This is a genomic window from Alteromonas gilva (genome assembly GCF_028595265.1).
GTDB lineage: Bacteria > Pseudomonadota > Gammaproteobacteria > Enterobacterales > Alteromonadaceae > Alteromonas > Alteromonas gilva.
Genome location: NZ_JAQQXP010000001.1, coordinates 1,614,257 through 1,671,927 on the forward strand (window position 1 = coordinate 1,614,257; position 57,671 = coordinate 1,671,927).

Genomic DNA, 57,671 nt, shown 5'->3' on the forward strand with positions numbered 1-57,671 from the left:
GCATGAACATTCTTAATGACGCGTTACGTGAGTTAGAAGGCGACACCATTCCCGGTGAGTTGGTATTTAAGCTCTATGATACCTATGGTTTCCCGGTAGATTTAACTAATGACGTTGCCCGTGAACACGATTACAACATTGACGAAGCGGGCTTTGAAGCCGCGATGCAAGCTCAGCGTAAGCGCGCACAGGAAGCCAGTAACTTTGGTGCTGATTACAACAGTACACTCAGGGTAGAGCAGCAAACGGCATTTACCGGTTATAGTGAAGCGACCGGTGAGTCGAATGTGGTTGAACTCATCAGCGGTAATAGTTTCTGTGAGCAACTCACCGACGGTCAGGAAGGGGTTGTTGTCTTAGATGAAACACCCTTTTATGCCGAAGCCGGTGGTCAGGTTGGCGATACCGGTACACTAAAAGTGGCTAACGGTGAGTTTGTTGTCTCTGATACGCAAAAAATGGGCAATGCCTTTGCCCATCGCGGTGTGGTAAAAGGTACCATTAAAAAGGGTGATAAAGCCTCGGCTAAAATAGACGACACCAAACGCACGGCTATTCGTAAAAACCACAGTGCAACACATTTGCTCCACTCGGCATTACGCGAAGTACTGGGCGATCACGTTACGCAGAAAGGTTCACTGGTTAATGCTGAACGTCTGCGCTTTGACTTTTCTCACTTTGAGGGCGTAAGTGCGGCGCAGTTAGCGACTATTGAAGCCCGTGTTAACGAAGAAATCCAGGCTAACCATGCGTTGAAAACACAGTTGATGGATTTGGATGAAGCCAAAGCCTCGGGGGCGATGGCGCTCTTCGGCGAAAAGTACGACGAAAAAGTGCGGGTAGTTACCATGGGCCCATTCTCCACCGAATTGTGCGGCGGTACACACGTTAATCAGACCGGTGATATTGGCTTGTTTAAGATAGTCAGCGAGGCGGGTATTGCCTCGGGTGTGCGCCGGATTGATGCAATTACCGGCATGGGCGCACTGGCGTTTGTACAGCAACAGCAAGCGGTACTGCAGGAAAGCTGCGCGTTGCTAAAAACCGACAGCAGTAACCTGGTAGAGAAAATAAGCCAGCTGCAGGGTCAACAAAAAGATCTAGAAAAATCAGTTACTTCGCTTAAACAGAAGATGGCAAGCCAACATGGTGCTGATCTGCTTAGCCAAACGAAAGATATAAAAGGTCATAAAGTGTTAATCGCTGAGCTTGATGGCGTTGAGGCCAAGTCGTTACGAGGCATGGTTGATGACCTTAAAAACCGCATGGGTGAAGGCATTGTTGTGCTGGGTGTACCTGCTGACGGTAAGGTAAGTCTGATTGTTGGGGTTACCAAAGGTTTGACTGGCCAGGTTAAAGCCGGCGAGCTGGTGAATCATATCGCTGCCCAGGTGGGTGGTAAAGGCGGTGGTCGCCCTGATATGGCGCAAGCCGGCGGCAGCCAGCCAGAAAATTTAGCCGCTGCGTTACAATCTGTTAACGTTTGGTTAGAAGATAAGCTATAATTACATCAATAGGAGCGGCTGACACTGTCGTGACACCAGTGTCAGTCTCTCTTTGATAGTGCTTTTAGGGAACGAAGCGCAGGAGCCTGCATGGAGGCAACGTAATCAAGGAACCAGGAGCAAAAGAATGCTTATTTTAACTCGTCGTGTGGGTGAAACATTAATGGTTGGTGACGATGTCACCGTTACTGTGTTAGGTGTTAAAGGTAATCAGGTGCGAATTGGTGTTAACGCGCCAAAAGAAGTATCGGTGCATCGTGAAGAGATTTACATGCGGATCCAGGCCGAAAAGGGCGATCAGCCCGACGGTAATCAGTAACAACCAAATTTATTTTATTTTTTTGAATTATTTTTGATGTGAAGGCCGGTTTTATCCGGCCTTTTTTGTGTTTGCTTGTTATCGCACCCAAAAGAATCTACCGCAGAGGTTGATGGCTGGCTTGCAAAGTAGTGTATTTACGGTGGTTTTTTAGTCGTTAAAAGCGTGCTTTTTAAGCGATTCGAAGCGATTGTTTAAAATCCCGGCACACGAATTGTTTTTTAAATAAAAAGCATTGACTTCCCCCAGCGAGTCATTAAAATGCAACGCCACATGACGGAGAGGTGGGTGAGTGGCTGAAACCAGTTCCCTGCTAAGGAACCATACCTATTACTGGTATCGAGGGTTCGAATCCCTCCCTCTCCGCCATCTTTATTTTAGTGTATCAGCGCGTGCGTAGCTCAGCTGGATAGAGTACCTGGCTACGAACCAGGCGGTCGGAGGTTCGAATCCTTCCGCACGCGCCACTCACTAAAATACTACACGCGTGTGTAGCTCAGCTGGATAGAGTACCTGGCTACGAACCAGGCGGTCGGAGGTTCGAATCCTTCCACACGCGCCACATTATAAAAAAGCCTGCTTTTAGCAGGCTTTTTGCTTTCTGAGTATCATGCAATCTTTGCGGGCCTGCTGCGCCATACGCTCTGTGTGACATTAGCCCTTCTCATAAATCCTATTGTGTAGTGGTGTAAGTAAGCCTTCTCAATGGGCAGTCGATAGCGGTTATGATATCTGCGCTGCCACGAATAACGGCGATGTCGTGCATGAGCTGCTCAGATGTCTAGGATTACCCCGTTACCCGTTGTGTTGCCAATCAGCTAAACGGTAAGTGCTGTTAAATAATTCAAAGCAGATACATTAACTGATAGGGCCACTCACTGATCAGCGAAGGAAGGGTCGCGTCCGCCAGCACTGGCGCTTATAGGCTTTACCCTGCCGCAAAATACGCAGTTTTCAGTTGTGGGAAGCAGCGTGGAGTACAGGCAGCTTTGCGCCACCTGTTGTGAGCACCGCCGCCAACAAGGCTACAGATATAACATTTGTGCCCGGGTGTGGGTCATGCGATTAATCAGTTGGTTTTGTAACCGATGGGGCACGTTGGCTTTATTCATGGCGTTAATGAATAAATCTACCGTGAGGTTAAAGTGTGCTTCCGTAATGTTCATACCACCATGAACCTGCTCCATAGTATCTCCCGAGTATTCACAGGGTCCGCCTGAAAATACACAAAGCTGCTCCGAAAACTTAGCGACAAAGCGCTCGATGTCGGAATCGGCAAAATAGGGCAATATGGTGTCGTTGTACTCAATCTCATACACAAAGTTTTCGACTATCTCGTTAATTTTAGCTTGGCCGCCAAGCTGTTCATAGAGTGTCGTTGAGCGGCTAGCACAGCCGCTTATCAGCAAAAGTAATGCAATGAGCGCTGGGATACGTTTTACCATAGCTGACCTCCTACAGACAGGTACACGCCTTTTTGACCTGTGGCACCGGCGATGCTGCCCAGATCAGCCCAGGCCAGCGTAAAATTAACACGCTTAGTGGGGATATAAGTAATAAAAACATCCATCCAGTCATCCTCACCTAAACCAAGGTTATCGGGTTTTTGGCGGTACTCTATTCCGGCGGCAAAATGACGGGAAAACAACACGCCAACGCTGCCTTCCAGCATAAGCTCATAATCCTCGTTTTGTGGTCCGCCAAAGCCAAGCAGGCCGAGCTGGTTAGCCTTGGTTAAACGTCCCGTGAGGTTCCATACCAGATTGTAGCCGGCAGCAGCACCAAGATGGACCTTAGTGGCTGCAAGGTAATAGTCGGTACCAGAGGTATCTTTACTGCCTACCAGTTGCGCAACTGCAGTGTCTTCAAGCTCTTTATGCTGTAGTCCTGCGCTGATTTGTGGCCAGTCAGAATAGACAACATCACCATACAAACGCACCTTGGCGCCATAAACTTTCTGGGCTATTTCACCGCCTATGGTAGTGAGGTCAAATACATGACGAGCCACACTGAACTCGGCGCGGTCATAAACAGATACGTTAGCGCCGATCACATTTAAGCGGTAATCCTCGAGATTTACCTGGGTGATAAAGGCACTTACTGACACTTCATCCTGCGTGTCATAACCTGACAATGTCGCCCAGGGGACTATTCCACCACCGCCGGCGCCTTCCAGTTGATTTAAGCCTGCCGTACCAATCAACTTGCCGTTGCCGGCAAGCGACAAACTGCTATAGGTGATCAGTACGAAGCTAAGTAGTTTAAGTAATCGCACTTAATACTCCTTATGCATGATAATATTCAGTAATTTCAAGCCAGTCGATCAACGCTTCAAGGGTGAGTGGCCGGCTAATATAATACCCCTGAGCAACGTCGCAGCCCCAGCGGGCAAGCATGCTCATGGCTTGTTTATCTTCGATGCCCTCGGCAACCACTTCGAGATTGAAAGCGGTGGCTAAACCCAAAATGGTATGGACAATTTCCTGGTCATTTTTATCAGTGGTTAAATTTAATACAAAACTTTTATCAATTTTGATCGCATTGACCGGCAGGTTTTTCAGATAGGCGAGTGACGAATAGCCGGTACCGAAATCATCAATGGCGATACTAAAGCCTTCATCCTGCAGATATCTGAGGTTTTCCACCGCAAGGTTTGCGTCAGCAACCAAATCGCTTTCTGTGATCTCAAGGGTAATATTACTGGCAGATAACTGATGTTCCGACAGCATAGAAATAAGCTTTTCCAGCAAAGGACGGTTTTGCACATCCTGCGTTGATAAATTAACGGCTGGTTTAATGTTAATGCCTTGCGCTCGCAGGTGCACGAGATCCGACACCACTCTGGTTAACACCCAGTCAGTAATTTGTTCGATAAAACCAGCCTGTTCGGCTATCGAGATAAATTCATCGGGTGGCACAAACCCTAAGGCGTCACTGTTCCAGCGAAGCAGTGCTTCGAGCCCGGTAACCTGGAGCGTTTTTAAACTGACTTTAGGCTGGTACACCAACGACAATTCACTTTGTTCGCTATGTAAGGCGTGTTTTAAGCCGGTTATAATACTTAAACGACGCAGGTAACGTTGTTCTATCTCGCCGTTAAAGCGTAACAGCCACTTTGTACCCAACTCCGCTTCATCCAGTAATATATTCATTTTACGAAATAAATCCTGGGCGTTCCTGGCATCGTCGGGGCAGGTTACTACGGTAAACACCAGCTTTATCGGCATTATCAACTCTTGTGTAGCAACCGGCTGCTCTAATATCGAATGAAAGGTCTCAAGCTGTTCATGAGTTAACGGCGTGTCGGTAAACCAAATTAACTCCCCCCCTGAAAGCCTGGCAGCGGTGCCGTTCCATCGTTTGACACGTTCGGCAATACAGACGATACAATTGTCTCCGTTGGAGTAACCATAGAGATCGTTGATGGTTCTGAAATCCCTTATATTGATGCCAATAATTTGCAGAGGGACATTGTTAGTAATCTTGTTTTGTACAATCTCTTCCATGTAAGCGCGGTTGTACAACCCGGTTAGCATATCCATTCGGGACTGCATCAGTATGCGTGCTTCACGACTTTGAATACTCTCTTTCATGCGACTGAACGCCTCAGAAAGTTCGTTTATTTCTACCAGCCGTCCGGTGGTTTTTACCGATCTTTCGTAGTCTCCAGCCGCGAGCAGGTTGGCTGCATTAACCAGGCGAGAAACGGGTTGGCTTACTCTTCTGGCCATGATCATAGAAGTGATTAGTGCCCCGGCAATCGCAAGCAACGAAATGCTGATAATATTAATCTGCAGTGCCGTAAAGTTGTCAAAATGAGGAGACACATCCACGGTGAGCGTGATATCCACCTGGTTAGCCAGTGTTTCAGGCAGTTCTACGCTGCGGGTCAAATAGGTGTTTTTCCGCATAAAAGTTACGTCAAACCAACTAAAGGATTGCTGATCTGCCTGTAATACCTGCAAGGCTTTATCGTGTGCCAGGCTGCTATGAAGAACCTCCGGGCGGCCGTCAACCAATTGTCGGGCCGATACGATAATATCGGCCTGAATGATGGCTTTTATCTGTTTTAAAAATTCGTCGCCGTCTAAAAAACCAATTCCCGCAATCGCAATGGGGGTAGGAGCGTAAACAGGGAGCATTATCATTTGATAAAGGCTGCCATCGACTATCAGGGCTTCTTCGGCCCCCCCAGCCTCTAATACTTCTTCAATAATCAGTGAATGGGGAAAAGCGTCTCCCTGGTCAAAATATTGTGGCTGGCTTTCAATCACATCGCCATTAAGGTCAGTCAGCACCATAAAATCAGACTCAATGCGTTGGCCGTGATTTTGCAATACACTGCGTATAGTGGGCACATCGCCGGTTGCAACGGCTTGCTTAAACCCGAAATCATCCGTTAATACTCTGGCAGAATTCAACAACTGCTCGCGGCGGTCGGCAAGCACTTGCTCGAGCACCGTATTGGCGAGTTTAATATTACTGTTAACTTGTTGTAGCGCTGTTTTTGAGGTGACTGTCCATACATTTGCCACAATCAGGGTGGCGGTAATGGATACACCAATAAAGAGGATCTGAAAGAGCGATTGACGTAGGGTTATGGTCATTGAGAATTAAATTTTCGTTTGCCAAACACTTTTTTATCTGTGACTGGCGGTGCAATCCGCTCGACAGTGAGTGTTGTATTACTATTGTTAATAGTGTCGACAGTAAACGCCAGCCGTTCAGTATGATTTAACGATAAATCGGGATGCCAGATAAACACGTCGCCCTGAATATCGCCTATCTCTGCTTGTCCCTGGGAATTTGTTTGCCAGGACGGTGATTCTTCACTTACATAAATATAGCCCACCATGGAATCATGGATATTACAGCCAAGTACCACTATTCCCGATTTATCAAACAGCAGGGGGGCAACAGCGTTGCCGCTGTAGAGCTTAATTTCAAACGGCTTTGGACTGGAAAAACTGTAAACGTGATGACGAATATTATCACTATTAGGAAAACTTACCGTTTGTCCCCGTTCGATCACCAGAATTTCGGGCACAAATTGCTTATCAACCTGATCCATAATGGCGGGAGGCAGTGAACGTGATGGGGTATCAGGCGTAGTTGCCACAGGCGCAGAAGCCATCGTTACCACGGCATTAACAACGGGCTGCCCTTTTGAATCCACCAGTATTACGGTACCAGCCTTAACCGCATTTGGCACCATTAAAAAAAGTACCCAGATGACGAGGTGAGCAACACATGAGACTGGATTTACTACAGGTTTTACCATAATTGCCCTGGCTGTAATTTATACAATGTTTACATATATCAATAAAGCATAGCATTTATTTGCGTAGCCCAAATTACCATAGCAATTATTCAGTGACGTTAGCAATTTATATTTATGGTTTTCAATGGCTTCTGTTTAATATTTTTGTTCGGTATTTTTACTGCATTTGGGATTTGAAAGAGAGCAATATTAATATCTCCGTCAGAGGGGGTTGTTAACTTGTGCCTTTCGGAGGTTTGACAGGGGTAATGTCTGATAATACCAGCGAGTTATACAAAGCTGACATATCAATCAGGTGCAGTACATGGGTATAGTTTTTTTGTAAGTCGAGCAGCTTTTCATACACATCTAAATCAATCTTAGACAGCAGCGCTAAGCGTTGCTTGCTCATTGGCGTGGTACCCGTTTGCAATGGCTGGCTTTCAATGCTCTTCACATAAAAGGCGACTTGTTTGTCTTCGAGCGATTTTTTCAAACTACTGCGTAATTTCGGGCCAAAGCACTGCTGCTCGGTGAGGCTAATGAGGCTGGCATCGTGCTTTCTTTCACAGTGAAGCGATAAATGCATTGGCTCCGATTTTTGTAACAGCCGTTTTAATGTAGATGAATCAGGAGGAGATTTATCCATGTCGGCAAAAAAACCGTGCGTGGGTGTTTTATGTTCGGTCACCGCAAATGGATATAAATCGGTACTTTCTACAGGCGCGTAAACCGTTTTAAGGCGCTGCACCATCAGTCGGGCAGACACGATTTGTACGGCGGCATTTGGGTAGCAGCGGGAAAAAATTTCCCACAGGCTGCGAAAGTACAGTGTTTGTTGGATTTCTATATTCTGAATATTGGTAAAGTAAGCAGACTGACTCGACATGATACCAGCGAGCTTGCCATTTTTATCGCTGGCGATAAGTTGCAATCTCATGCAGGTAGAATCAGGGGCAAAATGGAGCACTTTATAACGTTGAGCTTTAAGTTTGAGATCGCCTATGGTGACCTTTACTTCGGCCGGTAACTCGCCACCATCGTAATTGAGTAATTGTAACTGCATACCGGTTTTTGAAAAATCCCGCACCAAAGCCGGGTAGCTGGTGATCAATCCTACTTTAACATCGGCGTGCTTTTCTATTCTGAAACGAGGTTCAGTACGCCTGTCCATGTCATTGTCCATTACGAAGTGTAACGGCCAGTGTTGTTGTTCATCAACAAATTGGCGGGGCAGTTTTTGCGCTGGTGGAAGCTGATGAACGGTTAAGCCGCCTAATACATCGGTGACACAACGGATGGCTAAAATCTTGGTCAGAGACGATAAATGTTCACGCATTGAGGCTGGAATATCCTGCAGTACTGCCGCAGTGTAACGCGCTTTATTATCAATATTGTTGAGCCGGTATTGCCATATCTGTAAAGAGTCGTTTTGCAGACCCAGTTGCAAAAACTGGCCGACCATGGTGAGTCGTTCCAGTTGGCGTATAGTCGTACATAACGGCAGCATTTTACCGTTGCGCTGGGTAACATTTATGCGCACTACAAAGACTTCTTTAAATACGCCCAGCTCTTTTAATATTCGCGCCATAGCTTGCTTACCCGGTAGCAGAGTGCCACTGCGATGAGCGGGATTCTTAACGCTGTTTGCAGCGGTTAACATCACCATATCCGGGCGCAGCTCGCCATTCTTCTGCTGATGCATAAATACCGGTATCCATGGCGAACTGTGTACCACTCTGTCGCGGTCGAGGGCCTGCATAGCTCGCTCGATCTCAAGGTTGCGATCGAGAGGAAAGCGCAGCATTACTTTGTCCAGGTATTGCTTAATTTTTGCTTGCCAACTGGTATCTTGCTCAGCCAGTTTCAGGGTAACATTATGGCGCTGGGTACGCTGATCAAACTCAACATGACTGTAGTCATAGTGAATAACCTGATTGAGTGAACACAGGCCGGGAATATTTGGAAATATCAACGGCAATGCCGTTTTGGTGGTGAAGGTAGGGGAACGTGTACACGCTATGACTATCGCTTTAGCATTTAGCGATACAACCGCCACGCTTCGGCCGTTTTGGTAGGCTTGTGTTGATACCACAAAATTCGGTGTTATTGATAGATCATTATTAAACTGGATATCTTTAAATGATTGGGTCTGTACCAAAAACGCTTTAATGATCTTTTCACGTAATTTACGCTGGATCTGCGACTGGTAATGCTCTGAATTAGTAATAGACTCGAACACACCCACTGTGTAGCGTTCCATATAGCGGGCAGATTCTTTATGCAGAATCTCACTGCCCACTTTATCCAGCGCCATTTCAATGCCAAAGTGAGAGAATCGTTTTACCGGGAATTGGGCAAATGCTGAGTTATCGGCCGGGGCATCAGTTAACGACGTTAAACGCTCTACCTCGCTTTTTATCACTTTGCGGGCTTGCGAATTAAGACGCGACGAAAAGCGATTTAAGCCTTCAAGCAGTCTTCCCTGTTGCTGATAAGGAATTAACGCCTTAATGACAGGTTGAAACTTCTTTATAATCGTCTGATCTGTACTCATTGTTTTTTTTTAAGTACTAATACAACATGAATTTAGCACAGTAACTGGCCACAATGCAGCTGGTTTTTTCAGTTTTTCAAAGGTCGAAATAACCATACGGCAATTTAGAAGCCGTGGCATAAAATACTGCGGTTGTATAACTGCACCAGGCGCCAAAGCCTGCCACTAAAAATACCCTGCCACTACCAATAAGTGCGCAGGTATCGAAACTCAGCCCCGGACTATGTGAGTTGATTCATTACTGCCTTAAGTAATGGCTAATCAGCCCGGGAATGTGCCTGGTTATTTATTATTGGTTGCCGGGGTCAAGGATGAAATGTATTGCTCTATCACTAAACGCACAAATTGCTGGCAATCTTTTGCTGTAGAGGGATCGTAGTGACCACCGTTGGTTAAATTGTTCGACAGTACCCGAATACCCAAAAAGGGCACGCTGTAACTGTGGGCAATTTGTGCTGCCGCGGCGGTTTCCATTTCTTCGGTGCTGGTACCAAACTGAGCATGTAACCAGGCAATCCGGTCGAGTTCATTGTTCCAAAAATTACCGCTGGCAATGGTGCCTTCAACCACTTTACCGCGCGTGTATTGTTCTTTAACCGCATGGGCCGCGTGTAAGAGTGCCTCGTTACCCATGTAGTACCGGATCCGCTCTGCATCTTTGGCAGAATCACCTTCACCGGCGCTGCCCTCAGAGGCAAGTAAATCCATGGGGAGCCATTCTAGCGGTGCCGAGCCTGTACCGGCTTTTCTGAAAGGGGTTTTAAAATTACTGGCATTCACCGAACGCTTACCCAACACAATGTCGCCCACCTCAAGCGCAGGATCGTGGCCACCCGAGGTGCCCTGATTAATAATCGCTTGAGGGCGGTAGCGCTCTATGCCAACAGCGGTTGCTGCCGAGGTATTTTCCAATCCTTTGCCGGTCTGGGCGACCACCACCGGAAACCCCTTTAGCTTGCCAATATAAAAGGTGACATTCCCGGCTTGTTCGGTGCGAACGCCGCTTAGCAGTGACGCAAAGTACTCGGCCTCAATGGGCATAGGGCCCTGGATCATCACCGGTGCCTGCGCCGCCGATGTGGTGCTGATCTGTACCTGATTAAACCCGGCAGCATACAGTAGTGAACTTAAACAACTAAGCAAAAGGGTGAGTAGTACTAAAGGGATTTTTTTATGCATCGTTGTTGCCTTTGTTGGGATAGCGGAACTGCTATAAAAACCATTTCCAGATAATAAATACAATCAGGAAGCCAAATAAGTACGCTAACCCGGCGCGACTTAACCACAGCAGCAGCGCACCGCCGCGGACTTGTTCATCAATGGCCTGGCGATTAACCAGCCGATAGTTAAGCCAGGCAAAAACAGGGGTGGTGATAAAAGCCAGTGTCATGGCAAATCCTAACATGGCGAGCAGCGCGGCCTTAAAAAACAGCACCATGGCAAAACTGGCGATCGCTACCATGATAAGCCAGGTGGTAAAGACCGTATCAGAAATATCCTGTTTACCTTTTAACAGCGTATAACACTCTGCCAGCGCCCGGGAATACCCGTCGTAGACAGTCAGGGCTGAACCAAAGATACATAAAAAGGCAATGACAGCAATTAAGTAACGCGACCAGTCGCCAATGGTAGAGGCGTAGAGTGCAACCAGTTGATGGGAAAACCCTATGCCGGCCGATGCCAGTTCGTGTTCACCACCATGCAGTACCAAACTACCCAGCGATAAAAACAGCAGCGCCAGAAGCAAGGTCACAAAATACCCCAGGTTAAAGTCAAACAAAGCAGATTTAGGCGTAACCGCCTGTTCATTGCATTGTTGCTTAAGCCACAGTGAGGTGATGCCGGAAATTTCGATGGGCGCTGGCATCCAGCCCATGGTTACCACCAAAAAACCAATCGAAGCGAGTGTCCAGGGGGAGGGCGAAGTAAAGTTGTCAGGCGCGACGGGCCCTTGTTGCCAGGCAATAAATGCTGCGGCGATGGTGGCAACAACCAACGCAACCATAATGATCTTTGCGACGTGATTAAGCGAATGGTAATGCCCGCCAATTAGTATGGCCAAAATCGATACCAGTAAAATGCCGGCTAACCAGGGCAGGGCTAAGTCGAAGGGCACAAAATAGCCCAGTAAGCTGGCAGCAAACAACAACAGTGCAGCGGCGTTAACAAACGACGAAATACCATTGAGTGCAAAACTCATTATCAGGTAGGGTTTACCCATCTCCAGATATCCTTGCTGGAGGGTCTTGCGACTGCTGATGGTATAACTGACACCCGCCCTGAAGAACGGGTACTTAAACAGGTTCACAGCCAGAATTAGCCATACCAGCTGCCAGCCAAACTGAGCTCCGGCCTGGGTTGAGGCGACCAGGTGGCTGCCGCCTATCGCAGCGGTCGCCATGAGCACGCCGGGCCCCAGTAGTTTAAATAGATTACGAAGTTTTAAAAAAGGGCTGTCAGCGCCAGACTGCCTGGTGGGCACTTTGAATTCCTTTTGCATGGGGATAATTGGTAACGTTATGCCAGTGTAAACTAAAACTACACGTACTTTGAGGGGAATTTAACGCATTTAATGTACTTTATGGCGGATTAGTTGCGGTGAGGGTAAGTGGTAATGATGTCACTAAAGGGGATGCCGGAGCTGTAAATAACAGTCGGTATGAACGCATCTTGGTTAATAAAACAGCCACTCATCTCTGCAAGGGCGTAGCAACACAACATCCAATCCAGGTGCCGTCATGCAGGCGCGAAAGACGCAATCAGGTTGCCTTGTTTACACCTTTCGTATTAATATTGCAGACTTCGTTGGGGAGTAGCCTGTTTCCATTAGTTATGGAAAAGTTTGTATCAACATAATTGGTCACATTACCATGGTGCAAACACCTCTCGGTTGGCGAGACCATCGATATTTCCATGCCCTAAGGTCAGGCGTGTGGTTTTATCGTGGACTCAATATTGCCTGACCGGAGTTATACACTATGAGTATCTTCGCTCTCATCTTACTTGCCTTTGCTATGTCTACCGATGCTTTTGCTGCGGCAATAGGTAAAGGCGTCAAAATCAAGAATCCACGTTTAGGTTTTGCTATTAAAATTGGCCTTACATTCGGGCTAATCGAAGCAATCACCCCCATCATTGGTTGGTTAATAGGGCGCGCCGCGGCAACCTATGTACAGGCGTGGGATCACTGGCTGGCGTTAGTCATTCTGTGCGGGTTAGGCGTTTATATGATAATTGAGAGCCTTCAACCTGTCAGTGACGAAGAAAGTCAATCGCCCAAACAGTCGTTTGTTTTGCTTTGTGTTACTGCGTGCGGAACCAGTATTGACGCAATGGCAGTTGGCGTTGGCCTCGCTTTGGTCGACGTCAACATTGCAGTTGCCGCTGCCTTGATTGGTTTGGCGACCTTTTCGATGGTGACAATAGGTATTATGCTGGGCAGTGCAATGGGTTCCTTGATAGGCAAACGCGCCGAAACATTTGGTGGCGTGGTTCTCATTGCAGTGGGTATGTGGATTTTTGCCAGTCACACGCTTTAGGCTTCAATAATGAAAAATGCATCACGTTTGGGATAAAGGGTAAGGCCAGTGAATGCATTAACACTGCGCTATTTCATCGAACTCTGTATGGGTTTTAATCCGATAATAATTCGTGCTATGTTTGATAAGGCTGGCGCTGCGGTGGCTTTCTGCAAAGCCACTAAAGTGAGTAGGCTGGCATTTTACAGGGAGTCAGAGATGCTCGCCGGTACTAACCGGTTAATGTATGCCGGGTTAATTTTATTTATACCACTTGGCATTGGGGCCTGGTTGTATGATTTCGTTGTAAATAAAAAGAACTTCTCGCCCCTTTTCGTGATCCCGTTTTGCATAGTCCTGGCTATGTTTGTGTATGCAACGTACTACCTCTTGCCAGTGTCAACAAAATTTAGTTTTTGACTACATGAGTGGGTAGCTACAACCTGGTTATTAAATATTATTGTGGCTAAAAAGCCTTCACTGGACGCGCAAAAAAGTGCGCGCCAAATGTTTAACGCATTAGGTGTTTGCAACACCTGTTCATGAAAGGAGTTCAGATGATGGTTCATTGCGGTTCTTGCCTGTGCGGCACGGTTAGTTTTGAGATAAACGGTGATTTTGACAGCTTTTATCTGTGCCACTGTCAGCACTGCCAAAAAGACACGGGCTCGGCGCATGCGGCAAATCTATTCTCGCATTCAGCCACATTGATGTGGCAGTCGGGCGAGGATGCTGTGGCTTCCTTTACGCTTCCGGGCACGCGTCATAGCAAAAGCTTTTGTAAGTTGTGTGGCTCAGCATTGCCCAATACTCAAAACGCAGACTTGCTTGTTGTTCCCGCCGGGTGTTTAGACACCAAGATAACGATGTTACCTACTGCACATATCTTTTCGTCCAGCAAAGCGGTTTGGGAAGAGGCGGTAGGCGGAGCGCCAGAGTTCGGGGAATTGCCAGGTTGAGCGCTAATACAATATAAAAAAAAAGCGGCGCCGTGGCGCCGCTCTTAGTTAATGCTGTGATGGCTGTTAATCTGCCAGGCTAGTGTTTATTTTCCAGTAGTCGGCCGCCAATCTCTATTTGACGAGGCTTTTTCTCTTCCGGAATTTCGCGCTCCAGACTGATGTTGAGCAAGCCGTGCTCCAGGGCCGCGCCAGTTACATTAACATGGTCGCTGAGCTGGAACTTACGCTCGAAACTGCGTTCAGAGATGCCTTTGTGTAAAAACTTACGCTGCTGAGTTTGTTTGTCATCTGCTTCGGCCGCATCACTGCCGGTTTTCATTTTACCCGCTACCACCAGCGTGTTTTCCACCACTTCAATGGTCACATCATCTTTGCTAAAACCGGCAATCGCCATGCTGATCAAGTACTTGTCTTCACCGAGCAATTCGATGTTATAGGGCGGGTAAGTGGTTTGTTCGCTGTTTTGAGACGCAGAGTCAAGGGTTGACGCCAAGCGGTCAAAACCAATAAATGAGCGATATAATGGAGATAGATCGATAGTACGCATAGTCATATCCTCGCAATTAAGCAATATGTTATTTAAGTTAAAAACCATCCCGCATAGCGGCGATGATTATGTCGGTCTTACTATTAAGCCCCGACACTTAAATAAATAGGTACGCGCAAGACATTTTCAAGCTACCAAAATAAAAAAATCTCACTGCTATGAGTGAGATTTTTATTATATCTTTATTTTTCAGAAGGTTACATTGCAACAGATTTTACAATATGACCGTCTTTTACCACCAGCCCGACATTTTCCAGCAGTGAGATATCGTCCAGAGGATTGCCCTGTACGCCCACAATATCGGCCATTTTTCCGGCTTTGATACTGCCCAGGTTGTCTTGCTGTTTGAGCAGAGTGGCAGGTTGAATGGTCGCAGCCTGAATGGCTTGCATGGGGGTCATACCAAATTCCACCATGCGGGCAAATTGTTTGCCGTTATCACCGTGCGGATACACACCGGCGTCGGTGCCAAAGACAATTTTTACCCCGGCTTCCACGGCCTTTTTAAAGCTCTCACGCTGACGCTTACCGACGATGCGCTCTTTATTCAGGCTTTCTTCTAAAATCCCGGCTGCCTCGCCTTCACCCAAAATATATTCAGTAACGTAAATATCCATCGAAAAGTACGTACCGTGTTGCAGCGCCAGTTCGATACCTTCGTCATCCAGCAAACTGACATGCTCTACCGAGTCAACGCCTGCTTTTATGGCAGTTTTAATGCCCTGGGTACCGTGAGCATGAGTGGCAACGGTCAGGCCGCGCATATGCGCTTCGTCGACCAGGGCCTGCATTTCCTCAAGGGTGTATTGCTGAACACCCACCTTGGTACCTTTCGATAATACCCCGCCGGTACCGCAAAATTTAATCACTGTGGCGCCATATTTGATATTGCGACGCACGGCTTCGCGCACCGCCCAGGGACCATCGGCCACCCCTTCGCTAACGGCATGAAACTCAAAAGGCAGCAAGTTGTTATCGCAATGGCCACCGGTTACACCCAGTGACGGACCAGAGACAAACATACGAGGGCCGGCGATGTCGCCATCGTTAATGGCATCACGCAGCGCCACATCGGCAAAGCCGGGCGCGCCCACATTGCGCACAGTGGTAAATCCGGCCATTAATGTTGCTTTGGCATGTTTGACGCCGGTTAAGGTCATTCGCGGCAGTGAATCTGCCAGCTGTTTGTAGCCATGCTTGGTGGCATCAGAAGTAAGGTGCACATGCATGTCCATAAAACCAGGCATTAAGGTGTAGTTACCCAGTTTGATCACCTCAGCGTCGGCAGGGTAGTTTACGGCGTCCTTAGGGCCAGCCTGGGAAATCACATTGTCTGTAATAACGACAACGGCGTTATTTACCAGTGTACCGTTGTCGACATCAATCATCCGATCGGCGGTCAAAACCGTTGTTTTAGCCAAAACCACTGTCGAACTGAGTAATAATGTTGCGGCAATTAATGCTTTTTTCATGAAACACCTGATGCAGTAAATATGTGCTGAGTAATTTATCAGTTGCCGACCGGCAACGATAGTCGTTACACGACTAACCGGAGGTTTTAGTCGTGGAGCGCCTGATCTTTACGTCTGCGCTGACTCAACAACAGGCCGGCCAGGGTAATTATGCTGGCCAAGTATAACGGCCAATCGCCGGCATAGCGGTAGGGCGTTACCCCGATTGTGGTTGTCAGGGTGGCTGACATCGCCGCGCGCTCAAACTGCGGGAGTTGGGCAACAATGTTGCCCCGGTAATCCACAAACGCAGAAATACCGTTGTTGGTAGAACGAATAACCGGTAAACCAAATTCTTTTGCGCGCATACGGGCAATTTGTAAGTGCTGCGCCGGGCCATGGGAGTGGCCAAACCAGGCGTCATTGCTCACGGTAATAATAAAGTCGGTATCAGCATACAAATTGGCCGAGACTTGTCTGGGAAAGGCAATTTCAAAACAAATCGCCGGGGCCAGTTTAAGCCCGTTAGCGGTCAGGTTTTGTTGTTGAAAGTCGCCCCGGTTAAAGGATGACATGGGTAAGTCAAATAGCGGCGCTAATGGCCGTAACCAGTCTTCAAATGGCACAAATTCGCCCACCGGCAACAGATGATGTTTGGCATAGCGATTTGCATGAAAATAGTGATAGTGGCCGCTATCGTCGGCAGGTTGTTGTTTACCCAGCACAATTAAGTTGTTCCAGGCCTCATCGTTTTCGAAGTTATAATTAACTACCCCTGTCACAATGGCGGTGTTATGCGCAGTTGCCTGGGTGTCCATGGTTTTAATGTAATCCTGGGCCAGTACTTCTAATTTGGGAACCGCAGCTTCCGGCCAGATAATCAGGTCGTTGTCCCACAGCACCTGGGTTAAATCCTGGTAGGTCTGCATAGTTGGCAAATCTTGCTCGGGTACCCAGCGCAGAGACTGGGCGATATTGCCCTGGGCCATGCCAATGGCTATGCTGCGCTCTTCATCAACCCAGCTGACCCTGTTTAATACGATGCCGCTTAGTGCAATCACCGCTGTTACGGTCACTGCATGACGAATTTTTTTAGTGAGGGTAGCCTGTGCTACCGACACAGCAATGGCCATCAGCAACAGGCTTACGCCGGTTTCGCCAATTACCGGTAACCAGCCTGCCAGGGGGCTGTCTAACTGGCTGTAACCTAATGATAACCAGGGAAAGCCGGTCAATAGCCAGCTGCGTAGCCATTCGGTGAACAGCCAGATTATGGGGAGTGCCAGCGGCCAGTAAGGACGCAGTATGAAGCGGCGGGTAAGGTAAAAGCTCAGCGCCGGAAAAAGCGCCAGATAGCCGCACAACAGAGCCATCAGCAGTAGCGAGGCAACCAGCGGTAAACCGCCGAAATCAGCTATGCTGACATGTACCCAGCTTATACCGGCACCAAACCAGCCAAGACCAAAGCACCAGCCCAGCCAGAAGGCCGACTGCTGGTGGGTCATCACATACAACTGCCGAACAGCGAGAGCCACCGCGACAGGCGTTATGAGCCAGAGATTGAAAGGGGCGTAGGCCATTGTTAACGACATGCCGGCAATCAGCACCAGCAAAAAAGGTAGCCACTTTCTCAAGCCAATTTACTCCAGATCTGGCAGGGTCACTTTGAGTTGCACTAACCGGCGTTTATCGGAGTTAGTAATCTTAAAATGGATATTCTCTATGGTAATTTCATCATTGGTTGATGGCATATGCCCAAAGGCTTTTAGTACGATGCCACCAATGGTATCGGCTTCTTCTTCGCTGAACTTGGTTTCAAAGAATCGGTTAAATTCATCCACAGGAACCAGGGCTTTTACCGAATAGGTGTATTTGTTGAGTGGCCGAATATCGTCGGTGCCATCTTCATCCAAATCGTATTCATCTTCAATTTCGCCAACGATGAGTTCAAGAATGTCTTCGATAGTAACCAGCCCCGACACGCCGCCGTATTCATCCACCACAATGGCCATGTGATAACGTTGCTGGCGGAACTCTTTAAGCAATACATCTACCCGTTTACTTTCGGGCACAATCACCGCAGGGCGCAGTACATCACGTAAATGGAAGGCTTGATCCTCGTCGGCGTTAAACACATAGCGCAGCAAATCTTTGGCCAGTAAAATGCCTTCGATGTGGTCCTTATCTTCATTGATAACCGGAAAGCGTGAGTGAGCGCTGTCGAGCATGACCGGTAAAAACTCTTCAACCGGTTGGTCGATATCAATGGTGACCATTTGAGCGCGAGGGATCATTATATCCCGGACCCGCATTTCATTGACGCCTATAACGCCTTCAATCATTTCTCTGGTTTGAGGATCAATCAGCTCACGTTGTTCAGCTTCGGTGATTACTTCAACCAGCTCTTCTTTACTTTGCGGCTCCCCGGAGAATGACAGCTTGAGTTTATCAAACCAGTTTTTTCCCGAAGAACCGTTGGTAGAGTGGGGGTTATCGTCGCTCATAATGTCCGTTTCGTTGTAACGTTACTAGGCAAAGTTAATCGTCTTGATAAGGGTCGTCAATGGATAATTTTGCCAATAACGTAATTTCAAGCTGTTCCATCTCCGTGGCATCAGCCTCTTCAATGTGATCAAATCCCAACAAATGCAGGGTGCCATGGATAATCATATGCGCATAATGGTGCGCTATGGGTTTTTGTTGCTGTGTTGCTTCTGCGGCGATTACCGGTACACATACCACCAGATCGCCGAGCAAATTAAGCGGCACCTCAGGGGGGCATTCAAACGGAAAAGACAACACATTGGTTGGTTTATCCTTGCCCCGGTAATCTCTGTTCAGTGCCTGTGATTCGCTTTCGTCGACAAATCGAACGGTCAGTTCTTTGTCGTCAATATTAAGCTCTGATAACACCAACGAGGCCCAGTCTGTTAACTCGCTGACCGCCGGAATGGTAGCGGCGAGTTCGGCATTGCCAGAATATGCCTGCTGATAATCAACCAGGGCGGTACTGTTAGTTGTCACTGTCGTCGGTCTTATTAACTTGGTTGGCCGCGTCCTGGGCGTCTTTTTCGGCTTTTTTGGCCAACCGGATACGCTCTTGCTCGGTATCGTAGTCTTCATAGGCCTGCACAATTCGCGCAACCACCGGGTGGCGCACAACGTCACCAGCGGTAAAGAAGTTAAACGAGATATCGTTGACGCCCTGCAGTACGTCGATAGCATGACGCAGGCCTGAACGGGCGCCACGTGGTAAATCGACCTGGGTAATATCGCCGGTGATCACCGCTTGTGAGTTAAAGCCAATACGGGTCAGGAACATCTTCATTTGTTCAACGGTGGTATTCTGGCTTTCATCCAGAATAATAAACGCATCATTGAGGGTACGGCCGCGCATGTAGGCCAGCGGCGCAACTTCTATAACGTTACGTTCGATCAGCTTTTCGACCTTTTCAAAGCCCATCATTTCAAACAGGGCGTCGTAGAGCGGGCGCAGATACGGATCCACCTTTTGCGATAAATCACCGGGTAAAAAGCCCAGTTTTTCGCCGGCTTCAACCGCCGGGCGGGTCAGCAAAATACGGCGAACCTCCTGACGTTCCAGGGCATCCACCGCGCAGGCTACCGCAAGGTAAGTTTTGCCTGTTCCGGCCGGACCTATCCCAAAGGTAATGTCGTGGTTAACCACATTTGCAACATACTGAGCCTGGTGCGGGTTGCGTGGTTTTATGACGCCGCGCTTGGTCTTAATGTTAATTTCTTTGCCGTACTGGCTTGTCTCTTCGCGCTCCAGGCAATTGGCTTCCTGAATGGCTAAGTGCACCTGCTCGGGCGGCAGGTCAGGTATTAACCCTCTGACCGGTTGCGTTTCAATGTAAAGTAACTTGAGTAGCTCGACAGCCCCGTTGGTTTGCTGTGGGGCCCCGACAATTTTGAAGAAATTACTGCGATAGGTGATTTCGACGCCCAAACGACGTTCAATCTGCTTGATATTGTCGTCAAACGGACCACACAAACTGGATAACCGTTTATTATCTTCCGGCTCCAGTACCACTTCATTACTTACCAGTTTACTCAAATTAATCTACTGCCTCTTATACTGTCGGTTGAAATTGACTTACACCCAGTGCATCAGGTAACTCTGCCTGATGCCGGGCCAAAATACTTTGCGGTGATACCGCTACACGCAGGCCCATATCAGCCTCTCTGCGTATCACTTCACCACGTAACGAATTACTGAATACATCGGTGACTTTTACGTCAACAAACTCACCAATCATGTCTGGCGTTCCCGGGAAATTTACCACACGGTTATTCTCGGTTCGGCCCTGTAATTCCATAATGTCTTTTTTCGACGGACCTTCTACTAAAATGCGCTGCTCGGTATCAATCATATTGCGGGCAATGCGCAACGCCTGTTGATTAATGCGTTGCTGAAGCAGATACAAACGCTGCTTCTTGGTCTCTTCGCTGACATCGTCCACGGCATCTGCCGCCGGCGTTCCCGGACGCGCCGAATAAATAAAACTGAAGCTCAGATCGTAATCAATCGCCTGAATGAGATCCATGGTTGCTTCAAAGTCGGCATCGGTTTCACCCGGGAAACCAATAATAAAATCCGACGACATACTAATGTTAGGTCTTATTTTACGTAATTTGCGGATTTTAGATTTATATTCAAGGGCGGTGTGACCACGTTTCATTAAATTCAAAATGCGATCGGAGCCACTTTGTACCGGTAAATGCAAATGATCAACCAGCTCAGGCACAGTTTCGTACACGGCAATGATGTCGTCCGTAAACTCTACCGGATGCGAGGTGGTATAACGAATGCGGTCAATACCGTCAATGGCTGCAACCAGCTCCAGCAACTCTGCAAAGCGGCAAATACTGCCGTCGTGATGCTCGCCACGAAACGCGTTAACGTTCTGGCCAAGCAGATTGACTTCGCGTACGCCTTGCTCGGCCAGTTGCGCGATTTCCAGCAGCACATCGTCCACCGGACGGCTGACTTCTTCGCCGCGGGTATAAGGGACTACGCAGAAACTGCAATATTTAGAGCAACCTTCCATGATCGAGACAAACGCCGTCGGCCCTTCAGCGCGAGGTTCAGGCATGCGGTCAAACTTTTCGATCTCCGGAAAGCTGACATCCACTACCGAGGTCTCGCCGTTGTGAATCTGGTTGATCATTTCTGGCAGGCGATGCAGTGTTTGCGGGCCAAATATCAAATCAACAAAGGGGGCTCGTTGGCGAATATGGTCGCCTTCCTGGGAGGCCACGCACCCGCCCACGCCGATAATTAAATCGGGCTTGGTTTTCTTCAGGTTTTTCCAGCGGCCGAGTTGGTGAAATACTTTTTCCTGTGCTTTTTCGCGAATAGAACAGGTGTTGAGCAAAATAACATCGGCTTGCTCAGCTTCTTCAGCCAGAGAGTACCCATGGGTCGAATCGAGTAGATCGGCCATTTTTTCCGAATCATACTCGTTCATCTGGCAACCCCAGGTTTTGATGTACAGCTTTTTACTCATAACAAATCAATCATCACGTGTTGGGCGGGCGCGGCGCGGATAATTACAACAGGTAATTACAATAAACCCGCAAGAATATGGCATATGGCCATTCAGGGCGCCCAGCGGTTCTGGTCAAAATAGCCGCGTATTTTAACTGTTATACGCCGTGATCGCCAGCCTTGTAGGGCGGTAGTCGTGGCTTTTTACTGATTTTTCGGTGTGGGGGTGGCGCGGGGTGAATATTGACCTGCGGGCAGCCGCTTAACGCGGGTATCTTGTGCCAGCGCCAGGGCGTGTTGTATTCGCGCGCCCTGGCAACTAATCGTAACAGCGTATAGCACTGTGCTGATTGGTTTACACACACGTTGCTATACGTGTGAGTTCGGGCATAATTGGTGGCAAGTTAAAAGGGAAAACAGATGTTTGATTTTTGTATCAACGGTGCCGGTATGGTTGGCGCTACTGTGGCACTGGGGCTGGCGCAGCAAGGCTACCGGGTAGCTTTAATTGAGCACCAGCCTCCGCAGCCCTTTGCGCCATCGCAGCCGCCGGATTTACGCCTGTCAGCCATTAGTTTGGCGTCGGTAGATTTACTCAGGGCCCTGGGGGCGTGGTCGCATATCGAGGCCATGCGCGTGCGCTCTTACAACGAGCTGTCCGTATGGGAGCGGCCTGACTGTCGCACCGATTTTACCGCAGCTGCAGCCGGATACGAACGCCTCGGCTATTTTGTTGAGAATCGCCTTATCCAGTTAGGTTGCCACGAAACCCTTAAAGCCTGTGATAATGTTAGCTGGTTTACACCGGCGAAAATCAAACATATCACCCGTCCGCAGCCGCAACATACAGCGGTCACCATTACCCTGGCAGACGACACAACACTGGATGCCAGTTGGGTAATTGGTGCTGATGGCGCTGACTCACAGGTTCGTGAGTTGGCCCAAATCGGTATTTCAGGCTGGCAGTACAGCCAGCAGGCAATGGGCATTGTGGTTGAATTTGACCACCCCGTCAGCGACGCTACCTGGCAGCAGTTTACACCTGCTGGCCCGCAAGCGTTGTTGCCGATGTATGGCAACTATGCCGCGTTAATATGGTATGAAACGCCGCAAACACTGGCGCACTTGAGTAAATTAACACCGGATCAGTTAAAGCAGGCAATCAAGCAGGATTTTGTGCCGCTTGAAAATGATTTTAATGTGCTTAGTCAGGCGACTTTTCCGTTGGCACGCCGCCACGCTAATGCGTATGTTGTGCCCGGCGTAATACTGATTGGCGACGCTGCACACACCATTAACCCGCTGGCCGGGCAGGGGGTGAATTTAGGGTTTAAAGATGTTGCCTGTTTACTGGCGCAAACCGCAGCAACAACCTCGGTGAGCGATGCTGATTTTATGCAGCAGCTTAAAACGCACTACGAAAGACCGCGTCGGCGCGATAACGCGCTAATGATGACTGCTATGGACGGTTTTTATACGGCCTTTAGCAATCACAACACGGCGCTGAAATGGATGCGTAATGGCGTACTCAAGCTGGCCCAGCACACAGGGCCGGTTAAGCATCAGGTACTTAAATATGCAATGGGGTTAGCGTAATGACAATTCTGATTATTATTGGTGTGTTATTTTTAGCACTGGTTATTGTGGTGCCACTGCTGGAAAAGTCCAACTGGAGAATGAGCGGTAAAGACATGAGTAAGCTGTCACGCTGGTTTTGGCCTTTACTGATGATACTGCTGGTGGCACAACTGATAAAAATGATGATGAGCTAGGCGCTTTATCGCGGCAGCCGACGTTGATTAACGGGGCTGCCAAATCTTATTCACGGGGACGTACTAACGCTGACAGGTCACCCCCAAAAACGCTCTCAAAAATCACTCACGAAAAAGCGCAAGGCCCTTTCCTGCTATTGCCTCTGCAGATCGTTAAATACCTTATCGAGTATCCATGCAAGAGTGCTTGCGTCATCGGTGGCGGTGGCTAAAGTCCGCAGCGCTATAAACTGGCCCTGCAGCCACAGGGCGGCCTGCTCAGGTGTCATTTCAGCGGAAAGTTCACCCCGCTGTTGTGCGGCCAACACGACTGCTTCAAAACCGCTGCGCAAGCTATTAAGCGCATCTCTGAGCGAAGTTTGAATACCTGCTGGCAACTCCAGCCAGTCAGCCTGTGTTTTAACGATCAGGCATTGGCGCATATAGGTTTCGGCCTCTGATTTCAGCAGCGGTGAGCGCATAAAGGTTTTCAGTGCACGCAGCGGGTTATCGGCCTGGCTGCATGCCTGTAAGGTATCGACAATACTCTGGGTGTAGGCAGTCAGTGCGGCCAGGTATAAGCCTTCTTTATTGCCGAAGGTGGCATAAATGCTGCCCGGGCGTTTATCTAACGCGGCCTGAATATCACGCATACCGGTGCCCACATAACCTTTTTGCCAAAACACCGTCATGGCGCGTTCGACACTTTCCTGGCGTGAATAACTCATTGCATTACCTTTTATCTTTGGTGTGTGTATCTTACTGCTTATAACTTATACCGCAATAATTGAACGAGTGTTCAATCATTGCTTGAACGATCGTTCAGTCAAGCGCTATTGTACGCACTCCATAAAACAACTTAAAGCGTAAATGTAACCTATGACTGATTTAACTATTCATACCATCGACTCCGCCCCACAGGAAGCTAAATCCATGCTTCAAGACTCCGTCGCCAGCTTTGGGATGTTGCCAAACTTACACGGCGTTATGGCAGAAGCGCCGGGCGTACTCGATAGCTACAAGTATCTGCACGACAAAGCATTAAAAACGTCTTTTAGTAAAGAAGAGCTCACCGTAGTGTGGCAAACCGCCAATGTTGAACATGGTTGTCATTACTGCGTGCCGGCGCATACCGGTATTGCCAAAAGCATGAAGATTGACGACAGTATTATTGATGCTCTGCGTAACGAAACGCCCTTGCCAGAAAAGCTGGAAGTGCTGCGTGAAACCACCAAAGCAATCATTATTGAACGGGGTCATCCCAGCGATGCGCAACTGACACAATTTTTTGACGCCGGGTTCACCCAAGCACATCTCCTGGAAATTATCCTTATTCTGGCTCAGAAGGTGATGAGTAACTACATTAATCACCTTGCTGATACACCGGTAGATGACGCCTTTAGCGCATTTGCGTGGCAGCCCAATAAATAGTATCAAGGCATCTACTGGTAAGGTTAAAGTGACACACAAGAAAAACGGGCTGATGGTTAACCATCAGCCCGTTGATTATTTCTGCTATTGCCGGTTGCTACTTACCAAATGCCGTCTTCGGTTTTACCCTGAATTTCACAATCACCGGTTTTGTATTCCGGCGCCTCGCCACGCTCACGCTTACTAAAGTAATCTTTACTGATGCTGACAATGGTAGGGGTCATCCACATAATGGCGATAATGTTAATGACAGTCATTAAGCCCAGCGCCATATCGGCGGCTGCCCATACTTCTGGCATGGCGGCTCTTGAGCCCCAGTAAATCATTGCCAGATAGCCGCAGGTATAGGCAATACGTCCGGCCTTGTTGTCGAGCTTGAACATATGCAGATTACTTTCGCCATAAGCATAATTGGCAACCACAGAGGTAAATGAGAAAAAGCAAATTGCAGCGGCTACAAAGTCGGCGCCGCCAGCACCAATGTGTGATTCCATCGCTGACTGCGTCAGGCGGATGCCTTCCATTTGTTCGCCACTGGCGCCACCGGCGAGTAAAATAATAAAGGCGGTAGCCGTACACAACACCATGGTATCTAAAAATACCCCGAGCATTTGCAAATAGCCCTGAGACACCGGGTGATTCGGATTCGGGGCCGCGCTGGCGGCCGCATGAGGAACACTGCCCGAGCCCGCCTCGTTAGAATACAAGCCACGTTGAATACCGTTTTTAACAGCCGCGCCCATGGCGCCGGCACCGGCTTCCTGTAAACCAAACGCAGACTGAATAATATTGAGTAACATGGCGGGTAATTCGGTAATGTTCAGGGCACAAATAAGCAGGGCGGCCAGTACATAACTAATACCCATAAAAGGAACAACCCACTCGGCAAAACGGGCAATGCCGCGCAGGCCACCAACCACGATCAGTGCCGCGAGTAAGATAATCGCAATCCCTGAGTATGTAGTTGAAATACCATAGGCGGCATTTAACGCATCGGTAATGGTATTGGCCTGAACTGCCGAGAAGATAAAGCCATAGCCTAAAAATAAACACAACGAAAAGGCTACTGCCAACCAGGTTTTGTTAAGACCTTGTTTGATGTAGTAGGCGGGGCCACCGCGGAATTCGCCGTTCTCATCTTTTATTTTATACAGTTGGCCAAGTACGCTTTCAGCAAAACCGGTGGCCATGCCCAGTAAGGCGATCACCCACATCCAGAAAATGCTGCCGGCACCGCCGAGTGAAATGGCTACGGCGACACCTGCAAGGTTACCGGTACCGACCCGTGCAGATAAACTGGTACATAAAGCCTGAAAGGAGCTTATGCCTTCTTTTGTGCTGTTGGTACTATTTTTAAGCAGACTAAACATATGACCAAAGTGGCGCAGTTGAACGCCGCCCAGTCGAATCGAAAACCATATGCCGCAGATAAGCAGCATGTAAATCAGCACCTGGCCGTCACCCCAGAGAATATTGTTGATAAATGCAACGATGTCGGTAAGCACTAAAATAGCCCCGTAATATTATATTTTTATAGTGTAACTTTAGTGTGCCGAGAATGAGCGAAACTGTAAAGTAAAACAGCCACGCTTAGTCAGGGAAGGATTGATAAAATTATGAATAACAGCGTGTTAGCAATAAAAATTAAAAAGCAGCCGAGGTGGCTGCCTAAGGTAAACTAATAAAATAAGCCTTACCGGGCTTTTTTTAACTTTTTCCTGAGTTTCTTTAGCTTTTCCTGGTGTTTTGAGATTTTCGCTTTTCGGGCTTTAATCTTTTTCTTTATTGACTTTACGCTGGCCACAATAGTATCCCCTTGTTTTTGCCTGGCGATAACTCAGGGCAAGGATTGCACTCAGTGTACCGACAGGATAAAGCCGTCATTTAGCGGCGGTACTGGTTAAGAAACTGCCATATTATTTCGGTCATAGGCAGGGGGTCGGTTTTACCGAGGCCGAAACCTGCCATCTGTGCTGCGCGTGGGCTGCCTGGCCAGGTATGCCCGGCGTCTTGCGAGCGGTAAAAGATGACTTGTGTATGATTGTCACACTGGCTGTAGGTCATTCGCGCTATGCCGGGGCTGACTTCTTCCTCATTCTGTTGATGGCATTGATTGTGAGACACCCACCCATTTAATGCTTGTTGTACCCCCATGTGCCAGTAACGCGGCGAGTGCGGTTGGTGCTGGTAATGATTAACCGGATCCTTGATGCCATGGTAAGTCAGCACGGGCAAGGTAGCCGTAGGCAGACAATCGTCAGCAAAACGTATTCCGCCAATGGGCGCGATAGCGGCAAAGGTGCTGGTTAGGTCGCAACCCAGGCGGCTGGTCATTCGTGCACCGCCGGAAAAGCCCGTCGCGTAAATACGGCTGGCGTCTATGGGCAAAGTGGCGCTAAGGTGCGTAATGAGCGCCCGAATAAAGGCCACATCGTTATAGGGGCTTTTTTTCTTTTCTACGTTCCAGGTTCGGGGGCCGTCTGATTCGTAAGAAAACTCAGCACGCGGAGCTACAACGATGAAACCCTCTTTGGCGGCCAGTTGCTCAAACTCATTGAGCGCCGATATATCAGCGGGATCAGAACCAGTGCCATGAAAATTAAACAACAAAGGCAGTGGTGTTGATTTATCGGTACCGGCTGGCACAAACAAACGCCAGCTGCGTTGCTGACCCGCAAATTGCCCTGTTTGGTCAATGGCGGCGGCGTGGACGGTTGCCGGAACTAAACACAGTAACAACAGGGTAAATAACGCGGTAAGTCGGTTGTTCATAATCATGCTGCAGTAAGGCAATAGAATTAAGGCACACTAACCCATTAAACATGAAAATGTCTGGCTTTGCAGTGAAAACCCGTATTTTGACGCACAAAACAAAAACGCCAGTCAAAGACTGGCGTTTTGTATATGGCTGGGGTAGCAGGACTCGAACCTACGGATGGCGGGATCAAAACCCGCTGCCTTACCAACTTGGCTATACCCCAATTTGGGACACTAACTGACGGCAATCAGCTAATGGTAGAAAAATGGCTGGGGTAGCAGGACTCGAACCTACGGATGGCGGGATCAAAACCCGCTGCCTTACCAACTTGGCTATACCCCAACGATGGTGCGGAAGGAGAGACTTGAACTCTCACGCCGTGAAGCACTGGAACCTAAATCCAGCGTGTCTACCAATTCCACCACTTCCGCGCAGTGTCTCGCACATTAAAAAACCCATTTAATGGGTTTGCGAGAGATTGGTGGCTACGGCGAGATTCGAACTTGCGACCCCATCATTATGAGTGATGTGCTCTAACCAACTGAGCTACGTAGCCTCCGATTTTTCTCTTCCCAGTTGGGAAGTGGCGCGTATTATGCGTATATGTAATGGGGTCGTCAACCCCTTTTTTGACACATTTGTTTAACTGCTTATTATCTGTGCGCCAATGGCGTATTTTCAGCCAAATCTTGCTGCAAATAAGCAAATATTGCCTGAACTTACCTGTACAGTGGGCTTTATACTGACGCTTTGTGGTGGATTTTTAAGCATAAAAAAGCCCTCAGTCAGAGGGCTTTCAGGCTGTTTTGCGATACAAAAAATTTAAACATTAAAGCGGAAGTGAATCACGTCGCCGTCTTTTACAATGTATTCTTTGCCTTCCAGACGCCATTTACCGGCATCCTTGGCACCTTGCTCACCGTTAAATTCAACAAAATGCTCATAACCGACCACTTCAGCACGAATAAAGCCTTTTTCAAAGTCGGTATGGATTTTTCCGGCCGCCTGAGGCGCGGTAGAGCCTTCAGGGAAGGTCCAGGCGCGCACTTCTTTTACGCCAGCCGTGAAGTAGGTTTGCAGCGTTAACAGGTTATAGCCGGCACGGATAACCCGGTTTAACCCCGGCTCTTCAAGGCCCATGTCGGCCATAAACTCGGCGCGGTCCTCATCATCCAGCTCGGCAATATCCGACTCGATAGCGGCACATACAGCCACTACTACCGCATTTTCGCCCTCAGCAATGGCTTTTACCTGATCCAAATAGGGATTGTTTTCAAAACCGTCTTCGTTAACGTTAGCGATGTACATGGTTGGCTTCAGCGTGAGCATGTTCATGTAACTAATAGCGGCGAGTTCTTCTTTGCTCAAATCAACAGAGCGCAGCAGCTTGCCTTCATCAAGGTGTGGTTTGATTTTTTCCAGCACTTTCATTTCGAACTTGGCATCGGCATCACCGCCTTTAGCGCGTTTCGCAACCCGGTGCAGGGCTTTTTCGGTGGTTTCCAGATCTGACAGGGCTAACTCGGTGTTGATGATGTCGATATCGTCCTGTGGGTTTACTTTACCCGCAACGTGGACAATGTTGTCATTATCAAAACAGCGTACGACATGGCCAATGGCGTCGGTTTCACGGATATTCGCCAAAAATTTATTGCCCAGCCCTTCACCTTTAGAGGCGCCCTCAACGAGCCCGGCGATGTCAACAAACTCCATGGTAGTGGGGATGACGCGCTGCGGATTAACAATCTTGGCCAGCTTATCGAGGCGCAAATCCGGCACCGGTACCACGCCGGTATTAGGTTCAATGGTACAAAACGGAAAGTTTGCAGCTTCGATACCAGCTTTGGTTAATGCATTGAAAAGTGTTGACTTACCGACATTTGGCAGGCCAACAATGCCACATTTAAATCCCATAATGGAGCCCTTGATATAGAGGTTAGAGTTCTGCTTTAAAACTGTGAAGGCGATTTTGCGCCATTTTCAGATCATTTTTAAGTAAAATTTCGGTGCAACGCACGGCTTCATCAATGGCTTGCTCAATAGCGACGCGCTCATCAGCGGCTGGTTTTCCCAACACATGCCCGGTAACCTTGCTTTTGTGGCCCGGGTGGCCAATGCCGATACGTAAGCGTAAAAAATCACGATTATTACCCATACGGGCGACAATATCGCGAATGCCGTTCTGACTCGAGCTTCCGCCTACCTTGTATTTTGCCACACCGGGCGGCAAATCGAGTTCGTCAAAGGCAACCAGCATTTGCTCGGGTTCGATGCGATAAAAGTTTGCCAGTGCAGCAACTGACTGACCGCTTTTATTCATGAAGGTAGTGGGGTAGAGCAGACGAATGTCCTGACCAGCAATGGTAACTCTGGCGGTTTTACCAAAGAATTTACTGTCGGGAGATAAAGACGTGTTAAACGTTGAAGCGAGTTGTTCTAAATACCACGCCCCTGCGTTGTGGCGTGTTTGTTCGTATTCGGGGCCTGGATTACCCAGGCCCACAATAAGACGAATGTCTGCCAAAGGAATTATTCCTCAGCAGCGTCTTCTTCACCTTCTGCTTCATCAGCTGCAGGCGCTTTTGGCGCAGGCTTGATGGTTACAACAGCAAGGTCGTGTGCTTCGTCATCTTTGCCCAGTTCTACAGACTTAACGCCAGCAGGCAGAGTCAGATCTGACAAGTGCAGGGTTTGGTCCATCTCAACGTTGGTCATATCGACTTCGATGAACTCAGGCAGATCTTTAGGTAAACAAGTAATTTCTACTTCGTTTACGTGGTGCTCTGCAATGCCGCCATCTTTAACTGCCTGACATTTCGCTTCGTTGATGAAGTGAATTGGCACAGATGTGTGAACGTCCTGACCCGCGATAACGCGCTGGAAGTCCAGGTGAGTGATTTTAGGCTTGAAAGGGTGACGTTGTACGTCTTTCAGCAGCGCTTCTACCTTTTTACCATCGATGTTCAGTGTCAGAACATGTGAGTAAAACGCTTCAAAATCAGCAGCATTGATAACTTTGTTGTGGTCAAGAGTTAACGCAACTGGCGCTTCTTCACCACCGTAAAGGATAGCAGGTACTTTGTCAGTAAGACGAAGGCGGCGGCTCGCACCTTTCCCCAGGTCAGTACGGACTTCTGCATCCAACTTAAAAATCGCATCAGACATCAGATGTCTCCAAATAGTATAAAGATTAATTATTCACAGGTTTTCGCGACCAAAACCTGCCGTTGATAAGGTAAACCGGCTACCGTAAACAGGCACTGACTTACCAGCCCTAAATTAAAAGGCGGCGAATTCTACCACTCAGCGTGAAAAGTTACAAACGTCAAAGGGATTTTAATTGATGCTTTGTGGTTGGCGGAGTTTTAACGTGGCTTTTATCGATTACCGTCACCGATTCCACCTCTAATAACTCGCCAAACTGGGTAACGGTAAGCATGTCATGGTTGATGCTGCCGACCACTTCAACCACAGCGCCGTCAAGGCGATATTCAGCGGGTAATTTGCGCAGTGTATAGCGTTGGTTATCGTCAGTTATGAGAGCAAAAAAGCCACCCTCTATCGATTTATACACAATGGTGCCACGAAAATGTTGGGGAGCAGTGGCCTGTTCCTGCTTATCAGGCTCATATTCAGTAGGATTTGACATAGTCGTGTGCTCCGCTTGCTCTGGTGAGTCATTGCAGGCCCACAACCCGCAGGTTATCAGCACCAGCACCGGCGCTATAACGTATTTATTGCCCATTGTTGTTATCCTCACGTGACCTAATTTGAACAGCCTGAGCCGACATGGCTGAATATTCACTGAATTCTGGCACAGTTGATCATGATACTGTCGGTCGTTGTTGAGTTGATCTCTGTACGCGCAGTCATGGTAACAGTATCGACAGCTTTTTTTACTCAGTCTTTTTTAAACTGTCTGTTTTTAACAGCAATACGGTGCTTGCCGCACTGTCAGGAGATTTGGATGACTCGCTATACTTTGCTTTTTCTTTGCCTTGCTTTTTTTCCGGCCTTTAATGCTGCAGCGGATGCCGACATTCCCGCTTACAATGCCACGCTCGATGGTTTTGCTTACCCTTTTGACGTCGATGACTTTGCGCTTGAGTCCCAGGGCCTGGACTTGCAAATGGCGTATATGGATTTACACCCGGCAAACCAGGCAAAAGGTGTGGTCGTGCTTTTACACGGTAAAAACTTTTCCGGCTTTTATTGGGAGCGAATTGCCCGTGCTCTGGTTAAGAAATCCTACCGGGTGATTATTCCAGATCAAATTGGTTTTGGTAAATCGAGTCGTCCGCAGCATTATTTATATTCATTTGCAGGGCTCGCCAACAATACTCAAAAGCTGCTCAGCAGTTTAGGTGTCGAGCGTGCGACAATTGTCGGTCACTCCATGGGCGGAATGCTTGCCACCAAGTTCAGCAAATATTTCGCTGATACCGTTGAGCGCCTAATTTTAATTAATCCCATTGGTCTGGAAGATTATCTTCAGTACGTAGACTATCAGGATCCGGCGGTTTTTTTAGTCAATGAACTCAACAAAACGCCGTCGTCTATTCGCAGTTATCAGCAAAAAAATTACTATGATGGTAAGTGGTCACCTGCTTATGAGGCATTGCTGGAGCCACATATCGGACAGTTGAAACATAAAGATTATCCCTTAGTGGCAATGAATAATGCGCTAACCTATAACCCGATTTTCAGTGAACCCATTATTTACGATCTGCCGCAATTAAATATGCCGGTTACATTGATCATTGGCACCCGAGATCGCACAGGCCCTGGCCGTGCCTTTAAAAAGTCTGGCGTGGACTATCAACTCGGACAATATCAAACACTCGGTAAGCAGGTGGCTGCAACATTACAACAGGGCCAGCTGATAGAGCTTGAAGGGCTTGGACACATGCCGCAGTTTGAAGACTGGCAGCGCTTTGAAACCGTTTTTATGCCGCTGTTTTGAACAATACCTGTTGTGAATACTTAAAAGTACTAAACCGCTGCATTGCGCCAAGTAAAGGCATAGCCGTGGTTTAGTGCTTGTCAAACAGGGTTTTATTGCGAATGTATTTTTTCATGTAGTGGTAGGTAAACGGCCTTAACAACCAGCTTTTCATCGACCGCAAAAAGCGCGCATAGGTGGGTGTATTTTCGTAAATCTGATCATCGTGAAGCCACAGCATTTTACCCACGTGAATAAACAAATAGGGCACCAGTGGCATAAAAGTCACAATATCCAGATCGCAGCAAATCCGATAGGTTTTGTTGTGCAGTTGGTAGCGGCGTTTGTAGCCAAGTGAGGCAAAGGCTGGCTGGCCAAAAGTCACCACGCGTTTTACTTTGTTGGGATACATGCTCTCAAATGTATTGGCAAACAAACACGCCATCACCCCGCCCGATGAATGGCCGATAAACGTAAACCGTTTTCCGGCCTGCTCCAGCGGCGCTAATATCAATAGTAACAACTCCTGCAAAGGTAGTGCCTGAGCCAGAGATTTATGGCTGGAATACATTGGCTGGGAGAGCAAACGTTTAAACCCCCAATGTATTCGGCCTCGCTGTTTATTTTCTTTCACCGGTAAAAAGCAAAAATTACCCAGCCAGTCCCCCCATGAAATAGAGCCGCGAAACACAACGATCACTTCTTTTTTATGCTCACGCCATAACACCCGCACACCGATACGCTCAAACTTATCCATAAGCAGCTTCTCGTTGAAGGCTTCGAGGGTTTCCGGGTAAGAAAAATACGAACCGGGATAGGCCATCTGGCAAAGAATTGCGTAGCGCTCGTACTGGTATTGTTTTAGCTTTTTCACAACTTATTCAGAGCAAAGACATTTGCACTTTAGTCTGCCATGTAAAAATCACAGTAATATGACAGTCGGTGAAAGAGTGGATCGGCCCGGTATCGCCGAATGACGAGGTGAGCAGTGGCGCTGCGCTGGCCTGCCTGATGCAGACTGTTAGCGAAGAAAGGTCGCACTCTAAAGCGGGGTAACAATAAAAAAGGCAGCTAAAGTAGCCGCCCTTTTAGGTTGTTAGCGGTTAAATTTAATACTCAAACATCGCAGAAATAGATTCTTCGTTGCTGATACGACGAATCGTTTCAGCCAGCATTTCGGATAAGGTTAACTGCTTAACTTTACCTATGGCTCTCATTTCCTTAGCGAGTGGAATACTGTCGGTGATGATGATCTCATCAATGACTGAATCTTCCAGGTTCTTGGCGGCATTACCCGAGAAAATAGCATGGGTAGCATAGGCGTATACTTTGCGTGCGCCATGCGCTTTAAGTGCCTCTGCCGCTTTTGCCAGTGTGCCGCCGGTATCAATCATGTCATCAACGATAATACAGTCGCGCTCTTTTACATCACCGATGATGTTCATGACCTGCGCCACGTTGGCTTTTGGCCGACGTTTATCGATAATGGCAAGATCTGAATCGTTGAGCAGTTTCGCTGTGGCCCGGGCCCGCACTACACCACCGATATCGGGCGATACTACCACCGGATCTTTAAAGTCACGCTGGAACATATCATTAAGCAAAATGGGTGTACCAAAGGCATTATCAACCGGTACATCAAAGAACCCCTGGATTTGCTCTGCATGCAAATCGATGGTCAGAACCCGATCAACGCCGACGTTAGATAAAAAGTCGGCAACTACTTTGGCGGTAATCGGTACACGGGCAGAACGAACGCGACGGTCTTGTCTGGCATAACCAAAGTAAGGGATCACTGCTGTGATACGGCCTGCAGAAGCTCTGCGCAGGGCGTCAATCATAACAATGAGTTCCATAAGATTGTCGTTGGTCGGCGCACAGGTAGACTGGATAATAAAAACGTCCGAGCCACGGACGTTTTCATGAATTTCTACTGCGATTTCACCGTCACTAAAACGGCCGACGGTGGCATTACCAAGTTTGGTATAGAGGCGATTGGCAACTTTCTGGGCTAGTTCAGGAACTGCGTTACCTGCAAAGAGCTTCATGTCTGGCACAAGTGTTTCCTCAGTGCATTTAATAAGAGGTGGCTGGGGTAGCAGGACTCGAACCTACGGATGGCGGGATCAAAACCCGCTGCCTTACCAACTTGGCTATACCCCATCAATGTTAAGTCGTTTGGGCTTTAGACACCTGTTCTAATTTTAGTATAAGCGGTGATGTGTGCATCCCATTTGCGACAAAACCAGTCCATTTTTCGGGTAGCGCGTGTAGCGCGGCCTTTGCCTGTTCCGGGTCACAAAATGAAGCAAATACGCACGCGCCTGTGCCTGTCATCCTCGACGGTGCGTAGTGTAACAACCACCGTAATAAATTTGCAACTTCCGGTGCGCTTTTACAGACAATTTTTTCGCAATCGTTGCGGGTACTTTCAAAAGTATAGTCCTGCCAGTCGATAGGCGGACTGTTACGAGGTAAATCCGGTTTACCGAATACTTCTGCAGTGCTAATGTGAATGCCAGGAAAAACAACCAGATAGGTTCTTTTATCGAGTGTAACCGGGGTGATTTTCTCGCCCACTCCGGCGGCAAAAGCGGTCTTACCGTGGACAAAAATGGGCACGTCTGCGCCGAGCTTAAGGGCTATAGTGGCCAGTTCCTGCACCGTCAAGCCACATTGCCAGTAGTGGTTTAATGCCACTAATGTCGTGGCGGCATTGGACGAACCTCCGCCAATGCCACCGCCCATAGGTAATTGTTTATCAATAAGAATGTCGCAGCCGTAGGGGACATTACAATAGGCTTTCAGAAGCTGTGCCGCGCGATAAATTAAATTATCTTCATTCTTTACACCCGGCATGGCATTTAGCAGCACTATTTCACCGGTATCGGTTGGCGTAAAGGCCAGTTGGTCACCGTAGTCCAGCATCTGAAACAGGGTTTGCAATTGGTGGTAGCCATCTTCATTGCGCCCGGTAATGTGTAAAAACAGGTTGAGTTTTGCCGGGCTTGGCCACCAGTCAGGTGCGCCGTGAGTCTGTATTAGAGTGTCCATTGGGTAATTCGTATTTTAATCCACTGGTTTGGATCAGTGGTATTAGTAAGCTTAATATTGTGAGGTAACCACAGGTCTTCGACCTGGCCATAGCCTGCGTAATCAACCACCCAGCCGCGACATTGCTGGCAGCCCGGTGTCAGTTGCCTGAGCAGGCCGTTTTCATTGAGAGTATAGCTGTCTGCTGCGAGGGGAACACCTTTTACCCAACTGAGCAACTGGGCAAGAGGGATATCCCAGCCAGTGGTTTGATAAAGCAACCGACTGGCACTCGGGTCGGTGTAGACTTCGTCATCGGCTTCAAGCCTTGCGCCTTCAGCAGTTTGCGTCATATCCACCAGTGTCACGCCAAGAAAATTACTCAGCCGAAAACTAAATAAGGGGTCGTCAACCTGCCAGCGCATTGACGCACTCACCGACTGCTCCGGGCCTTTTAATGCCAGTTTACCGTTAATTTGCCACTGTTTAATTTGATCGAGTGTACGCAATTGAGCAGGCAGATTAATTTTGCCTTCTGGTGGAGAGGGCCGGGTGGCACACGCACTAAGGAACATCACAAACACTAAGACAAATGCCAGGCGGATCACGGTTTAACCTAAAAAATCTATTGGGGTGATAGTTGAACATAGAACTATCGGCACTTTCAATCATTTTGGCTTTTTCGTACAATGCCGCTCCACACTAGCCGTAAACGAAACTCATGACCCTTATTGCCCTCGGAATTAACCACAAAACTGCACCGGTTGAGTTGCGCGAAAAAGTTGCGTTCACCCCGGATTCGCTGGTTGAGGCATTGTCGTCATTGAAAAACCTCAGTGGTATCGATGAATCGGTTATCGTTTCTACCTGTAATCGCACCGAAGTTTACGTGTCGGCAGAGACAAATTGCGCAGAGCAGCTTATAGAGTGGCTGGCGCATTTTCACGGCGTGGATGCCCGCGAACTCAGTGCCAACGCCTACATTTATGAGCAATCAGCGGCCATCGAACACGTCATGCGCGTGGCCAGCGGGCTCGATTCATTAGTGCTTGGTGAACCGCAAATCCTCGGGCAAATAAAGCAGGCGTTCAATAATGCCAGGCATTCCGGCATGGTCAGCACGCAGTTTGATAAATTATTTCAACATACCTTTGCAGTGGCCAAACGGGTTCGCAGTGAAACCGATATCGGCGCCAACGCGGTGTCCGTGGCGTTTGCCGCTGTACAACTGGCTAAACATATCTTTGCCCGGCTACCGGAGCGTTCGGTTTTGCTGGTGGGCGCGGGCGAAACTATCGAACTGGTAGCCCAACATTTAAAAGAGCAGGGAGTAGCACGCCTGGCGGTGGCGAATCGCACGCGCGCCCGGGCCGAAACACTGGCGGGTAATTTAGGCGCCGAAGTGATGACCTTAAGTCAATTACCCGAAACGCTGCATAAATTTGATATTGTGATCAGCTCTACCGCCAGTCAACTGCCGTTGATTGGCAAGGGGATGGTCGAAAATGCCCTCAAGCAGCGCCGAAACTTGCCTATGTTTATGGTTGATTTGGCGGTGCCCCGGGATATCGAGGCGCAGGTCAATGAATTAGGAGATGCCTATCTCTACACAGTGGATGATTTGCAACACATTGTGCAGCAAAATATGGCCTCCAGAGAACAAGCTGCCGAAGAAGCTGTTAAAATAATTGAGCAGCAGGTGATAAGCTACCTGCAGTGGCAACAGTCAAGAAAAACAGTCGATCTGGTGAAAGAGTATCGTGACCGCGGTAATCAGCAACGCCAGGAACTGGTTGAGCGAGCCCTCAAGCAATTACAAGAAGGCAGAGATGCCGAAGATGTTGTGCAGGAACTGGGCTATAAATTAACCAATAGTCTGCTGCATGCACCAACCCGGGCACTGCGTGATGCGTCAACGCAAGTTGATCAGCATACCACCAAATGGTTGAGCCGGGTGCTGGAACTGGATAACGACGCGTCCAGCTAATTAATAATTTGAATCAGGAAAAGTATGAAAGAATCCGTTGTCATTAAGTTGGAAAATCTGGTTGAACGATTTGCCGAGGTGCAGGCGCTGCTAAGCGATCCCGGCGTAATTGGTGATCAGGATAAATTTCGCGGGTTGTCAAAAGAGTTTAGTCAGTTAGAAGACGTGGTAGCAGGATTCAACGCCTACAAACAGGCCGAAGTGAATTTAGCCTCAGCCGAGGAAATGCTCGAAGAAGACGATGCTGAAATGCGCGAGATGGCACAGGAAGAAATAAAAGCGGCCAAAGCAGAAATTGAACGCCTGGAGTCGGATTTGCAGGTCTTACTGTTGCCCCGGGATCCCAATGACGATCGCAACTGCTTTTTGGAAGTGCGCGCCGGTGCCGGTGGTGACGAAGCGGCTATTTTTGCCGGTGATTTATACCGTATGTACAGTCGCTACGCAGAAACCCAGGGGTGGCGTGTTGAGTTAATCAGTGCCAACGAAGGTGAGCACGGTGGCTTTAAAGAGGTTATCGCCAATATCACCGGAGTCGGCGCTTATGGCGTGATGAAGTTCGAATCCGGCGGACACCGCGTTCAACGCGTGCCAGAAACCGAATCGCAGGGGCGGGTGCACACTTCAGCCTGTACGGTGGCTGTACTGCCAGAGATCCCCGAATCTGAAGCCATTGAAATCAATCCGGCTGAGTTGCGAATCGATACGTTCCGGGCCTCAGGCGCCGGTGGTCAGCACGTCAATAAAACCGATTCAGCGATTCGTATTACCCATTTGCCTTCGGGTTTGGTTGTTGAATGTCAGGACGAGCGCTCTCAGCATAAAAACCGCGCCAAGGCGATGTCGGTATTACAGGCACGTTTAAACCAGATTGAAGAAGAAAAACGCGCGGCAGAAGAAGCATCTACTCGTCGCAATCTGGTGGGCAGTGGCGACCGTTCTGAACGTATCCGAACCTATAATTTTCCGCAGGGCAGGGTTACCGATCACCGTATCAACTTAACCCTGTACCGCCTCGACGAGGTCATGGAGGGTAGCCTGGGAGTGTTACTTGAGCCTATTCGTCAGGAGCACCAGGCGGATCTGCTGGCTTCACTGGCTGACGACTAGCAGTGAACCCTGCTGATTCAGGCTGCATGACCATCGCTCAGGCCAGAGCCTGGGCGATAGAGAAGCTAAAGGAAGGGGAGTCACCGTCTGTTGATAGTCGTGTACTGTTATGCCACGTACTGCAATGCGATCAAAGTTACCTCTTTACCTGGCCGGAGAAACGCCTCACAGCACCACAACAACGCGAGTTGACTGAGCTTACCTACAAACGTCAGCAGGGCTATCCGGTTGCCTATTTGGTTGGTACGAGATCGTTCTGGACCCTGCAATTGCAGGTTAATGAAAGCACCCTGATCCCGCGGCCCGAGACCGAGTTGCTGGTTGAAACTGCCCTGGCACTACCACTGACCGACAATGCCAATGTGTGCGATTTGGGCACCGGTACAGGCGCGATTGCTCTGGCTCTGGCTAGTGAAAAGCCAGGCTGGTCTGTGACCGGCGTTGATCGGGTTGCCGAGGCGCTTTCCCTGGCGGCGCAAAATGCGCAGCTAAATGGCGATTTACCGGTAACCTGGCAACTCAGTAACTGGTTTTCCGGGCTTTCTGACACCAGACCATTCGATTTAATTGTGACTAATCCTCCCTACGTTGAAGACAATAGCGAATATCTGGCTCAGGGCGACGTGCGGTTTGAACCCAAATCTGCCCTCACTGCGGGCGCCGATGGCCTCACGGATATACGTATTATAGTGCAGCAAGCGGCTGATTTTCTGGCCAACGATGGCTGGTTAGTGATAGAACATGGTTTTGCTCAGCATGCGGCGATAGCCGCGTTACTGACCCAACGTGGCTTTGCTGATTGTCGGGGCGTCATCGATCTCAATGGCCATTTACGAATAACACTGGCAAAGTGGCAAAAACCGTAGCTTCTACATAAACTTAAGGAGTAAGAGATGTCTAACAGGATGGGACACGTGAAATGAATGACGACGAGTTTTTATTTGCCGCTGACGATGACGCTCAGGTTGAAGAAGAAATAGGCTATTGGAAGGTATTAATAGTCGACGATGAGCCTGAGGTACATGCCATAACCAGGCTGGCGCTGAATGATTTTAAACTGAATGACAAAGCCCTCACATTCATTAGCGCGTACGACGGCGAGGAAGCCAAACGACTGCTGCGGGAAAACAAAGATATCGCGGTAGTGTTGCTTGACGTGGTTATGGAAACTGACGACGCAGGCTTAATGGTCGCGCAGTATATCCGCAATGAGTTGGACAATCACTTTACGCGCATTATTTTGCGCACCGGCCAACCGGGACAAGCGCCCGAAAAAGACGTTATTATTAACTACGACATCAATGATTATAAATCTAAAACCGAGTTAACCGCGCAAAAGTTATTTACGGTAATTATTGCCGCGTTGCGCTCTTATCGCGATATTATGGTGATCGAAGAAGCCCGCGCCGGCCTGGAGAAAATCATTGATGCCTCGGCCGATTTATTTACGACCCACTCGCTGGAGCATTTTTTGCGGGGGCTTATTCAACAGTTGGCCTCCGTTTTAGGTGGCGCGAAGAACTCAGCTTACATTACCTCAGCAGTGGCAATGCCAAAAATGGCCAATGAATCCAACAATGATATGTATATCTTTGCCGGTAATGGCGAGTATGCAGGCAAAGAAGGTAACCGGCTTAAAGATGCGCTCAGCAATTTTGAGTACGAGTTGTGTTTGCAGGCATTGAAACAGCAAAAAGTGGTTTATGCCGGTGAGTATCTCGTAGCCTTCTGTCGCAGTAACCATCAGCATAATTCCTTGTTGTATCTGACCGGGTTGCCGCGTACCGTGAATGATACCGATAAAAGGTTGATTCAAAAGTTTACCGAGAATGTCCAGGTAGCCTTTGACAACCTCATCAACAACAAAGAAATGAACGACACCCACAACGAGATTGTGCAGCGCTTAGGGCGGATTCTGGATACGCGTGAAACCGACGCAAACCATAATAAGCGACTTGTGGCTATGTCGGCCCATTTTGCCGACCTGCTCAATATGAGTGAGCTAAGTAAACAGCAGTTTTTAACAGCTGTGCCGTTACACAATATTGGCAATTCTAATGTGCCGCTGTCGGTGCTGAATAAACAATCGGCATTAACCGATGACGAGTTTCATCAAATCCAAATGCACGCCGAATTTGGCTATCAAATTTTGAAAGGCTCAGAGCGCTCGGCGATTCGCCTGGCGGCAACGTTGGCTCGCCATCATCATGAACGATGGGATGGCAAAGGCTACCCTGATGGTTTAGCGGGTGAAAAGATCAGTCTGGAGAGCCGCATTATGGCAATCCTGGATACCTTTGACGCGCTCTACAATGCACGCAGCTATAAACCTGCCTGGCCAATGGATAAAGTAATCAGCACGCTCACTGAAACCGCAGGGCATCAGCTTGATCCCAATTTAACCGCGTTGTTTTTGGACAACATAGCGGAATTTGAAGCAATCCAACAACGCTATCCCGGTAGCAATAATAATGAATAACGGAGTACCACAAGTATGTATATGATGGCCAAGCACCTCCACCTGACAGCAGTCGCTTTGAGTATTCTGCTGTTTTTAATTCGCTTCCTGTATGGTCAGGTTAATCCGCAGTTTTTACAGCGAAAATGGGTTAAGATCGTGCCCCACGTCATCGACACCTTTTTACTGGCAAGTGCCGCCTGGTTGTGTGTGATTTTAGCGCAATACCCGCTGGTAAATGCCTGGCTTACGGTCAAAGTACTGGGGGTTATCGGATACATTTTAATGGGCCTGCTTGCGCTTAAATGGGCACAAACCAAAACGATGCGTTGGATAGGCTTTACAGGGGCATTATTATGCCTGGCGGTAACGGCAAAAGTCGCCGTGACCAAAGACGTCTTTTTCTTATAAGCGGAACCATATTTCTATGAGTCAAATTACCGAAGTTACGGTGGGAAGTATCCCGGTTGCTAACGATAAGCCATTTGTTTTATTCGGTGGCATGAATGTGCTGGAGTCTCGTGACCTGGCGATGAAAATTGCTGAGCATTACGTTGAAGTATGCGGCAAATTAAACATTCCTTATGTATTTAAAGCCTCTTTTGATAAGGCAAACCGTTCATCGGTGCACTCCTATCGTGGGCCCGGCATGGATGAAGGACTTAAAATTTTTGAAGAAATTAAATCAACCTTTAACGTGCCGTTGATTACTGATGTGCATGAACCTTATCAGGCAGCGCCGGTTGCCGAGGTTGTGGATGTCATTCAACTGCCGGCGTTTCTGGCTCGTCAGACTGATCTTGTTGTTGCCATGGCCGCAACCGGCGCGGTGATTAACGTTAAGAAACCACAATTTTTAGCGCCTCATGAGATGCGTCACATTATTACCAAATTCGCTGAGGCGGGGAATCAAAACGTGATACTTTGCGAGCGCGGTACCAGCTTTGGTTACAACAATCTGGTGGTTGACATGTTGGGTATGGATGCCATGAAAGCGTATGCGCCGGTCATTTTTGATGCCACTCATGCGTTGCAAATGCCGGGTGGCCGCGCTTCGTCAGCGGACGGTCGTCGTGCACAAGCTGCACAATTGGCCAGAAGTGGTATGGCGTTAGGACTTGCCGGGCTGTTTATAGAGGCACACCCGAATCCGGATGAAGCAAAATGTGATGGGCCCTGTGCGTTACCGTTATCTAAATTGCAAGGCTATCTGGAACAGATGAAAGCGTTGGATGATTTGGTCAAGGAATTTGCGCCGTTAGATACCAGTGCGCAGTAGTTGAAGATCGTAGGCAGGGTAAACAAGACTTGAAATATTGTGCTGACGGGTGTCAGCACAATATTATCAAGGTGTGATATCGGGTATTATTCTGCGCGCGGAGAACGCTCCTGATTAGTGCGCAGTCTGTCTTCCCGAACCAGTAGTACAGTGTCAACCGCGTTTGGTGTTTGCAGGTTGCTGTTCGCTTGTTCACGAATACTGGTTGAAACATCGATAACAGGTTGTTCAAGCAAAATTTCAAGTGGCATAACCATTGTATTAACAGGCTTTAATTGCAGTGCTTGTGTTTCAGTTGCCATTGTTTGACCGGCCCAGCTCAATGCAATCAAGCCAGCGATAAGAGTAAGTTGTTTTTTCATATTCACACCTAATTTAAATTATGTTTAAAATGTATCTTTAATGTTAAATATTAACAAAATCCATCATTGTTAACCTTTTGGGCTAAAAAGAGATTTTTATAATATAGTGTGAATAATAAACAGTGTTGCTGGTCTTGAGAAATGAAAAAAATTATCGTTTACGGATTAGAAAATCTAATGTATTTGTTATGTGATTGTTACAATGGGTTGAGCGCATAATGCAACGGCGTTTACCACCTCTCAACGCGCTCAAGGCCTTTGAGGCTGCGGCTCGTCACTTGAGCTTCACTCGTGCAGCCGATGAATTATTTGTTACTCAGGCTGCGGTGAGCCATCAAATTAAAGCATTAGAAGATTTCTTATCCATAAAACTATTCATTCGGCGCAACCGCACCTTGCTGTTAACCGAAGAGGGACAGGCTTATTTTCTGGAACTCAAGGATATTTTTAAAAGCTTGCTGGATGCCACAGAGCGGCTGCTGGCGCGGGGCAGCAAAGGGGCGATTACCGTGGCGACGCCGCCAAGTTTTGCCAGTCAGTGGCTGGTGCCCAGAATTAGCCAGTTCAGCCAGCTATTTCCTGACATTGACGTGCGTCTCAAGGCGATTGACTTTGATGAAGGGTTTCTTACCGATGATATTGATGTCGCTATTTATTATGGCCGTGGCCGCTGGAATGGTATCCAGGCAGACAAACTGCATACTGAGTTTTTAACGCCTTTGTGCTCGCCGATGCTGTTTAAAGGTAGCAAGCCGCTCAAAACGCTGACCGACCTGAAGCATCACATATTGTTACACGACTCCAGTCGGGCAATCTGGAAGATGTGGCTCAATCATTTCAAAGTGCACGGGGTTAACGTGAATCAGGGGCCGGTATTTAGCCACTCAATGATGGTTAATCAGGCGGCCGCATTAGGGCAGGGGATCGCCCTGGGCAATTCAGTACTGGCCAAACCCGAATTAGACGCCGGGCGCCTGATTATGCCTTTCGAAGAAAAGCTGGAAAGTCGTGATGCCTACTATCTGGTTTATCACGAAGGACAAGGTGACAGCGGTAAAATTGCCGCGTTTCGGGAATGGGTGATTAATCTGGTAGAGGAGGAGCAGGCGCTTGTCTGATTTGATCTATGATCTGCCTGGCGAAGATAGCAATGCCGTGGCGACGGTGATTTTAGCCCATGGCGCTGGTGCCGGGGCGGAATCTGAATTTATGGCAAGTATGGCGCAGTTATTGGCGCAACAGAACATTAACGTGGTTCGGTTTAATTTTGCGTATATGCAAACGGTGCTGGCTACTGGCAAGCGCCGGCCGCCTGATCGCATGCCGCGATTGCTTGAGTGTTTTAACGCCGTCATTGCCCGGGTGACGCAGCAATGGCCCACACTACCGTTGTTTGTGGGCGGCAAAAGTATGGGCGGTAGAGTGGCGACCATGTTGCTCGACGACTCACCGGCCCGGGGAGGCATAGCGCTGGGCTATCCTTTTCACCCGCCGGGCAAACCTGATAAGTTACGTACAGAACATCTCGAAAGCTTGCAAAAACCCCTGCTGATAGTTCAGGGGGAGCGGGATACCTTTGGAACGCAGAAGGAGGTGCGCGGTTATTCGTTGTCTTCTGCTATCGACACACAGTTTTTGGCAGACGGTGACCATAGCTTTAAACCTCGCAAGGCAAGTGGTTACAGTCAGCAACAACACATTGCGGCCGCGGCCAGACACTGTCAGCGATTTATTGCGGCACACCTTTAACCGGTTGGGAAACAAGATGAACATTCAGTTAGTGATTGGCGCATTGCTGGCGTTGTCAGGAGTGATGTTAGGGGCCTTCGGCGCCCATGGCTTGAAAAGTATGCTCGACAGTGCCGCGTTAAATACCTTTGAAATTGGCGTGCGTTACCAGTTGTATCATGGCCTGGCGATACTGATGCTGGCCGGACTCACTCAGTATGCCAGTTTGCCCTGGTGTATTCGGGCCGCGTATTTCTTTATTATTGGCAGCGCGCTGTTTAGCGGTAGCTTGTATTTACTGGTACTTACCGGTCACAAGTGGCTGGGGCCGGTTACGCCTCTGGGTGGTTTATGTTTAATGCTCGGCTGGCTGTGCGTGTTGGTGGCTTTGGTAAAAGGCAAAGCGCCATACTGAATGCCGGCATATAGCCGCTTAGCAACACAACGTTTAAAGCGCCTCGCACGAGGCCAGTTTTTGGCGAGGACCAAACAGCATGAAATTTTATTCACAACCGGCTCAGCCGGTAACTCCCCCCTTTACGGACTAGATGAATGACCAGCAACAGTATATTAGCTTATTGCCGGCCCGGCTATGAGGTCGATACCGGTAACGAGTTAACCCGCCTTACCGCCGCCCGGGGCTGCTACGGCTACCCATTAATGAAGGCGGGTGAAGCCTTTGTAACTTATCAGTTTCAGGCGCCCGCAGCGGCGCAGGAGTTTATTGGTCAAACTGCTGTGGATGATACCGTTTTCGCACGACAGCTGTTTGCCGTAATCGGTAAAATAACCATTGAGGATACCGCCGATCGCATTGGTCCGGTACTGGCTTTGCTTGATGAACAACCGCCACCGCGCTGCGGTACGCTGATGGTTGAGTATCCGGACACCGAGGACGGTAAAACCCTTGCCAAGCTGTGTCGCAAGTTTGCTGTGCCGCTGCGTCAGGCTCTCAGGGGGAAAGGCTGGTTAACTGCCAAAGAGCAGCTTAATTTACCCGCATTGCATGTATTTTTTGTGGCCGGTGATTGCTGCTATGTGGGGATTAGCCAGCCGCGTCAGCGCAGTCCCTTTGCCAACGGTATTTGCCGCTTAAAATTTCCGCCTAAGGCGCCGAGCCGCTCCACGCTAAAACTGGAGGAGGCGTTGCTCACCATGCTCAGCGAGCAGGAGCGCAACGAAATATGCCGACCGGGCGCTCGTGCGGTGGACCTGGGCGCCTGTCCGGGCGGATGGACTTACCAACTGGTGATCCGCGAAATGCACGTTGAAGCGGTGGATAACGGAAAAATGGACGCTGATTTGATGGCCACAGGGCTGGTAGATTATCGCGCTGAAGACGGATTTAAATACCGCCCGCAGCTGGGCCACGTTGAATTGTTAGTGTGCGATATGATTGAGCAGCCCGACCGGGTAGCTGAACTGATGGCTGCCTGGCTGGTGAAGCAGTGGGCAACTCACGCTATTTTCAATTTAAAGTTGCCGATGAAACGCCGATGTGAGACCGTATACGCCGCAATTCAGGCGGTTGAAGCAAAATTAGCCTCTGCTAACATTAAGGCAACTATCAAAACACGGCATCTCTACCACAATAGAGACGAAGTGACAGTTGCGGTGCTTCGCAAAAGCTGAGCGTTTAAACCTTTTAAATCAATATTTTGTGTAAAAACGGCCAGGTTTTCGCTGGATAAGTTTTAGTCTTTTTTCAGAAAGGACTATAAATCCAGTATGGAAATCCTATATAATCGCGCCGTTTTTTTACTCTGAATCAATGAAAGTGAACTAATGGCAGACTTATCTCATTACAGAAACATTGGTATTTTCGCCCACGTAGACGCGGGTAAAACTACCACTACAGAACGTATTTTGAAACTTACCGGTAAAATCCATAAAACTGGTGAGGTACACGACGGTGAGTCAACGACTGACTTTATGGAACAAGAAGCAGAGCGTGGTATTACTATCCAGTCTGCGGCAACGACTTGTTTCTGGAAAGATCACCGCATGAACATCATCGATACTCCAGGACACGTTGACTTCACTGTTGAAGTTTATCGTTCACTGAAAGTATTAGATGGTGGTGTCGGCGTATTTTGTGGTTCAGGTGGTGTTGAGCCACAGTCTGAAACTAACTGGCGTTATGCTAACGAATCAGAAGTTGCACGTGTTATCTTCGTTAACAAACTGGACCGTATGGGTGCAGACTTCTACCGTGTTGTTGGTCAGGTTAAGAAAGTACTGGCGGCTAACCCGCTGGTTATGACGCTGCCTATCGGTATCGAAGATGAGTTCTGCGGCGTAGTAGACGTACTGGAACAAAAAGCTTACATCTGGGACGATTCTGGCCTGCCAGAAAACTACGAAGTGGTTGATATCCCGGAAGACATGAAAGAAAAAGCCGCAGAATACCGCGAAATGCTGGTAGAAACCGCTGTTGAGCAAGACGACGATCTGATGATGGCTTACATGGACGGCGAAGAGCCTTCTATTGAAGACCTCAAGCGTTGTATCCGTAAAGGTACTCGCGATCTGACGTTCTTCCCAACGTTCTGTGGTTCTGCATTTAAGAACAAAGGTATTCAGCTGGTTCTGGACGCCGTTATTGATTATCTGCCTTCTCCGACAGAAGTTGACCCACAGGATCTGACTGATCCTGAAACTGGTGAGCCTACTGGCGAAGTTGCAACAGTATCTACTGACGAGCCATTCCGTGCATTAGCGTTTAAAATCATGGATGACCGTTTCGGTGCCCTGACCTTTATCCGCGTTTACTCTGGTGTACTGAACAAGGGTGACACCATCCTTAACTCAGCAACCGGTAAAACCGAGCGTATCGGTCGGATGGTTGAGATGCACGCCGATGAGCGTACAGAACTGACATCTGCTCACGCCGGTGACATTCTGGCCATCGTTGGTATGAAGAACGTACAGACTGGTCACACCCTGTGTGATCCTAAGCACGAGTGTACACTTGAGCCGATGATCTTCCCTGAGCCGGTAATCTCGATTGCGGTTAAGCCAAAAGACAAAGGCGCTAACGAGAAGATGTCTATTGCGATCGGTAAACTGGTTGCTGAAGATCCATCGTTCCAGGTTGAAACTGATGAAGATTCTGGCGAAACCATCCTGAAAGGTATGGGTGAGCTGCACTTAGACATCAAAGTAGACATTCTGAAGCGTACTTACGGCGTTGAGCTGGAAGTAGGTCAGCCACAGGTTGCTTACCGTGAAACTATCACTACTCCGGTAGAAGACAGCTACACGCACAAGAAACAGTCTGGTGGTTCTGGTCAGTTCGGTAAGATTGATTACCGTATCAAGCCAGGTGAGCAAAACTCAGGCTTTACGTTCACGTCTTCTGTTGTTGGTGGTAACGTACCTAAAGAATTCTTCCCAGCCATCGAAAAAGGCTTTAAGTCTATGATGGGTCAGGGTGTTCTGGCTGGTTATCCGGTACTGGACGTTGAAGTTGAACTGTTTGACGGTGGTTTCCACGCCGTTGACTCATCAGCAATCGCGTTCGAAATTGCAGCGAAAGGTGCATTCCGTCAGTCTATCCCTAAAGCAGGCCCTCAGCTTCTTGAGCCAATCATGAAAGTTGACGTGTTCAGCCCGGAAGACAACGTTGGTGACGTAATCGGTGACCTTAACCGTCGTCGTGGTATGATCAAAGATCAGGAAGCCGGTGCAACAGGTGTTCGCATTAAAGCTGACGTTCCACTGTCAGAAATGTTTGGCTACATTGGTCACTTGCGTACGATTACTTCAGGTCGTGGTCAGTTCTCTATGGAATTCAGCCACTACTCATCATGTCCGCAAAACGTTGCTGACAAGGTAATCGAAGAAGCGAAAGCGCGTAAAGCAGCCAAGTAATTCGAAACAGCTGAAAAAGTAATAAAATAAAAACCCGCCCTCCGGCGGGTTTTTTGTTGTAAGCTGCTCCAGCGTTCGATGATGGTTAACCCGGATGTTAGCGCTGGTGGAATTAACGGCGTACTTACCGGCAATTTCAGCCGGATATGTAGGAACCTATAAGGATATTAACATGCAAGCATACCCCCAACTTCTGCGACGATTCTCTTTCATACTGCTATTCGTAGCGGCCATATCCGGTTGCAGTGCCATACCCGAGCCAACACCAGAGGGCACATCCTTCACCATGACAACCGGGCGCTACGGTCACGCTACGGTGACTGACGGTAAATCGTTATTTGTGTTAGGTGGCAGCACTGATAAGGGGTTATCTGGTGATATCGAGATAATCAATCCGCAGAGTTCTACATCTGAATTACTCAAGGATAAAATCATACCCCGACGCTACTTTAGCGCAGTATGGGATGGTGAGGAGTCTATCTATATCATTGGCGGCATCAGTGCTCATGAAGGACGTCCTTATTTGCAAACCGCCGTTGAGGTATTCAACGTTCGCACACACGAAGTAAAACTAACCCAGGCGCATGACAGAGCAACGCGCGGGAATACGGCTGTATTGGCCGACAACAAAATTTATGTTTTCGGTGGCGAAACCGCCGGCAAAAAACTCAGAAACGCGCTGTTATATGTGCCCTGGGTGAGTGTTTTTGATACGAATACCCAAACCTGGGCGGCATTACCTGATATGCCGGTTGCTTTGTCAACGCGCGCTGCGGCATATAACGGCGATATTTATATCACGGGCGGTTTCGATGGCAGACGTCAGTACCGCGATTTTTATAAATTCGATCTGTCATCAATGAACTGGAGTGCAATGCCAGACATGCCTGTAGCAACCAGTGCCCACTCTGTGGTTGCAACGAAGGATGGGTTATATACGTTTGGTGACTATGATCAACTGGATCAGGTGCTTTACTTTGATTTTGCCCGTGCAACATGGTTAAACGCTGCGCTTCCTTTTAAGCCGAGCAGGCATAATGCCAGTGCGGCAATTGTCGATAAGATATTCGTTACCGGTGGCAATGTTCGCTCCCGTGATTCACACCTCAACGCAGTACAGGTATTTACACCACAGCGCTAATATCGTGATTATTGCGGTGGCATTCACCTGCCGCCGTAAACGAGATCCATTAACCTCGCGTAAAAATCAAGGCCCGGGCAGTTGCAATGACAAGGATGTAATCAGGTCCTCAGTTCACGCAGGCCTGAGACGAACATGTACTAACCTGAGCGGGCAATAAATTAAAACCAGATTTAACCGGACTTAATTTTGCTGACGAAAAGCTACTCACCGCAAACGTCAATTCTCTTAGCCTGTATTCTCAAATGAGGTTAATACAAAAAGCTCACTTACTTTCTAACGATCTCAGGCAGGCCTTTATTGCGTTTCTTATTGATAACGTTTCTGGCAACCCAAGCAAAGCTATTGGGTCTGTAGGTAATTCGACGAGTCACTTCGAAATGGTATTTTCCTAACCTAGACAATTTCCGGCTTACGGGAAATGGTAAGGCCTTACCATTCCTCTTCCTCAGTCAAAGAACAACTATAGATGAGTATAATTCACCCTAAAGTGTTTTTTACTCGTTTGTGAATAATGAGTTTAAGCATAAAAATAACAGTCAGATTTAACCGAGAAGGAGGGTTAAAAATGAGTGTTATTTTACATGTTGATGCGAGAATAAGAGCGGTTTTCAATGCCAACCCGGAACACGACTTCTGCTGCGCAAATGGGCTAAAGAACTGGATTGTCGCCTGATCAAAGCATTGTGGGCATTCAGTGAAAATCGCATAGTCGCGAGATATGCCTAAGAGTGGCGTGATGACTCTTCAAACGGGTTTCGTTCTTACGGTAACGAAAACTGGGAGTTTAACGAGTAGGGTTTAATGGTAAACCGTTATGCCTTGCTAAATCATTTGCCTATTACCGAAACGCTTGGTCGTCGACCTGATGAGCACCCTGGATTAGCAGAGCTTGGTTTATAGGAATACGTTCTCCTGAACAATAAAGCACAAACCTGGATAGCAAAATAATGAATGAAATTAAACGCATTCGGCAAAAGAAAAAAGAAACAGATCGGTTCATTTTATTGATAACGGTAGTCACGTCATAAATTGAGCAGTAATGACGTTTGAAGTTATCCCATCAACCCTATAGCCGGTAGTACAGATACCGCGAGATAAGAGACATATGGTATGAATAACTTAAATGGAATACTCAATCAACACGCCTTTACTACAACCGTTGATCATAGCGGCTCATTTTGTGGCGTACGTCACTTTAATAACAGTGGTCGCTTACATCTGCTTGAGTCCGGCACTGTAAAGATTGTTCAGAAGGGAGGTAACGAGATATTACTCGATCGCCCTTCGATTGTCCTATTATCTACTGCTATACCTCATCGCCTGGAAGCAAAGGGAGACTCACCAGCAGCGCTGATTAGTGCCAGCGTGTCCTTTTGCTTGAACAATTCATCAATGTTGCTAAAAGCGTTGCCCGACATGATGTATTTACAGGTAAAGCCCAGTTGTTCAATGTCCTGCACCGTTCAATGGCTGTTTAAAGAAGTATTTGAACAGCGCTTCGGTAAAGACATTATGATCAACAAACTCGGCGAGATATTCATGTTGCAAATGCTCAGACACGCTACTGAACAAGGCAGTTTGCACGAGGGAGCCCTCGCAGCAATAAACCACCCACAAATGCGCAATGTTATCGACGCTATTCATAGCAATCCCGGACATCACTGGACGCTCAATTGCCTCGCTGGCTTGGCTGCCATGTCCCGTTCAAAGTTTGCCGAAAGCTTTAAGAATCTGGTTGGCCAGACGCCTAATGATTACATCACCGATCTCAGATTAGCACAGGCTCAAAAGCTGCTTAAAAACGACAAGCCGGTTAGTTTTGTGGCCAGCGAAGTTGGCTATGAACATGGCTCTGCGCTGGTACGCATTTTTAAGAAAAAGCTCGGTATCTCTCCTCGGCAATGGTTGAAGCAGTCCAAAAGCAAAGCGGCTTGCGTTGTGAATGCATAGGTTCCACTGACAATATCAATTAGGAAATAACATGGATAATATAGCCGACATCCTCCGGCGTATCTCACTTATTGCAGAAGTATTCTTCAGTGGCAAATTATGCGGTATACAGACGTTTTCTTCTGAACAGTTAACTATCTGATGTCCGCTACACCTAAATGTGAACACCTGAGAATATTAACACTTAAGCACACTCGCTGTTAAAGTTGTAAAACCTGATAGCCTTTATTTTGCAGTAAGTCGAGCACACTATCGGCCCCGGATAAGTGCATGGTGCCTACCAGCACAAACTCGGTGGTATCATCCGTCATCATTGCTTCAATCATCGGCAGCCACCGCTGGTTGCGATCAATCAGCAAGCTCTGGTAAATGGCCGGAAAGTTATCACGAAACTGGCTGGCCTGGTTGCGATACAGTTGCTGCATATCACCACTGCGCCACAATGTTTTGAGCTCAGTAATGGTATCGGGTAGCTGTTTAACGTCTTCCAGCGCATAGCGAATCATTTGGTCTTCGTCCTGGCCGCCCAATTCAGCAATGAATTCAAGTTGCTGTTGTGGCGATTCAAACCAGTCGATTTGTTTACGGTCCATCATGGCCCTAAAATAATAAAACTCATCTACTCCCTGACTGGTAAAACCCATTTGGCGTAGCTCCGTGACGCTCAGGGTAATGCTCATCAGGGCCGGGGTGTAATGGGCCATCTCAGCAATATCGAGGTTGCGTTGAGCCAGATGCGCTGACAATAGGCGGTACGTACTTTCCGACAGCGTATCTTTTAGCCGGGTACCATTCTGGTAGGTTAACCGTTGCATCATATCGCGCTGAAACTGGGCGGTATTGAGGCCACCAATGTCGGTTTCAAAGACCAGTTTATCAGCATTGTTATACGCGGTTGCATAAGCTTCGGGTAATGGAAAATCAGCTGGGCTGAGTATGTGTAATGTGCCGCCGATGTAGATACTCTGACCATCCTTACTGATTTGCCACACCGATGCGCTCTGGCAACAGAACGACACTATACCCGTCAGTAAAACACCCAGTAGCAAAACGAGTCGCTTTAACATTAATGGCTTGCCATGCTTAAAACCACCAATCTACCGGTTAACTAGCAGGTAAGCAATGCTCTGCGGGCAAACGCCGTTAATGTTTCCACCAATGATGTCGCCAGGCCGGTATGCCCAGTTTTTTAATTTCTTCGTAAAGCTGGTGTCGGTCGCTTTGATTTAAAAATTCACCAATGGCAACACTGTTATCGCCCGACACTAATTTCACCTGAGGTAAATACCAATCCAGCGGGCTTTCAGCCAGTTCCACATGAGTGTCCTCGCGCAACAAGGAAATACACATTGATTGGCGTTGGTTAGATTGTATATGGATGTGTGTTTGCTCTATGGCAATGGTTTCTTTGCGATAAGTTTGGTGGCTTACCCGGTAAACCAGATAACACAGCAAGCCAATTTCTATACCGGCGAATGGAAACACCACCCATAAACCGAATAATGCCCATGCTGAAGCAATTGTGAATGCTACTATAGCCATTGCCAGCATTAGCCATTTGTTGTGTATCCAATCGGCGGAGCGGTTGGGTTTTAATTCAATCAGACTGTATTTGCCCTGATGTTTAACCTTAATCATGTTGCTGACCAACACCTAGCTTATTGCTGACAGTATAGATACTGAGCAGCCAAATAACAGTAATTAAGCAGAATTTGACAACGCTGACACACGCTGCCCGGGCAATGTAAAACTACCACTGGGATTTATGCCCGGTTTCTGGCAAAGTGCAGCGATTATTGATTGAGTTGTTACGTTCGTGAAAAAGACCATTGCTGCGCATCCGTGGATAACACTGTTAGGCTTTTTGTGGCTGCTGGTAATCGTTACTCATACCCAGTTTCCACAACTTATTGTCGACTCAGGGGCTTTTTTGTTGCTCGGCGTGGTCGGGGCTATTTTTGCTAACGCTACCGGCGCCGGCGGCGGTGTGGTATTTGTGCCTTTTTTCCAACAACTCGAATTTACGCCACAGATGTCTGTCGCCACCAGTTTTGCCATTCAGTGTTGTGGCATGACTGCCGGTGCATTGAGCTGGTTACAATACTACCGCCTTACCCAAACTGGTAACCCTGACTGGCGCCCACTCATGACTGTGCTGAAAATTACCATTCCCATAGGATGGCTGGGGATTTGGCTGGTGCAGTTTGGGTTTGAGCGCTGGTTGCCGGCGCTGGGGTTTACCCACTTTGCCAGTCAGTTGCATTTAAGTTTTGGGGTGTTTTCTATTTTTCTTGCCATTGCCATCCTGGCTACATTGAGACGGCTTAACAGTACAGTGCATACTCAGGATTTAACCGGCGCAGATAAATCAGCGCTGGCATTAATAAGTTTGGCCGGGGGTATCATAACGGCATATCTGTCGGTAGGCATTGGCGAACTGGTTGCTGTCTATCTGATAATCCGGCGTTGTAGTGTCACAATGGCAATCGGCGCAGCGGTTATTCTGTCGGCGTCGGCAGTATGGGCAGGCTCTGTCCATCATCTACTGGTAACCCACGCTATTAACTGGTCGGTAGTGTTGTTTGCCGGCGCGGGCGCTGTTATTGGCGGACGCCTCGCGCGCTATCTGGTGTTGTTGTTTCCGGCGCATCAAATCAAACTGTTCTTTGCCGTATGGGTACTGATCCTGGGCATCCTGAGTATTGTTTAACGCTGATGTAGCCGGCGCCCGGCGAACCACACAAAACAGTCCGTGTGTGAATGGATAGAATTTTTCTTATACTTTAGTATAACACTTGTTGTGGTGTTACTTCGTCTGCTATGGTGGAGTTGTGTCTATTAAATAGGCGAAAGGATGCCACAGATGTCATTTAATCCACACCTACAATATCAGGTGGAGCAACCTAAGTGGAGTAAAAATGCAGTTATCTATCAAGTAAATACCCGTCAGTTTAGCCAGGAAGGTACCTTTAAGGGAGTAACTGCCGGGTTGTCTCACATCGCTGATTTGGGCGCTAACATTGTGTGGCTAATGCCCATTCATCCCATCGGCGAAAAACACCGCAAAGGCAAATTAGGCAGCCCTTATGCGGTAAAAGATTTTCGTGCAATTAATCCGGAATTTGGCGATGCAGCCAGTTTAAAAGAGCTTATCAGCCAGGCTCATGCACTGGGCCTTAAAGTGATTCTCGACTGGGTGCCAAATCACAGCGCCTGGGATAACCCGCTGGTCAGTGAACATCCCGAGTGGTACGCCCGCGACTACAAAGGTGATTTTCGACCTTCGCCCTGGTGGGACTGGAGCGATATCATTGAATTTGATTACAACCAGCCCGGCTTGCGCCAGTATATGATCGATGCCATGCGCTATTGGCTGGAAGAGTTCGATATTGACGGATTCCGCTGCGATGTGGCCGGCTATGTACCCAACGATTTCTGGCATCAGGCCAAAGCCGCACTGGATGCGGTTAAAACGGTATTTATGCTGGCGGAATGGGAAAATCGCGACTTACACGAACAGGCGTTTAACATGACCTATGCCTGGAGCTGGAATGAAGCCCTGCACGACATTGCCCATGGTCGTGCTCCGGTAGACCGCCTGCGTAAGTATTATTCCTGGAACGAGCGAGCCTGGCCGCACAATGCCTATCGCATGACATTTGTCAGCAATCACGATAAAAATGCCTGGGATGGCACGCAGCGAGAACAGTTTGGCGATTGTCTTGAAGCGGCAATAGTACTGTCGGTGTTAGGGGAGGGCATGCCGCTTATCCATAACGGGCAAGAAGCCGGTGAAAGCAAACGCCTGGCATTTTTTGAGCGGGATCCCATCGAATGGCAAGCTGAGCATCCTATCGGCGAGTTATACAAGTTTTTAATCAAACTCAAGCAGCGAGTACCGGCACTGTGGAATGGTGAATACGGCGCGCGCATGCTTCAGGTGCCTAACTGCAAACCCGATCAGGTGTTCAGTTTTGTGCGTCAACAGCAGCAGGTAAAAGTATTTGTTGTGCTGAATTTGTCGGCGGCGCCTGTCAGGGTCACCTTTTCCGAGTCGCTCTATCATAATGAATACATCGATGTGTTCGCCGGTCAGTGTGTCAAGCTGTGTGAATCATTCACGCTCTGTTTGGGACCATGGCAATACCGGGTTTATGTGTCAGCCAATTTCCCGCTGATCTAACCTCAACTATTGCCAAGAGCTTTGGTCAGTTCAGCGGATAACCGCCGAAAAAAGATCATTAAAAAGACGACGAAGATTCGCCGTCTGATGTGTTGGTTTTACACTATCAATCTACATAATTTATGGTCCATCGCTGGCCGTTGCCGCCCCAGTAAGACCACTGCACTATATTAGTGCCGTCGGCAGTACTCATATTGTAAACATCCAGTGCAAGATCGCTCAGATAACTTCGAATGGCATACTGGCCATTGCCAACGTATTGCAATTGCCACTGCTGACCCGCACCACCCCATAATGCCCATTGGGCGATGTTGGCGCCATTCTCGGTGCTCATTTCAAACACATCCAGCGATTTGCCACTGTTGGCGTTGACGATTGTATAGTAACCGCCTCCAATATGAGTGATATCCCATTGCTGATTAGTACCGCCCCAGTAGCCCCACTGCACGACATTGTCGCCATCAGTCGTACCGGCAGCACTCACTTCCATTGCCCGGCCACTTAGTACTGAGGTTATGCTGACCCGGCCATCCCGTAAACGGGTGTCGCCGCTGAAATTAAAATTGCGGCTAAACTGTGGCCAACCGTCATTGCCGAAGTTAATTTTCAATACGTCAAGCCGTGCCGGCCAGCCTGTGCTGGTGGTGCCATCATAATAATGAATGGTTGCCAGATCCTGGGTACCATGGCGTAGATAGCCAAAATGACCAGGGCCAATATAAGTACCATCGGTGGAAAGCACGGTTGTGCCACCGTAATTCCACATATCTACCCCATTTTTGTCCAGGAAGGGCCCGGTGGGGGAAGTGGAGCGCCCCATCACCACATAATAATTACTGTTAATACCGGCGCAGCAGTCAGCAAGATTAGCAAACATATAGTAATAGCCATCCAGATATTGCACTTGCGGCGCTTCAAATTCGTTCCAGTCGCCATTGTTACCTACTGCATTGTATCGGGTGTTATTCAATAGCAACCCGGTGTCTGGGTTGATTTGGCGAATAAAAAGTCCCGCGTAGTGGGAGCCATAAGTCATCCACACATTGCCAGCGGTATCACGATACAGGCCTGCATCAATAGCATTAACCGGAAAGCCTTGCGGCGAATTAGGTTCATCAACGGTGGATACCACCATGCCCAAATCCTGCCAGTTAGGGTTATTGAGCGAGTCTGTTACCATCACCCCGATGGCAGAATGCATACCCTGGCTGTCAGAGAAAGCCGAGTAGTAGAGGTAAAACTTACCTTTCATTTCAATGATATCTGGTGCCCAGAAGTTACCATCAAAACCGGGAACCTTGTTGTTTATCCAGCTTGGATAGGTGTTGGGTGTCACAGGCGATGGGCCGCGGCTCCAGTTTACCATGTCGGTGGAGTAGAGCGCATTGATTGGCAGTGTTGCTGCTCCGCCTCCGGTACCAAAGGTCCAGTACACGCCATCTTCGCGCATGATGGTCGATGGGTCGTGGATATCAGTGGTACCTGAAAGTGTCACAGCTACTGCAGCATTAGCAGCTAACACGCAGACTAAGCAAAGTGATTGAGTTAGTTTTCGTAGCATTAATCTATCCCTTTATTGTGTGTGGGAGGAATGGTTAGTTTGGTACCTCTCTATAGTGCGGTATTAGGACTGCGTACCGTAGGTAGGATAGTTTATAATGTTAAATTATTGTAGTTTTATATTATAATTTAGATAAAATTTTAAACAAAAATATTACATTCAGCTTATGCGCCGCAGATGTATTTGCCCGGCATTAACGATTTGGCGGCGGGTTTACTTGCAAACTGTGATGTCAAGACTGCACTTTACAGGTCTTATTTAGTAAGGGATTGCTGTTGCAAAGACAGGAGTGAAAATATTGAAATGTAAAGATCAAAGGTAATAACCGCGGCTTTAATTGTCTCCAACTTTCCTGTTGATATTTGTAGTACATTTAAACCCTGTTCGGATTCGGTAAGAATGTGCCTGGCAGGCCAACTTCTAACAGCAAAGATAATCAGCCCCTGGCAGACGCATCAACAAAACTTTGGCATAATACGCTTTTTGCATA

Annotated in this window: 53 protein-coding genes, 8 tRNA genes, 1 pseudogene and 1 riboswitch (1 of these 63 cut by a window edge); of the genes and pseudogenes, 28 read left to right on the plus strand and 34 right to left on the minus strand. The window is 48.2% G+C overall.

The features are described 5' to 3' along the window. The 5 genes from alaS to OIK42_RS07105 all read left to right on the plus strand — a co-directional run. On the plus strand, window positions 1-1,505 hold the 3' portion of the coding sequence (gene alaS, locus OIK42_RS07085) for an alanine--tRNA ligase (RefSeq protein WP_273639454.1). Its footprint begins 1,093 nt before the window's first position; 1,505 of the gene's 2,598 nt are visible here — the last part of the coding sequence; the start codon falls outside the window, past its left edge; it ends in the stop codon at window positions 1,503-1,505. A gap of 127 nt (window positions 1,506-1,632) precedes the next feature. Continuing rightward, complete coding sequence (csrA, locus tag OIK42_RS07090; RefSeq protein WP_273639455.1) at window positions 1,633-1,824, plus strand: carbon storage regulator CsrA; 192 nt, start codon at window positions 1,633-1,635, stop codon at window positions 1,822-1,824. 278 nt (window positions 1,825-2,102) lie between these two features. Next, window positions 2,103-2,193 (plus strand) — tRNA-Ser (locus OIK42_RS07095). Between the two features lie 21 nt (window positions 2,194-2,214). Next, a tRNA-Arg gene (locus OIK42_RS07100) sits at window positions 2,215-2,291 on the plus strand. An 18-nt stretch (window positions 2,292-2,309) separates the two neighbouring features. Beyond that, a tRNA-Arg gene (locus OIK42_RS07105) sits at window positions 2,310-2,386 on the plus strand. A gap of 463 nt (window positions 2,387-2,849) precedes the next feature. Here the strand turns inward: OIK42_RS07105 and OIK42_RS07110 are convergent. The 7 genes from OIK42_RS07110 to OIK42_RS07140 form a co-directional block, all read right to left on the minus strand. Beyond that, window positions 2,850-3,269 carry a group I truncated hemoglobin gene (locus tag OIK42_RS07110; protein ID WP_273639456.1) on the minus strand — a complete coding sequence of 140 codons (420 nt, stop codon included), beginning with the start codon at window positions 3,267-3,269 and terminating at the stop codon, window positions 2,850-2,852. Next, a complete protein-coding gene (locus OIK42_RS07115; protein WP_273639457.1) occupies window positions 3,263-4,099 on the minus strand; it encodes a DUF3034 family protein in 837 nt (278 codons plus the stop codon). The genes OIK42_RS07110 and OIK42_RS07115 overlap by 7 nt, the downstream gene beginning before the upstream one ends. Before the next feature lie 10 nt (window positions 4,100-4,109). Continuing rightward, a complete protein-coding gene (locus tag OIK42_RS07120) occupies window positions 4,110-6,431 on the minus strand; it encodes a putative bifunctional diguanylate cyclase/phosphodiesterase (protein ID WP_273639458.1) in 2,322 nt (773 codons plus the stop codon). Next, window positions 6,428-7,039, minus strand: coding sequence for a methylamine utilization protein (locus tag OIK42_RS07125; RefSeq protein ID WP_273639459.1), 612 nt, complete (start codon window positions 7,037-7,039; stop codon window positions 6,428-6,430). Before OIK42_RS07125 ends, OIK42_RS07120 begins: the two co-directional genes overlap by 4 nt. 280 nt (window positions 7,040-7,319) lie before the next feature. Further along, window positions 7,320-9,641, minus strand: coding sequence for a hypothetical protein (locus OIK42_RS07130; RefSeq protein WP_273639460.1), 2,322 nt, complete (start codon window positions 9,639-9,641; stop codon window positions 7,320-7,322). Between the two features lie 282 nt (window positions 9,642-9,923). Then, window positions 9,924-10,820 (minus strand): 5'-methylthioadenosine/S-adenosylhomocysteine nucleosidase, encoded by an 897-nt coding sequence (locus tag OIK42_RS07135; RefSeq protein ID WP_273639461.1) that lies wholly within the window; start codon window positions 10,818-10,820, stop codon window positions 9,924-9,926. Window positions 10,821-10,851: 31 nt separating this feature from the next. Beyond that, window positions 10,852-12,042 carry an NRAMP family divalent metal transporter gene (locus OIK42_RS07140; RefSeq protein WP_273641424.1) on the minus strand — a complete coding sequence of 397 codons (1,191 nt, stop codon included), beginning with the start codon at window positions 12,040-12,042 and terminating at the stop codon, window positions 10,852-10,854. A gap of 394 nt (window positions 12,043-12,436) precedes the next feature. Next, a riboswitch (yybP-ykoY riboswitch) is annotated at window positions 12,437-12,579 on the plus strand. Between the two features lie 40 nt (window positions 12,580-12,619). On the opposite strand from OIK42_RS07140, the gene OIK42_RS07145 reads away from it, so the two are divergent. The 3 genes from OIK42_RS07145 to OIK42_RS07155 all read left to right on the plus strand — a co-directional run bounded on the left by OIK42_RS07145 (window position 12,620) and on the right by OIK42_RS07155 (window position 14,118). Beyond that, complete coding sequence (locus tag OIK42_RS07145; protein WP_273639462.1) at window positions 12,620-13,180, plus strand: manganese efflux pump MntP; 561 nt, start codon at window positions 12,620-12,622, stop codon at window positions 13,178-13,180. A 48-nt stretch (window positions 13,181-13,228) separates the two neighbouring features. Beyond that, window positions 13,229-13,579, plus strand: coding sequence for a hypothetical protein (locus OIK42_RS07150; protein WP_273639463.1), 351 nt, complete (start codon window positions 13,229-13,231; stop codon window positions 13,577-13,579). Window positions 13,580-13,716: 137 nt separating this feature from the next. Next, a complete protein-coding gene (locus tag OIK42_RS07155; RefSeq protein ID WP_273639464.1) occupies window positions 13,717-14,118 on the plus strand; it encodes a GFA family protein in 402 nt (133 codons plus the stop codon). A 79-nt stretch (window positions 14,119-14,197) separates the two neighbouring features. Here the strand turns inward: OIK42_RS07155 and OIK42_RS07160 are convergent, their stop codons facing one another. The 7 genes from OIK42_RS07160 to miaB all read right to left on the minus strand — a co-directional run bounded on the left by OIK42_RS07160 (window position 14,198) and on the right by miaB (window position 21,650). Beyond that, window positions 14,198-14,668 (minus strand): Hsp20 family protein, encoded by a 471-nt coding sequence (locus OIK42_RS07160; RefSeq protein WP_273639465.1) that lies wholly within the window; start codon window positions 14,666-14,668, stop codon window positions 14,198-14,200. A 197-nt stretch (window positions 14,669-14,865) separates the two neighbouring features. Then, entirely contained in the window at window positions 14,866-16,140 is a 1,275-nt protein-coding gene (locus OIK42_RS07165) for a Xaa-Pro dipeptidase (protein WP_273639466.1), read from the minus strand. Between the two features lie 86 nt (window positions 16,141-16,226). After that, window positions 16,227-17,711 carry an apolipoprotein N-acyltransferase gene (gene lnt, locus OIK42_RS07170; protein ID WP_273641425.1) on the minus strand — a complete coding sequence of 495 codons (1,485 nt, stop codon included), beginning with the start codon at window positions 17,709-17,711 and terminating at the stop codon, window positions 16,227-16,229. A gap of 48 nt (window positions 17,712-17,759) precedes the next feature. Continuing rightward, complete coding sequence (corC, locus tag OIK42_RS07175; RefSeq protein ID WP_273639467.1) at window positions 17,760-18,623, minus strand: CNNM family magnesium/cobalt transport protein CorC; 864 nt, start codon at window positions 18,621-18,623, stop codon at window positions 17,760-17,762. Window positions 18,624-18,657: 34 nt separating this feature from the next. Further along, window positions 18,658-19,143, minus strand: a complete 486-nt coding sequence (ybeY, locus tag OIK42_RS07180; protein WP_374211842.1) for an rRNA maturation RNase YbeY — start codon at window positions 19,141-19,143, stop codon at window positions 18,658-18,660. Further along, window positions 19,133-20,197 (minus strand): PhoH family protein, encoded by a 1,065-nt coding sequence (locus OIK42_RS07185; protein ID WP_273639468.1) that lies wholly within the window; start codon window positions 20,195-20,197, stop codon window positions 19,133-19,135. The genes ybeY and OIK42_RS07185 overlap by 11 nt, the downstream gene beginning before the upstream one ends. A 16-nt stretch (window positions 20,198-20,213) precedes the next feature. Beyond that, the gene (miaB, locus tag OIK42_RS07190; protein ID WP_273639469.1) at window positions 20,214-21,650 is read right to left on the minus strand and encodes a tRNA (N6-isopentenyl adenosine(37)-C2)-methylthiotransferase MiaB; all 1,437 of its coding nucleotides are present in this window, start codon (window positions 21,648-21,650) and stop codon (window positions 20,214-20,216) included. A 401-nt stretch (window positions 21,651-22,051) separates the two neighbouring features. On the opposite strand from miaB, the gene OIK42_RS07195 reads away from it, so the two are divergent. Together OIK42_RS07195 and OIK42_RS07200 are read left to right on the plus strand one after the other, a co-directional pair. Continuing rightward, window positions 22,052-23,227 (plus strand): FAD-dependent monooxygenase, encoded by a 1,176-nt coding sequence (locus OIK42_RS07195; protein WP_273639470.1) that lies wholly within the window; start codon window positions 22,052-22,054, stop codon window positions 23,225-23,227. Next, entirely contained in the window at window positions 23,227-23,403 is a 177-nt protein-coding gene (locus OIK42_RS07200) for a hypothetical protein (RefSeq protein ID WP_273639472.1), read from the plus strand. Before OIK42_RS07195 ends, OIK42_RS07200 begins: the two co-directional genes overlap by 1 nt. Window positions 23,404-23,537: 134 nt before the next feature. On the opposite strand, the gene OIK42_RS07205 is transcribed toward OIK42_RS07200, so the two are convergent. Next, complete coding sequence (locus OIK42_RS07205) at window positions 23,538-24,110, minus strand: TetR/AcrR family transcriptional regulator (RefSeq protein WP_273639474.1); 573 nt, start codon at window positions 24,108-24,110, stop codon at window positions 23,538-23,540. A gap of 151 nt (window positions 24,111-24,261) precedes the next feature. Here OIK42_RS07205 and OIK42_RS07210 point away from each other — a divergent pair, with 151 nt between their 5' ends. Further along, on the plus strand, window positions 24,262-24,813 hold the full coding sequence (locus tag OIK42_RS07210) for a carboxymuconolactone decarboxylase family protein (protein ID WP_273639475.1): 552 nt from the start codon (window positions 24,262-24,264) through the stop codon (window positions 24,811-24,813). 101 nt (window positions 24,814-24,914) lie between these two features. Here the strand turns inward: OIK42_RS07210 and OIK42_RS07215 are convergent, their stop codons facing one another. From OIK42_RS07215 to OIK42_RS07260, 10 genes are all read right to left on the minus strand, one after another. Beyond that, on the minus strand, window positions 24,915-26,318 hold the full coding sequence (locus OIK42_RS07215; protein ID WP_273639476.1) for an alanine/glycine:cation symporter family protein: 1,404 nt from the start codon (window positions 26,316-26,318) through the stop codon (window positions 24,915-24,917). 379 nt (window positions 26,319-26,697) lie between these two features. Next, entirely contained in the window at window positions 26,698-27,585 is an 888-nt protein-coding gene (locus OIK42_RS07220) for a CE1 family esterase (protein WP_273639477.1), read from the minus strand. Window positions 27,586-27,718: 133 nt separating this feature from the next. After that, a tRNA-Gln gene (locus tag OIK42_RS07225) sits at window positions 27,719-27,794 on the minus strand. Between the two features lie 43 nt (window positions 27,795-27,837). Beyond that, window positions 27,838-27,913 (minus strand) — tRNA-Gln (locus tag OIK42_RS07230). 4 nt (window positions 27,914-27,917) lie between these two features. Next, window positions 27,918-28,002, minus strand: a tRNA-Leu gene (locus tag OIK42_RS07235). Window positions 28,003-28,050: 48 nt separating this feature from the next. Continuing rightward, window positions 28,051-28,127 (minus strand) — tRNA-Met (locus OIK42_RS07240). A 266-nt stretch (window positions 28,128-28,393) separates the two neighbouring features. Then, window positions 28,394-29,485, minus strand: coding sequence for a redox-regulated ATPase YchF (ychF, locus tag OIK42_RS07245; RefSeq protein WP_273639478.1), 1,092 nt, complete (start codon window positions 29,483-29,485; stop codon window positions 28,394-28,396). Between the two features lie 22 nt (window positions 29,486-29,507). Next, window positions 29,508-30,095, minus strand: a complete 588-nt coding sequence (gene pth, locus OIK42_RS07250) for an aminoacyl-tRNA hydrolase (protein ID WP_273639479.1) — start codon at window positions 30,093-30,095, stop codon at window positions 29,508-29,510. A gap of 5 nt (window positions 30,096-30,100) precedes the next feature. After that, entirely contained in the window at window positions 30,101-30,736 is a 636-nt protein-coding gene (locus OIK42_RS07255; RefSeq protein ID WP_273639480.1) for a 50S ribosomal protein L25/general stress protein Ctc, read from the minus strand. A 160-nt stretch (window positions 30,737-30,896) separates the two neighbouring features. Further along, window positions 30,897-31,316: a hypothetical protein gene (locus OIK42_RS07260; RefSeq protein ID WP_273639481.1), complete on the minus strand. Its 420-nt coding sequence runs from the start codon at window positions 31,314-31,316 to the stop codon at window positions 30,897-30,899. Window positions 31,317-31,538: 222 nt separating this feature from the next. Here OIK42_RS07260 and OIK42_RS07265 point away from each other — a divergent pair, with 222 nt between their 5' ends. Further along, window positions 31,539-32,534, plus strand: coding sequence for an alpha/beta fold hydrolase (locus tag OIK42_RS07265; protein WP_273639482.1), 996 nt, complete (start codon window positions 31,539-31,541; stop codon window positions 32,532-32,534). Between the two features lie 70 nt (window positions 32,535-32,604). Here the strand turns inward: OIK42_RS07265 and OIK42_RS07270 are convergent, their stop codons facing one another. From OIK42_RS07270 to lolB, 5 genes are all read right to left on the minus strand, one after another. Then, window positions 32,605-33,387, minus strand: coding sequence for a lipase family protein (locus tag OIK42_RS07270; protein ID WP_273639483.1), 783 nt, complete (start codon window positions 33,385-33,387; stop codon window positions 32,605-32,607). Between the two features lie 235 nt (window positions 33,388-33,622). After that, complete coding sequence (locus OIK42_RS07275) at window positions 33,623-34,570, minus strand: ribose-phosphate pyrophosphokinase (RefSeq protein ID WP_273639484.1); 948 nt, start codon at window positions 34,568-34,570, stop codon at window positions 33,623-33,625. 30 nt (window positions 34,571-34,600) lie between these two features. After that, window positions 34,601-34,676 (minus strand) — tRNA-Gln (locus tag OIK42_RS07280). A gap of 6 nt (window positions 34,677-34,682) precedes the next feature. Next, window positions 34,683-35,567, minus strand: a complete 885-nt coding sequence (gene ispE, locus OIK42_RS07285) for a 4-(cytidine 5'-diphospho)-2-C-methyl-D-erythritol kinase (protein ID WP_273639485.1) — start codon at window positions 35,565-35,567, stop codon at window positions 34,683-34,685. Next, complete coding sequence (lolB, locus tag OIK42_RS07290) at window positions 35,555-36,154, minus strand: lipoprotein insertase outer membrane protein LolB (protein WP_273639486.1); 600 nt, start codon at window positions 36,152-36,154, stop codon at window positions 35,555-35,557. The genes ispE and lolB overlap by 13 nt, the downstream gene beginning before the upstream one ends. Window positions 36,155-36,267: 113 nt before the next feature. On the opposite strand from lolB, the gene hemA reads away from it, so the two are divergent. The 6 genes from hemA to kdsA are packed head-to-tail and all read left to right on the plus strand — an operon-like array spanning window position 36,268 to window position 42,380. Next, entirely contained in the window at window positions 36,268-37,533 is a 1,266-nt protein-coding gene (gene hemA, locus OIK42_RS07295) for a glutamyl-tRNA reductase (protein WP_273639487.1), read from the plus strand. A 24-nt stretch (window positions 37,534-37,557) separates the two neighbouring features. Beyond that, the gene (prfA, locus tag OIK42_RS07300) at window positions 37,558-38,643 is read left to right on the plus strand and encodes a peptide chain release factor 1 (protein WP_273639488.1); all 1,086 of its coding nucleotides are present in this window, start codon (window positions 37,558-37,560) and stop codon (window positions 38,641-38,643) included. A 26-nt stretch (window positions 38,644-38,669) separates the two neighbouring features. Further along, window positions 38,670-39,509: a peptide chain release factor N(5)-glutamine methyltransferase gene (gene prmC / locus OIK42_RS07305; RefSeq protein WP_273639489.1), complete on the plus strand. Its 840-nt coding sequence runs from the start codon at window positions 38,670-38,672 to the stop codon at window positions 39,507-39,509. Between the two features lie 53 nt (window positions 39,510-39,562). After that, window positions 39,563-41,122: a response regulator gene (locus tag OIK42_RS07310; RefSeq protein WP_273639490.1), complete on the plus strand. Its 1,560-nt coding sequence runs from the start codon at window positions 39,563-39,565 to the stop codon at window positions 41,120-41,122. A 15-nt stretch (window positions 41,123-41,137) separates the two neighbouring features. After that, a complete protein-coding gene (locus tag OIK42_RS07315) occupies window positions 41,138-41,512 on the plus strand; it encodes a SirB2 family protein (RefSeq protein ID WP_273639491.1) in 375 nt (124 codons plus the stop codon). A gap of 16 nt (window positions 41,513-41,528) precedes the next feature. Continuing rightward, window positions 41,529-42,380, plus strand: coding sequence for a 3-deoxy-8-phosphooctulonate synthase (gene kdsA, locus OIK42_RS07320; RefSeq protein ID WP_273639492.1), 852 nt, complete (start codon window positions 41,529-41,531; stop codon window positions 42,378-42,380). A gap of 86 nt (window positions 42,381-42,466) precedes the next feature. Here kdsA and OIK42_RS07325 read toward each other — a convergent pair whose 3' ends face one another. Beyond that, the gene (locus OIK42_RS07325; RefSeq protein ID WP_273639493.1) at window positions 42,467-42,742 is read right to left on the minus strand and encodes a hypothetical protein; all 276 of its coding nucleotides are present in this window, start codon (window positions 42,740-42,742) and stop codon (window positions 42,467-42,469) included. Between the two features lie 218 nt (window positions 42,743-42,960). Here OIK42_RS07325 and OIK42_RS07330 point away from each other — a divergent pair, with 218 nt between their 5' ends. The 8 genes and pseudogenes from OIK42_RS07330 (at window position 42,961) to OIK42_RS07365 (ending at window position 51,437) form a co-directional block, all read left to right on the plus strand. After that, on the plus strand, window positions 42,961-43,860 hold the full coding sequence (locus OIK42_RS07330) for a transcriptional regulator GcvA (RefSeq protein WP_273639494.1): 900 nt from the start codon (window positions 42,961-42,963) through the stop codon (window positions 43,858-43,860). Window position 43,861: 1 nt separating this feature from the next. Beyond that, the gene (locus OIK42_RS07335) at window positions 43,862-44,491 is read left to right on the plus strand and encodes an alpha/beta family hydrolase (RefSeq protein ID WP_374211864.1); all 630 of its coding nucleotides are present in this window, start codon (window positions 43,862-43,864) and stop codon (window positions 44,489-44,491) included. Window positions 44,492-44,507: 16 nt separating this feature from the next. Beyond that, the gene (locus tag OIK42_RS07340) at window positions 44,508-44,885 is read left to right on the plus strand and encodes a DUF423 domain-containing protein (protein WP_273639496.1); all 378 of its coding nucleotides are present in this window, start codon (window positions 44,508-44,510) and stop codon (window positions 44,883-44,885) included. A 137-nt stretch (window positions 44,886-45,022) separates the two neighbouring features. Beyond that, window positions 45,023-46,102 carry a 23S rRNA (cytidine(2498)-2'-O)-methyltransferase RlmM gene (gene rlmM / locus OIK42_RS07345; RefSeq protein ID WP_273639497.1) on the plus strand — a complete coding sequence of 360 codons (1,080 nt, stop codon included), beginning with the start codon at window positions 45,023-45,025 and terminating at the stop codon, window positions 46,100-46,102. 153 nt (window positions 46,103-46,255) lie between these two features. Next, window positions 46,256-48,343 carry an elongation factor G gene (fusA, locus tag OIK42_RS07350; RefSeq protein ID WP_273639498.1) on the plus strand — a complete coding sequence of 696 codons (2,088 nt, stop codon included), beginning with the start codon at window positions 46,256-46,258 and terminating at the stop codon, window positions 48,341-48,343. A gap of 172 nt (window positions 48,344-48,515) precedes the next feature. Beyond that, the gene (locus OIK42_RS07355; protein ID WP_273639499.1) at window positions 48,516-49,484 is read left to right on the plus strand and encodes a Kelch repeat-containing protein; all 969 of its coding nucleotides are present in this window, start codon (window positions 48,516-48,518) and stop codon (window positions 49,482-49,484) included. 639 nt (window positions 49,485-50,123) lie between these two features. After that, a pseudogene (locus tag OIK42_RS07360) lies at window positions 50,124-50,282 on the plus strand (DUF1348 family protein). 315 nt (window positions 50,283-50,597) lie between these two features. Continuing rightward, the gene (locus OIK42_RS07365) at window positions 50,598-51,437 is read left to right on the plus strand and encodes a helix-turn-helix domain-containing protein (RefSeq protein ID WP_273639500.1); all 840 of its coding nucleotides are present in this window, start codon (window positions 50,598-50,600) and stop codon (window positions 51,435-51,437) included. 200 nt (window positions 51,438-51,637) lie between these two features. On the opposite strand, the gene OIK42_RS07370 is transcribed toward OIK42_RS07365, so the two are convergent. Together OIK42_RS07370 and OIK42_RS07375 are read right to left on the minus strand one after the other, a co-directional pair. Continuing rightward, entirely contained in the window at window positions 51,638-52,504 is an 867-nt protein-coding gene (locus OIK42_RS07370) for a TraB/GumN family protein (protein ID WP_273639501.1), read from the minus strand. A gap of 76 nt (window positions 52,505-52,580) precedes the next feature. Further along, complete coding sequence (locus OIK42_RS07375; RefSeq protein WP_273639502.1) at window positions 52,581-53,075, minus strand: DUF2244 domain-containing protein; 495 nt, start codon at window positions 53,073-53,075, stop codon at window positions 52,581-52,583. 178 nt (window positions 53,076-53,253) lie between these two features. On the opposite strand from OIK42_RS07375, the gene OIK42_RS07380 reads away from it, so the two are divergent. Both OIK42_RS07380 and OIK42_RS07385 read left to right on the plus strand, forming a co-directional pair. Next, entirely contained in the window at window positions 53,254-54,147 is an 894-nt protein-coding gene (locus tag OIK42_RS07380) for a sulfite exporter TauE/SafE family protein (RefSeq protein ID WP_273639503.1), read from the plus strand. 153 nt (window positions 54,148-54,300) lie between these two features. Then, window positions 54,301-55,620: an alpha-amylase family glycosyl hydrolase gene (locus OIK42_RS07385; protein ID WP_273639504.1), complete on the plus strand. Its 1,320-nt coding sequence runs from the start codon at window positions 54,301-54,303 to the stop codon at window positions 55,618-55,620. 106 nt (window positions 55,621-55,726) lie between these two features. On the opposite strand, the gene OIK42_RS07390 is transcribed toward OIK42_RS07385, so the two are convergent. Continuing rightward, entirely contained in the window at window positions 55,727-57,181 is a 1,455-nt protein-coding gene (locus OIK42_RS07390; RefSeq protein WP_273639505.1) for a family 43 glycosylhydrolase, read from the minus strand. Window positions 57,182-57,671: the final 490 nt, after the last annotated feature.

Excerpts from the sequence above, each read along its gene's own strand:
- csrA (WP_273639455.1), top strand. The coding sequence starts at position 1,633 with ATGCTTATTTTAACTCGTCGTGTGGGTGAAACATTAATGGTTGGTGAC.
- OIK42_RS07110 (WP_273639456.1), bottom strand. The coding sequence starts at position 3,269 with ATGGTAAAACGTATCCCAGCGCTCATTGCATTACTTTTGCTGATAAGC.
- OIK42_RS07120 (WP_273639458.1), bottom strand. The coding sequence starts at position 6,431 with ATGACCATAACCCTACGTCAATCGCTCTTTCAGATCCTCTTTATTGGT.
- OIK42_RS07125 (WP_273639459.1), bottom strand. The coding sequence starts at position 7,039 with ATGGTGCCAAATGCGGTTAAGGCTGGTACCGTAATACTGGTGGATTCA.
- OIK42_RS07130 (WP_273639460.1), bottom strand. The coding sequence starts at position 9,641 with ATGAGTACAGATCAGACGATTATAAAGAAGTTTCAACCTGTCATTAAG.
- OIK42_RS07135 (WP_273639461.1), bottom strand. The coding sequence starts at position 10,820 with ATGCATAAAAAAATCCCTTTAGTACTACTCACCCTTTTGCTTAGTTGT.
- OIK42_RS07140 (WP_273641424.1), bottom strand. The coding sequence starts at position 12,042 with ATGGCGACCGCTGCGATAGGCGGCAGCCACCTGGTCGCCTCAACCCAG.
- OIK42_RS07145 (WP_273639462.1), top strand. The coding sequence starts at position 12,620 with ATGAGTATCTTCGCTCTCATCTTACTTGCCTTTGCTATGTCTACCGAT.
- OIK42_RS07155 (WP_273639464.1), top strand. The coding sequence starts at position 13,717 with ATGATGGTTCATTGCGGTTCTTGCCTGTGCGGCACGGTTAGTTTTGAG.
- OIK42_RS07160 (WP_273639465.1), bottom strand. The coding sequence starts at position 14,668 with ATGCGTACTATCGATCTATCTCCATTATATCGCTCATTTATTGGTTTT.
- OIK42_RS07165 (WP_273639466.1), bottom strand. The coding sequence starts at position 16,140 with ATGAAAAAAGCATTAATTGCCGCAACATTATTACTCAGTTCGACAGTG.
- lnt (WP_273641425.1), bottom strand. The coding sequence starts at position 17,711 with ATGTCGTTAACAATGGCCTACGCCCCTTTCAATCTCTGGCTCATAACG.
- corC (WP_273639467.1), bottom strand. The coding sequence starts at position 18,623 with ATGAGCGACGATAACCCCCACTCTACCAACGGTTCTTCGGGAAAAAAC.
- miaB (WP_273639469.1), bottom strand. The coding sequence starts at position 21,650 with ATGAGTAAAAAGCTGTACATCAAAACCTGGGGTTGCCAGATGAACGAG.
- OIK42_RS07195 (WP_273639470.1), top strand. The coding sequence starts at position 22,052 with ATGTTTGATTTTTGTATCAACGGTGCCGGTATGGTTGGCGCTACTGTG.
- OIK42_RS07200 (WP_273639472.1), top strand. The coding sequence starts at position 23,227 with ATGACAATTCTGATTATTATTGGTGTGTTATTTTTAGCACTGGTTATT.
- OIK42_RS07205 (WP_273639474.1), bottom strand. The coding sequence starts at position 24,110 with ATGAGTTATTCACGCCAGGAAAGTGTCGAACGCGCCATGACGGTGTTT.
- OIK42_RS07210 (WP_273639475.1), top strand. The coding sequence starts at position 24,262 with ATGACTGATTTAACTATTCATACCATCGACTCCGCCCCACAGGAAGCT.
- OIK42_RS07220 (WP_273639477.1), bottom strand. The coding sequence starts at position 27,585 with ATGAACAACCGACTTACCGCGTTATTTACCCTGTTGTTACTGTGTTTA.
- ychF (WP_273639478.1), bottom strand. The coding sequence starts at position 29,485 with ATGGGATTTAAATGTGGCATTGTTGGCCTGCCAAATGTCGGTAAGTCA.
- OIK42_RS07255 (WP_273639480.1), bottom strand. The coding sequence starts at position 30,736 with ATGTCTGATGCGATTTTTAAGTTGGATGCAGAAGTCCGTACTGACCTG.
- OIK42_RS07260 (WP_273639481.1), bottom strand. The coding sequence starts at position 31,316 with ATGGGCAATAAATACGTTATAGCGCCGGTGCTGGTGCTGATAACCTGC.
- OIK42_RS07265 (WP_273639482.1), top strand. The coding sequence starts at position 31,539 with ATGACTCGCTATACTTTGCTTTTTCTTTGCCTTGCTTTTTTTCCGGCC.
- ispE (WP_273639485.1), bottom strand. The coding sequence starts at position 35,567 with ATGGACACTCTAATACAGACTCACGGCGCACCTGACTGGTGGCCAAGC.
- hemA (WP_273639487.1), top strand. The coding sequence starts at position 36,268 with ATGACCCTTATTGCCCTCGGAATTAACCACAAAACTGCACCGGTTGAG.
- prfA (WP_273639488.1), top strand. The coding sequence starts at position 37,558 with ATGAAAGAATCCGTTGTCATTAAGTTGGAAAATCTGGTTGAACGATTT.
- prmC (WP_273639489.1), top strand. The coding sequence starts at position 38,670 with ATGACCATCGCTCAGGCCAGAGCCTGGGCGATAGAGAAGCTAAAGGAA.
- OIK42_RS07310 (WP_273639490.1), top strand. The coding sequence starts at position 39,563 with ATGAATGACGACGAGTTTTTATTTGCCGCTGACGATGACGCTCAGGTT.
- OIK42_RS07315 (WP_273639491.1), top strand. The coding sequence starts at position 41,138 with ATGTATATGATGGCCAAGCACCTCCACCTGACAGCAGTCGCTTTGAGT.
- kdsA (WP_273639492.1), top strand. The coding sequence starts at position 41,529 with ATGAGTCAAATTACCGAAGTTACGGTGGGAAGTATCCCGGTTGCTAAC.
- OIK42_RS07325 (WP_273639493.1), bottom strand. The coding sequence starts at position 42,742 with ATGAAAAAACAACTTACTCTTATCGCTGGCTTGATTGCATTGAGCTGG.
- OIK42_RS07330 (WP_273639494.1), top strand. The coding sequence starts at position 42,961 with ATGCAACGGCGTTTACCACCTCTCAACGCGCTCAAGGCCTTTGAGGCT.
- OIK42_RS07340 (WP_273639496.1), top strand. The coding sequence starts at position 44,508 with ATGAACATTCAGTTAGTGATTGGCGCATTGCTGGCGTTGTCAGGAGTG.
- rlmM (WP_273639497.1), top strand. The coding sequence starts at position 45,023 with ATGACCAGCAACAGTATATTAGCTTATTGCCGGCCCGGCTATGAGGTC.
- fusA (WP_273639498.1), top strand. The coding sequence starts at position 46,256 with ATGGCAGACTTATCTCATTACAGAAACATTGGTATTTTCGCCCACGTA.
- OIK42_RS07355 (WP_273639499.1), top strand. The coding sequence starts at position 48,516 with ATGCAAGCATACCCCCAACTTCTGCGACGATTCTCTTTCATACTGCTA.
- OIK42_RS07365 (WP_273639500.1), top strand. The coding sequence starts at position 50,598 with ATGAATAACTTAAATGGAATACTCAATCAACACGCCTTTACTACAACC.
- OIK42_RS07370 (WP_273639501.1), bottom strand. The coding sequence starts at position 52,504 with ATGTTAAAGCGACTCGTTTTGCTACTGGGTGTTTTACTGACGGGTATA.
- OIK42_RS07375 (WP_273639502.1), bottom strand. The coding sequence starts at position 53,075 with ATGATTAAGGTTAAACATCAGGGCAAATACAGTCTGATTGAATTAAAA.
- OIK42_RS07385 (WP_273639504.1), top strand. The coding sequence starts at position 54,301 with ATGTCATTTAATCCACACCTACAATATCAGGTGGAGCAACCTAAGTGG.
- OIK42_RS07390 (WP_273639505.1), bottom strand. The coding sequence starts at position 57,181 with ATGCTACGAAAACTAACTCAATCACTTTGCTTAGTCTGCGTGTTAGCT.